At 54.7% G+C, this 41,851-nt stretch carries 44 protein-coding genes and 3 pseudogenes; 29 read left to right on the top strand and 18 right to left on the bottom strand.

Features of this window, described 5'->3' with window-relative positions; translation table 11 throughout:
* The first annotated feature begins 208 nt into the window (after window positions 1-208).
* The 4 genes and pseudogenes from AC3WJN_RS19825 to AC3WJN_RS19810 all read left to right on the top strand — a co-directional run bounded on the left by AC3WJN_RS19825 (window position 209) and on the right by AC3WJN_RS19810 (window position 3,598).
* Complete coding sequence (locus AC3WJN_RS19825; RefSeq protein ID WP_007783061.1) at window positions 209-535, top strand: alpha-helical endospore appendage domain-containing protein; 327 nt, start codon at window positions 209-211, stop codon at window positions 533-535.
* Window positions 536-603: 68 nt separating this feature from the next.
* Window positions 604-1,314 (top strand): hypothetical protein, encoded by a 711-nt coding sequence (locus tag AC3WJN_RS19820; protein WP_007783059.1) that lies wholly within the window; start codon window positions 604-606, stop codon window positions 1,312-1,314.
* A gap of 80 nt (window positions 1,315-1,394) precedes the next feature.
* Window positions 1,395-2,275, top strand: a pseudogene (locus AC3WJN_RS19815) (BclA C-terminal domain-containing protein).
* A gap of 222 nt (window positions 2,276-2,497) precedes the next feature.
* Window positions 2,498-3,598 (top strand): histidine kinase N-terminal domain-containing protein, encoded by a 1,101-nt coding sequence (locus AC3WJN_RS19810; protein ID WP_007783055.1) that lies wholly within the window; start codon window positions 2,498-2,500, stop codon window positions 3,596-3,598.
* 109 nt (window positions 3,599-3,707) lie between these two features.
* Here the strand turns inward: AC3WJN_RS19810 and AC3WJN_RS19805 are convergent, their stop codons facing one another.
* The 9 genes and pseudogenes from AC3WJN_RS19805 to AC3WJN_RS19765 form a co-directional block, all read right to left on the bottom strand.
* Window positions 3,708-4,742 carry an acyltransferase family protein gene (locus tag AC3WJN_RS19805; RefSeq protein WP_007783053.1) on the bottom strand — a complete coding sequence of 345 codons (1,035 nt, stop codon included), beginning with the start codon at window positions 4,740-4,742 and terminating at the stop codon, window positions 3,708-3,710.
* 190 nt (window positions 4,743-4,932) lie between these two features.
* Window positions 4,933-5,241, bottom strand: coding sequence for a protein YxiS (yxiS, locus tag AC3WJN_RS19800; protein WP_005833332.1), 309 nt, complete (start codon window positions 5,239-5,241; stop codon window positions 4,933-4,935).
* Between the two features lie 85 nt (window positions 5,242-5,326).
* Window positions 5,327-5,530, bottom strand: coding sequence for a cold-shock protein (locus AC3WJN_RS19795; protein WP_005833334.1), 204 nt, complete (start codon window positions 5,528-5,530; stop codon window positions 5,327-5,329).
* Window positions 5,531-5,716: 186 nt separating this feature from the next.
* Entirely contained in the window at window positions 5,717-6,439 is a 723-nt protein-coding gene (locus tag AC3WJN_RS19790; RefSeq protein ID WP_007783050.1) for a response regulator, read from the bottom strand.
* Window positions 6,406-6,900 (bottom strand): GAF domain-containing protein, encoded by a 495-nt coding sequence (locus AC3WJN_RS19785; RefSeq protein ID WP_035317207.1) that lies wholly within the window; start codon window positions 6,898-6,900, stop codon window positions 6,406-6,408. The genes AC3WJN_RS19790 and AC3WJN_RS19785 overlap by 34 nt, the downstream gene beginning before the upstream one ends.
* A complete protein-coding gene (locus tag AC3WJN_RS19780) occupies window positions 6,873-7,163 on the bottom strand; it encodes a hypothetical protein (RefSeq protein WP_237716632.1) in 291 nt (96 codons plus the stop codon). Before AC3WJN_RS19780 ends, AC3WJN_RS19785 begins: the two co-directional genes overlap by 28 nt.
* 21 nt (window positions 7,164-7,184) lie before the next feature.
* Window positions 7,185-7,546 (bottom strand): annotated as a pseudogene (locus AC3WJN_RS19775) (response regulator transcription factor).
* 25 nt (window positions 7,547-7,571) lie between these two features.
* Window positions 7,572-9,194, bottom strand: coding sequence for a diguanylate cyclase (locus AC3WJN_RS19770; protein ID WP_005833340.1), 1,623 nt, complete (start codon window positions 9,192-9,194; stop codon window positions 7,572-7,574).
* A 182-nt stretch (window positions 9,195-9,376) separates the two neighbouring features.
* On the bottom strand, window positions 9,377-9,853 hold the full coding sequence (locus AC3WJN_RS19765; RefSeq protein WP_007783040.1) for a hypothetical protein: 477 nt from the start codon (window positions 9,851-9,853) through the stop codon (window positions 9,377-9,379).
* A 94-nt stretch (window positions 9,854-9,947) separates the two neighbouring features.
* Between AC3WJN_RS19765 and AC3WJN_RS19760 the strand changes: the two genes are divergently transcribed.
* On the top strand, window positions 9,948-10,151 hold the full coding sequence (locus AC3WJN_RS19760) for a YwbE family protein (protein WP_005833343.1): 204 nt from the start codon (window positions 9,948-9,950) through the stop codon (window positions 10,149-10,151).
* 116 nt (window positions 10,152-10,267) lie between these two features.
* On the opposite strand, the gene AC3WJN_RS19755 is transcribed toward AC3WJN_RS19760, so the two are convergent.
* From AC3WJN_RS19755 to AC3WJN_RS19745, 3 genes are all read right to left on the bottom strand, one after another.
* Complete coding sequence (locus tag AC3WJN_RS19755; RefSeq protein WP_005833345.1) at window positions 10,268-10,444, bottom strand: SRPBCC family protein; 177 nt, start codon at window positions 10,442-10,444, stop codon at window positions 10,268-10,270.
* A 163-nt stretch (window positions 10,445-10,607) separates the two neighbouring features.
* On the bottom strand, window positions 10,608-11,168 hold the full coding sequence (locus tag AC3WJN_RS19750; RefSeq protein ID WP_007783038.1) for a cysteine hydrolase family protein: 561 nt from the start codon (window positions 11,166-11,168) through the stop codon (window positions 10,608-10,610).
* A gap of 284 nt (window positions 11,169-11,452) precedes the next feature.
* Window positions 11,453-12,001 (bottom strand): GbsR/MarR family transcriptional regulator, encoded by a 549-nt coding sequence (locus AC3WJN_RS19745; protein ID WP_005833348.1) that lies wholly within the window; start codon window positions 11,999-12,001, stop codon window positions 11,453-11,455.
* 258 nt (window positions 12,002-12,259) lie between these two features.
* On the opposite strand from AC3WJN_RS19745, the gene proV reads away from it, so the two are divergent.
* The 5 genes from proV (at window position 12,260) to AC3WJN_RS19720 (ending at window position 16,957) form a co-directional block, all read left to right on the top strand.
* Complete coding sequence (proV, locus tag AC3WJN_RS19740; RefSeq protein WP_005833350.1) at window positions 12,260-13,483, top strand: glycine betaine/L-proline ABC transporter ATP-binding protein ProV; 1,224 nt, start codon at window positions 12,260-12,262, stop codon at window positions 13,481-13,483.
* Window positions 13,483-14,322: an ABC transporter permease gene (locus AC3WJN_RS19735; protein WP_007783036.1), complete on the top strand. Its 840-nt coding sequence runs from the start codon at window positions 13,483-13,485 to the stop codon at window positions 14,320-14,322. The genes proV and AC3WJN_RS19735 overlap by 1 nt, the downstream gene beginning before the upstream one ends.
* Before the next feature lie 11 nt (window positions 14,323-14,333).
* Window positions 14,334-15,260 carry a glycine betaine ABC transporter substrate-binding protein gene (locus tag AC3WJN_RS19730; protein WP_005833353.1) on the top strand — a complete coding sequence of 309 codons (927 nt, stop codon included), beginning with the start codon at window positions 14,334-14,336 and terminating at the stop codon, window positions 15,258-15,260.
* Between the two features lie 173 nt (window positions 15,261-15,433).
* A complete protein-coding gene (locus AC3WJN_RS19725; protein ID WP_007783033.1) occupies window positions 15,434-16,192 on the top strand; it encodes an ABC transporter permease in 759 nt (252 codons plus the stop codon).
* A gap of 27 nt (window positions 16,193-16,219) precedes the next feature.
* Window positions 16,220-16,957, top strand: coding sequence for an ATP-binding cassette domain-containing protein (locus AC3WJN_RS19720; RefSeq protein ID WP_005829466.1), 738 nt, complete (start codon window positions 16,220-16,222; stop codon window positions 16,955-16,957).
* A 9-nt stretch (window positions 16,958-16,966) separates the two neighbouring features.
* Here the strand turns inward: AC3WJN_RS19720 and AC3WJN_RS19715 are convergent, their stop codons facing one another.
* Window positions 16,967-17,293, bottom strand: a complete 327-nt coding sequence (locus AC3WJN_RS19715; protein WP_005829467.1) for a DUF1254 domain-containing protein — start codon at window positions 17,291-17,293, stop codon at window positions 16,967-16,969.
* 357 nt (window positions 17,294-17,650) lie between these two features.
* Between AC3WJN_RS19715 and AC3WJN_RS19710 the strand changes: the two genes are divergently transcribed.
* The 6 genes from AC3WJN_RS19710 to AC3WJN_RS19685 all read left to right on the top strand — a co-directional run bounded on the left by AC3WJN_RS19710 (window position 17,651) and on the right by AC3WJN_RS19685 (window position 23,536).
* Window positions 17,651-18,541, top strand: a complete 891-nt coding sequence (locus AC3WJN_RS19710) for a DUF2167 domain-containing protein (RefSeq protein WP_007783031.1) — start codon at window positions 17,651-17,653, stop codon at window positions 18,539-18,541.
* Window positions 18,542-18,735: 194 nt separating this feature from the next.
* Window positions 18,736-19,347: a DedA family protein gene (locus AC3WJN_RS19705; RefSeq protein ID WP_035317205.1), complete on the top strand. Its 612-nt coding sequence runs from the start codon at window positions 18,736-18,738 to the stop codon at window positions 19,345-19,347.
* Between the two features lie 121 nt (window positions 19,348-19,468).
* Window positions 19,469-20,023 carry an amine oxidase gene (locus AC3WJN_RS19700; RefSeq protein WP_237716633.1) on the top strand — a complete coding sequence of 185 codons (555 nt, stop codon included), beginning with the start codon at window positions 19,469-19,471 and terminating at the stop codon, window positions 20,021-20,023.
* A 97-nt stretch (window positions 20,024-20,120) separates the two neighbouring features.
* Window positions 20,121-20,777 carry an HlyD family secretion protein gene (locus tag AC3WJN_RS19695; protein WP_007783027.1) on the top strand — a complete coding sequence of 219 codons (657 nt, stop codon included), beginning with the start codon at window positions 20,121-20,123 and terminating at the stop codon, window positions 20,775-20,777.
* Between the two features lie 13 nt (window positions 20,778-20,790).
* On the top strand, window positions 20,791-22,350 hold the full coding sequence (locus tag AC3WJN_RS19690) for a DHA2 family efflux MFS transporter permease subunit (protein ID WP_007783025.1): 1,560 nt from the start codon (window positions 20,791-20,793) through the stop codon (window positions 22,348-22,350).
* A 40-nt stretch (window positions 22,351-22,390) separates the two neighbouring features.
* On the top strand, window positions 22,391-23,536 hold the full coding sequence (locus AC3WJN_RS19685; RefSeq protein ID WP_007783023.1) for an HlyD family secretion protein: 1,146 nt from the start codon (window positions 22,391-22,393) through the stop codon (window positions 23,534-23,536).
* Here the strand turns inward: AC3WJN_RS19685 and AC3WJN_RS19680 are convergent.
* Window positions 23,533-25,068, bottom strand: a complete 1,536-nt coding sequence (locus AC3WJN_RS19680) for a vWA domain-containing protein (protein WP_492329317.1) — start codon at window positions 25,066-25,068, stop codon at window positions 23,533-23,535. The genes AC3WJN_RS19685 and AC3WJN_RS19680 overlap by 4 nt on opposite strands.
* A gap of 142 nt (window positions 25,069-25,210) precedes the next feature.
* On the opposite strand from AC3WJN_RS19680, the gene AC3WJN_RS19675 reads away from it, so the two are divergent.
* The 7 genes from AC3WJN_RS19675 (at window position 25,211) to AC3WJN_RS19645 (ending at window position 32,176) form a co-directional block, all read left to right on the top strand.
* Window positions 25,211-26,371 (top strand): iron-containing alcohol dehydrogenase, encoded by a 1,161-nt coding sequence (locus AC3WJN_RS19675; RefSeq protein WP_005829480.1) that lies wholly within the window; start codon window positions 25,211-25,213, stop codon window positions 26,369-26,371.
* A 138-nt stretch (window positions 26,372-26,509) separates the two neighbouring features.
* Complete coding sequence (locus AC3WJN_RS19670; protein WP_007783019.1) at window positions 26,510-27,574, top strand: AAA family ATPase; 1,065 nt, start codon at window positions 26,510-26,512, stop codon at window positions 27,572-27,574.
* 3 nt (window positions 27,575-27,577) lie between these two features.
* A complete protein-coding gene (locus AC3WJN_RS19665; protein WP_007783017.1) occupies window positions 27,578-29,383 on the top strand; it encodes a vWA domain-containing protein in 1,806 nt (601 codons plus the stop codon).
* Between the two features lie 202 nt (window positions 29,384-29,585).
* On the top strand, window positions 29,586-30,995 hold the full coding sequence (locus tag AC3WJN_RS19660) for a sigma-54 interaction domain-containing protein (protein WP_005829486.1): 1,410 nt from the start codon (window positions 29,586-29,588) through the stop codon (window positions 30,993-30,995).
* A 64-nt stretch (window positions 30,996-31,059) separates the two neighbouring features.
* A complete protein-coding gene (locus tag AC3WJN_RS19655) occupies window positions 31,060-31,521 on the top strand; it encodes an aminotransferase class V-fold PLP-dependent enzyme (RefSeq protein ID WP_309479745.1) in 462 nt (153 codons plus the stop codon).
* Between the two features lie 91 nt (window positions 31,522-31,612).
* Entirely contained in the window at window positions 31,613-31,840 is a 228-nt protein-coding gene (locus tag AC3WJN_RS19650) for a hypothetical protein (RefSeq protein WP_005829489.1), read from the top strand.
* A gap of 24 nt (window positions 31,841-31,864) precedes the next feature.
* The gene (locus AC3WJN_RS19645) at window positions 31,865-32,176 is read left to right on the top strand and encodes a hypothetical protein (protein ID WP_005829490.1); all 312 of its coding nucleotides are present in this window, start codon (window positions 31,865-31,867) and stop codon (window positions 32,174-32,176) included.
* Between the two features lie 43 nt (window positions 32,177-32,219).
* On the opposite strand, the gene AC3WJN_RS19640 is transcribed toward AC3WJN_RS19645, so the two are convergent.
* A complete protein-coding gene (locus AC3WJN_RS19640) occupies window positions 32,220-32,873 on the bottom strand; it encodes a cupin domain-containing protein (protein WP_005829492.1) in 654 nt (217 codons plus the stop codon).
* 204 nt (window positions 32,874-33,077) lie between these two features.
* Window positions 33,078-33,629 carry a hypothetical protein gene (locus tag AC3WJN_RS19635; RefSeq protein WP_005829493.1) on the bottom strand — a complete coding sequence of 184 codons (552 nt, stop codon included), beginning with the start codon at window positions 33,627-33,629 and terminating at the stop codon, window positions 33,078-33,080.
* 118 nt (window positions 33,630-33,747) lie between these two features.
* On the opposite strand from AC3WJN_RS19635, the gene AC3WJN_RS19630 reads away from it, so the two are divergent.
* A complete protein-coding gene (locus AC3WJN_RS19630; RefSeq protein ID WP_005829495.1) occupies window positions 33,748-34,341 on the top strand; it encodes a TetR/AcrR family transcriptional regulator in 594 nt (197 codons plus the stop codon).
* A gap of 36 nt (window positions 34,342-34,377) precedes the next feature.
* A pseudogene (locus AC3WJN_RS19625) lies at window positions 34,378-34,476 on the top strand (two component transcriptional regulator); the annotation flags it as partial.
* 166 nt (window positions 34,477-34,642) lie between these two features.
* Here the strand turns inward: AC3WJN_RS19625 and AC3WJN_RS19620 are convergent.
* A complete protein-coding gene (locus tag AC3WJN_RS19620; RefSeq protein WP_007783009.1) occupies window positions 34,643-35,308 on the bottom strand; it encodes a hypothetical protein in 666 nt (221 codons plus the stop codon).
* Window positions 35,309-35,390: 82 nt separating this feature from the next.
* On the opposite strand from AC3WJN_RS19620, the gene AC3WJN_RS19615 reads away from it, so the two are divergent.
* From AC3WJN_RS19615 to AC3WJN_RS19600, 4 genes are all read left to right on the top strand, one after another.
* Window positions 35,391-35,708 carry a hypothetical protein gene (locus AC3WJN_RS19615; protein WP_035317200.1) on the top strand — a complete coding sequence of 106 codons (318 nt, stop codon included), beginning with the start codon at window positions 35,391-35,393 and terminating at the stop codon, window positions 35,706-35,708.
* Window positions 35,709-35,752: 44 nt separating this feature from the next.
* A complete protein-coding gene (locus AC3WJN_RS19610) occupies window positions 35,753-37,123 on the top strand; it encodes an alkaline phosphatase (RefSeq protein WP_005829501.1) in 1,371 nt (456 codons plus the stop codon).
* A 171-nt stretch (window positions 37,124-37,294) separates the two neighbouring features.
* A complete protein-coding gene (locus AC3WJN_RS19605; RefSeq protein ID WP_005829503.1) occupies window positions 37,295-39,577 on the top strand; it encodes a DEAD/DEAH box helicase in 2,283 nt (760 codons plus the stop codon).
* Entirely contained in the window at window positions 39,567-40,952 is a 1,386-nt protein-coding gene (locus AC3WJN_RS19600) for a ribonuclease H-like domain-containing protein (protein ID WP_005829505.1), read from the top strand. The genes AC3WJN_RS19605 and AC3WJN_RS19600 overlap by 11 nt, the downstream gene beginning before the upstream one ends.
* A gap of 461 nt (window positions 40,953-41,413) precedes the next feature.
* On the opposite strand, the gene AC3WJN_RS19595 is transcribed toward AC3WJN_RS19600, so the two are convergent.
* Window positions 41,414-41,851: hypothetical protein (locus AC3WJN_RS19595; protein WP_492329316.1), on the bottom strand; the 438-nt coding region annotated here is incomplete at its 5' end.

Here is a 41,851-nt window from a genome sequence, read left to right as displayed (position 1 = left end):
CAAGAAAATGTCTGGGCTGGAAGACCGCTTACGAATCATTCATGGAAGCTCTGTCGCACTTGTCTTGACAATTCGTCGTCGAAGCTGCATCACCCGACGCACCCGAGCGTGCTGCACAACGAGAGGTACTTTGCCAGCCGGGAAGAAGCGCAGTCCTCGGGTTGAGGAGGAAGCAGCTTTACACGCCTGAAAACGGAGGTCATGAGACATGTCACTGCCGAATGTGCCTGATATCACTCCGCGCATTACGTTGACGCGCGAGGAAGTGTTTCATCTGCTGCTTACCTCTGTCGCCATGGAAGAGATTAGCCTGTCCCATATTATGAATGCGGAAGGGGAAAAAATTCAGCGTCTGCTGCAAAAAGAAGACATTTGCCTGGAGGATATGCTCCGCGTTAACAGAAGCGTGGAAAGAACGCTGCGCAGCATTATCAGCAAGCAAATTTTGCTGCAATTCAAGCTCGACAACATATTGGAGATGGAGCGAAAGACGTACGATTCGGGCGAGACTAGCAGGGATTGTCATGAAGAGTAGCCTGCTTGACCAAATGATTGAAGGTGTGGTGGATTGGAAAAATCGTCAGGAAGACATCGGGAGAGCAGATGGACCGGAGCGTCTGCTGGCTGCTGCTTTTTCCATGGAAAAAGCAATGGCTCATCCACGGCCAGTCTGGCCACACCAAAGCTTTTTTGCTTGCCGCCAAAACGCGTCCAAAAGAAGAATCGATCCCACTTTTATTCCATGCGCTACAATCGTCGAATCTTTGGCTGGAAGCGATGATGATGTTACAATGGATCAATTTTAGCCGGATAAAGGGGATGGCTTCTTTTTTTGAATGGGAGAATGACCTGGCAAAAAAGCCGGAGCAGGCTGTTCAGGCAGTCGAGGCATACAGGCATTTCTGGACGGCGATGTACTCGCTGGCGCTCGCTTTTCTTGAGTTAACGGAGCAGCTCATGCTAGAGATGGCGAATCTCCGCCGCCCATCGCCCGATCGGCGTCTGGCCGAACAGCAAGTCATCCAGGTGCTTGAACTGTTGGACGACCTTTCCCGTTTCGTGCTCCATTCGTCTTTGAACCAGTTGGAAGGCTACTGTTCTCCCTCCGCCGCGTTTTCAACGGCTTTTAAACAAAGGCTGAAAGATTCGATACTCCCCTTGAAAAAGTACGGTGAACCCGGAGGGCCTGTTCGTTCCGTTGTACAGACTCACGGCAATTATCAGGCTCCTTGGCTGAATCGGGAGGTTTTTCCAGGGAGAACCAAGAGCCACAAGGTTGTGGGACAAGCGAAAAAGTGGAAGAAGCAGCCGTAAAGTGTGGGGGCAAACGGCTTTTCGCTAGCTGAATTACGGATGAAGGGGAGGTTACGTTTTTCACGGGAAGGTGGGGAGTTATGTCATTTCCGAATATCCCAAATATCAGTCCGACTATCGCGATTACGCGCGAGGATGAGATCAACCTGCTTTTGACTTCGATCGCGATGGAGGAGCTGGGACTAAGCCATATATTGGACGCAGAAGGGGAAAAAATTCAGTACGTGCTCGGCACGCTCACCGGTGTAAGCGGAGCGCCGGCAGCCACGATTGACGATTTGCTGGCGATTGACCGAAGTGTAAGGGAAATGGTCGATGCAACGATCAGGAAGGAGATGGTACTGCAGGCAGTGCTAAACGCCTCTACCATGCAGGGGCCGACTGGTCCAACAGGTCCGACCGGAGCCACTGGAGCTACGGGGGCGGGGGAGGGAGTGACGGGAGCGACCGGATCCACTGAAGTGACAGGGGCCACGGGGCCAACCGGAGTGACAGGAGCCACCGGGGCCACGGGAGCTACTGGAGTGACAGGAGAAACTGGAGCTACTGGAGCAACAGGCCCCACAGGCCCCACCGGAACCGTCTTTACAAACATCAAAGCCTTCGCCGCCAACACGGGAGGTGCCGTGATCGCCGTTATTTTGGGAGGGACCAACGTGCCTCTGCCCAACAACCAGGTGCTCAACGGCATTACCGTCGGAGGCGGCAACACAACCTTTACCGTTCCATCCGCAGGCAACTACCTGATCTCGTACTCCGTCAACACAACCGCCGCTCTGGCAGTCAGCACGCGGCTGTTTCGGTAGCATCACCAGCGTTATCGCTTTCCTCCTTCCATAACACCGTAATCGCTCCGCTAGGCGCGGTGGCGACAATCACACTGCAGCTCTTCGGCCTGCTGGGAGCGGCTACTTTGCTGACAGGCGCCGGGGCGACGTTGACTATCGTAAGACTGAACTAAAATCGACTACAAACCGCACGGGCAAAGGGGTTGCGTACGCGCTGTCCCTTTGCCTCTTTCTTTTGGCGAGAGACAGTTTACATTTTAGATGGACTTTCAAATGTAATTCGTGCGCGGACGGTGTACAATGGGGGGGAGTAGTAAAAATATTTCGTTAATAAATCTTGGATGATAGTATAATATTATCGGAATAAGTATGCCGATCATTCGGAGTGGGGACAGGTGGCAATGGACGACTTGGCACTTTTTTTGGACGAGCATGAGGAAGCAGCGGTAGAAGAGTTCAGGAAACGGATCATGGTGTCTGAGCACGACCAGTTCAACGGAATTATTCATCTGAACGGACAAGCCATGTACCGCATGGTGGCCGACTATCTCCGTTCGAAGATTACGCATGAGGATATCAAACAGCTTGCATATAAAGTAGCGCACGAACGGAATCAGGCCGAGATCAACATCGGCGATTTCGTTTTCAATGTTTGCATGGGCCGGGAACTGATGCTCGACGTTCTGCAAAAAGGGCCCTTTCCACCCGATGTTCTGCTGCCAGCCTTGCTTAAAATAAACGAATGCTTCGACGTTTTTCTCGTGCACGCCGTGTCCAGGTACACGGAGCTGAAAGACAGCGATCTGGAAGAGAAAAAGCTGTTTATTGAGCGGTCGCACAAGGACAGGCTGACGATCTTGGGGCAGATGGCATCGAGCTTTGTACATGAATTTCGCAATCCGCTGACCTCGATTATGGGATTCTCCCGATTGTTAAAAGAAGACTATCCGAACTTGCCGTACGTGGACATTATCGAAAATGAGCTGCATCAGTTGAATTACCGCGTCTCTCAGTTTTTGCTGGTTTCCAAAAAGGGAGCCGTACATAAGAAAAAAGAAGTGTTTAGCATCGCTTTACTATTTGAAGAAATACTCTCCTTTCTCTATCCGAACATCGTGGACGTGAACGCGCATATTTCGTGCACGATTGATCCGATGCTGCTTTTGGACGGCTACCGGGACGAGATGAGGCAAGTGTTCATCAACATTATTTCGAATGCGCTCGATGCCCTGCAGCGCAAAAACAGCGACAAAGAAATTGCGATCCAAGGGTTTCGCACCGACGAGATGACAGCGATCACGATTTCCAACAATGGCGCGCCGATCCCGCCAGATCTGCTGTCGGTCATTTTCGAGCCGTTTTTTACCACCAAAGAGCTGGGGACGGGCATCGGGCTGTACGTCTGCAAGGAAATTATCGAGCGGCACGGCGGGGTGATTAAGTGCGAGTCATCTGACCAGCAGACGGTATTTTCCATGTACTTCCGGGATTCCTAGCCGGGCATCATCCCGTGTATCCAGCCCCCAAACGCCAAAAACAAAGAACGACCTGCGCTTTCGCAACGAAAGTCAGCAGGTCGTTCTTTGTTGGCAGCGCCGAGCAGTTTTATTGCAGCCGCTCCCGCCGTCCTCTCCCAAGCATTTTCCCCAGTTGCTCCAGCCCTCGCACCAGATAGACCAATAGCAGCGACAGCAGGCAACTGCATCCGAAGATCAGGCCCAGGTACAACAGCGAGTACCACGTGTTTTGAAAAACCCAGGCGACCTCTCCGTATTGCTCAAACAAAAAGTCTTTGAACAGGATCAAAAAGGCGGAGTGAAACAGGAAAATGAAGTAGGTCAAGCCTTTGCGGAACTTGAGACGAAGGTGATCCACCAGTTCCAGAAAGAAGACCATGAGCACGAGAAAAGACAGCAGTGTCGCGAAAACGAAGCTCAGGTGCACCGCCACGTACAGCTTGCTTGAGACGACAAAAAACATGGCCGCGGCTGTAGCGATGCCCGTCAAGAGCATCAGGATGGAGCGGTTGTTGCGCAAAAAAGACAGAATGGCTTCTCGGTACCAGTACAGCAGATGCCCCATGTAGAGCGTGAAAATCCAGCTTGGCAGCATATGGCGGGTGGACAGCCCAAGCCAGCCTTTGTGCAAGTAGTTGATGTAGACGTATTGCACCGCAAGCAGAATCCAGATGACGTACAAAATGTTCTGTTTCGTAATCCACTTGCGGAAAAAGTAGGCAAACACGTAATACTGGCAAATCATGAACACGAAGTACAGGTGATCGCCCGTTTTCCCCATGAAAATGTTGGCGTAGTCCTCAGCGGTGTGAGGCATGTCCTTTTTCAGCAAATAGTGATACAAAATGCCGGAAACGAGGTAAGGCAGAAAAATGTACACGAGCTTGCCCGTAAAAAACTCGCGGAACGCCGGGCTTTTCGCTTCAAAAGAATAGGCGGTCAAATAGCCGGTCGCGATCGTCAGCAGCACGGTGCCGTAGCGGCTGATCTGATTGAGGGCGACAACCCAGAAAGGATCGTTGAAGTAAAGCACCGATGCCGTGAAATGACCGACCACAACCAAAAAGCTGGAGAACAGTTGGATGTAAAAAAGCGATTTCAAAATTTTTGAATCGGTGTACATAGGCATTCCTCTTTTCCTTGTTTGTCGGCTTGTGAAGTCGTCCAAAATCCGAGAAGCCAAAACAATAAAAAAGCGAATTGCCCCTATCTTAAAAAATGAATTTTTGAATAAGATTTGATAAGCCGCACGGCGAGCAGCCAATGTTTGGCAGGCAGGAAAAAAGCCACACAGCAATGTGCGGCTTTTGGCATTATTTTTTGGATTTGTTCCTCTCCTCGATCGCCTGGCTGACCACGAAGGCCAAATCGTCGTTGCCAAACAGCGACAGGACGCCAAGGATAGTGGCGTCAGGGATTTCCTCTGCTTCCTCTTTGGGAACCGTATTTTCAAGCATTTGGGCCAGCAGTTGGTTTTCCCCTTGGGCGGGATAGGCTTGGGCGTACAGCTCGCGCGCATCCAAGCCGTGGTTGACGCACCACTGGGCAAAGACGAGGATCATCATTCCCTCATCGCGCTGATAAGCCTGGATGACTTGTTCTTCCATCTCTTTTCGGTTCATGGGCATCTCCTCTAACAATCGTGCGTGTCTTGTGCTTAATTGTAGAGAAGAGGACGAATGCCCGCAAGAAAAAAGAAGGGCAGTATCATGAGTTTCGCTTGCTGTGATTGGTCAGAACCGGAAGCACCCGGGTATCCTTTACCATTTGCGAATGGCAAAAGGGGCAGCTCGGGCTCTCGTCAAAGGAAAAGTTATCTCTCATCCAGCACGTACACCCATCATTGCTGCACGTCCACACATCTGTTTCCTCTTCTTCGACCGGAACAACTGCTTTCTTCGAGAAATACACATGAACTCCTCCTTTGCGGGGCATCGTGCTTTACAGCAACCTCTATTAATGTGTGATGGAAGGCCCGTGAATATACCAAGATTTTCTGTCTGCGCAAAAAGCTTCCTGGCCAGCCAACAGGCGCGCGAACGTCCCGCAAAAAAAGGCAACGGAGCATCGTCCGCTGCCTTTTTGGCAAAAGAGGGGTCACAACTGATCGGGAATTAAAATTTGTCCGGCCGATTCGTGGCTGGTGACGGCGAGCAAGATCGCCTTCAACAAAGTGTCGGGATGGTAAGGCTTTAGCAAATAGCCCTTTGCTCCCAAATCAAACGCTTTTTTCTTTTCCTCAAACGCGCTGGAAATGACGATCGGGATCGTCTTCAGCTCCGGGTTTTCCTGCATCGCCTCGATGACCTTCCAGCCGCTCTCGCCATCTTGCAAAATCAGGTCGAGCACGACCGCATCCGGACGCAGGCGGTAAATGGCGTCGAGCGTCTCCTGTGCCGTGGAAAAAGGATAGACTGCAAAGCCCAGCACGCTCGCCAGCGGGGTGCGCAACTCGTGGCTCACGGTGCTGACAAATTCGGATTTCATCTGGTCAATCTCGTATTCCTTCGTGATGTCCCGGTAAACCAGCAGCGTGCTCCACTTCCGCTGGTTGCGGTACAAAGGCTCCGCGTAGAGCTGGATGTACCGTTTGACAGGAGAGGTCAGTTCAAAGACGATGCTGTCCTCTTGCGCATCGCCTTCGCCCAGCGCGACTGCTTTGATGTACGGGATGAGACGGTTAGGCTCTGCCGTGCAGCTTTGCAGATGGGCGAAAAACGCGTCGATGTCAAAGTCCGATACGGCCTGCTCGCGATTGCAGCCAAGCAGCTCGCAAAACGTGCTGCTCACCTGGATCGTTCCGCCGTTGAGAGAAAGCAACTGTATGCCCCCTGCACGGAGTCGAGCATTTCCTGCGTAATTTGCCGCTGCCTTTTCGTTTCCTCAAACATGGCGAGCTTGTCCAGGGCGAGCGAGACTTGCTTGGCCATGCCGATCAAGATGTGCTGCTCGTGCTCGGAGAACCTGCGGTCGATGCGGGCGAGAATGATGCAAGCCACGACCTCCCTGTGCGAATCCAGTACCGGGAGATACAACTCGTAAGTGCGGGAACGAGCAGGGTGGAAGCCGCGCTCGCCCACTGTACTTTCACGGTTGACGACAAATGGCAGCCCGGTTTCCTTGATGCGGACAAAAGGCCCGTCCTCGATCCCTTGCAGCAACTGGTCAAGCCCTTGCCGGGAAATGCCGAAGCTGGCGCAGCCGCGATCCGCGTCCAACAGCACGATGACGCCTTTGTCTGCTTCCATGATTTCTACGGTGTTCGAAATAATGCTCGACAAAAGCTCCCTTTGTCCCATGTACTGGTGAGCGCGAGAACAAAGCGGTTCTTTTTCTCCAGATAGCGCTCGTTTTCCGCCATCAGCGCTTCTTCCTTGTGCTGAATCTGCCGCATCATGTAGTCGAGCGAGCGGGAGAGCTTGCCGATCTCATCCGCCCGTTCCAGGCCGTTCAACTGCGGCGTTTCTCCCTGAGCAAAGCGGTCGGGAACAGATTGCTGAAAAAATTGGCGACAAACGATTCGATCGGCGCGTGATGCTTTCACGGACGTATTTCCGAAGCCGAGTCATGCGAGCATGTCCCCCACCTTGCGGACGAGCTCCAGCGGGCTGAACGGCTTGGGCATGAAGTCATCGGCTCCGGCGGCGCGCATTTTTTCCTGTTCCGCATGCTGGCTTTCCGCGGAAAGAATGAGAACCTTCACCGCTTGCTTGTCCGTCATCTGCTTCATCCGGGTCAACACCTCAAAGCCGGTCAGCTTGGGCATCATGTAATCCAAAATGAGTAATCGTACTGATTGTGGCTGATTTTTTGCAGCGCTTCCTCACCGTCGCAGGCGATGTCGAGCAGATGCCCTTCATTCTCCAGCGTATCGCCAATGAGCATCCGCAGTACGGCTTCATCTTCAGCCAGTAATATCATTGCCATTTTTTCTTCCTCCATCTGGTATTGCCTACATCATTCGCTTGACTAGCCGCTTGATGCGCGCTTCCAGCTCTTTCGTGCTGAAAGGCTTCGTCATGTAGTCGTCAGCGCCGAGCTGCAGGGCTTGGGCAATATCTTGTTCGCCGCTGCGGCCTGTCAGCATGAGCACCGTGTACTGCTTGCTGTTCGGCAGGTTGCGGATGCGCCGCAGAACGTCCAGCCCGTCCATTTGCGGCATGATCCCGTCCAAAATGATGAGATACGCTTCCGGCCCCTGATGCCAGGAAGATGCAAAAAAGGCAGCCCCTTCGTGGTACGTCCGGATGTCCGAGTGAATCCAGCCGTCCAGGCTTGCCCGCGCCGAGTCGGCGAGGACGGCGCAGATCAGCGGATCATCGTCAATAATGGCGACTTTCAGCTTCACCGTGCGCGTATCCGGATCAGCGCTGCGCACAGCCGCTTCAATCCGGCAGCGCCCCGCATTTTTGGCAGAGTATAACGCCGTATCCGCAGCGTCGATCCAGTAGGCGAGCGGCTTTTGCGCATCCTCAATTTGCACGACGCCAGCGGAAAAGCTCAGCGAAAACGTCCCTTCGGAAGCTTCGAAGGAGAGGTCGCGAAAATCGCGCAGCATTCGTTCCAGCCGCAACTGTGCTTCCTGTACCGACGTCCGCGGCATGAGCAGAATAAATTCTTCCCCGCCATACCGGAAAAAGACGTCCTGCTTCTCCGCGCTTCCCCGGATGAACGCGGCGAAGCGGCTCAGTACGACGTCGCCTACCAGGTGCCCGTAAGTGTCATTGACCTTTTTGAAATGATCGATGTCCAGAAAGGCCAGCGAAAAGGGCGCGTGGCTCCGCATGGAATCCGCAAGCAGCTTCTGGTACGTATCCGCGAGGCAATTGCGGTTGTACACGCCGGTCAATTCATCGAGAAACAAAATTTTATCCATCCACCGTTTTCTTCTGAGCTGTCTTTCCAGCCGGACGGTTAGTTCTTCCAGGTCAAGCGGCTTGCACATGACATCGTCGGCACCCAGCCGATAAGCGCGCAGGCGCGTTTCCCGATCGCAGTCAATGCTGATAATCGTCGTCGGGACGTATTGCTTTTTAATTTTTTCACTGAGCGTTTGCATGACTTGAAAGCCGCCTGTTTCGGGAATGTTCAGGTCGAGAATCAGGCAATCCGGGTTGAGGTCGTGGAAGTAGTCGAGTGCCTTGTGAGGATAAACAGTAGCGATGACGGACCAGTTTTGCTTCTCCAAATATTCTTTTAGGTACATCAGCAACGTCACGTCGTCGTCTAAAATGAGCAGGAGAGGCTGATTGTCGTAGGTAGACTCTTGCGGTAGCGTGGGGTCCTCCAAAAGAATTTCCTGCTCGGGACGATGCTCGTAACACAAGGCGATGAGCTCTTGCAAAAAGTCACGCCACTCGTGCGTTGGCCAAGGTTTCGCATCCTGCTGGTCCAACTGCTCCAACAGCGTCTGCGCCAGCTCGGACAAATCGGCAAGACCAATCGTTCCGGCTGTGCCTCTCAACGAGTGAACAAAGCGGTACAGCTCTTCATGGGAGACCGGCCCCTCCTGTGCGAGCCAGGCTTCAAACTGCTTGTGGACTTGAAAAAGAAGTGTGTCTCTATACTTCATCATGCCGCATTATCCCCCTGTTTTTCGGGAAGGCCCGAGCCAGTCGCAAAGACTGTCGGGCCAGGCTCATAAAAGGTATTGTACATCTAACTAGGTGGAAGTGTACCATATCAGGAGGGGTTCTCCAATGAAAGGATTGCGTTTGGAGGAAGGAAAAGGGCAGGCCGTGACAACTCTGTTACAAGCTAGTTGCGCAAGGAAAAGCCTTCTTCTTTCAGATACTGTTCGGCTTCTACGTAAGACTCGAAGGAAGCCTCCAGGTTCATGCCGTGGTAGACGTTCCACAGCGTGTCTTCCTGCTGCAGCAGCAGCGTGCGATTTTGCTTGTCGACCCAGGTTTGCTCGAGTGGCTCGTTTGCTTCCGCCTTTGGCTGCGGCTCGCGTTTGACAGAGAGCGACTGGATGGAAGCCTCGATGATCGTGCGCAATTCCTCTGCGGAGAAGTCGCGAATGTTGACGTAGCCTTTGTCGTCTTTGGGATAGCCCTTCAAAAAGCCTGCGAATACGAAGCCGTTGCCATTCGGATGCAGATGGTAAACGACTGTCTTTTTGTCGTGAAGACTTGCCTCGTAGTGAAAATTGACCCGCTTGAGCGAGACGTTGTTTCGGGTCAGTTGTGGAAATGATTCAATGATCGCCAGTTTTTCTTCAAAAGTAAGCATGGATTCCTCCGATGAGAAAAGTTTTGTTTGTCGATTATATCATAGGTGGGACAAAGAACGAAAAAGTCATCGAACGAGGAAAGGAGGGACTGCCATGAACGGGAAAAACCGCAAAGACATTGCCCCTGGCCTGGAGGTCGACATCGTGTTGAAGCAGGATCAGCGCACAGGCAAGCGGACGCGCGGAATCGTCAAGGACATCCTGACAAATTCGAGTACGCATCCGCACGGCATCAAGGTGCGCCTGACCGATGGACAAGTCGGCAGAGTGCAGGAGATTATCCGCAAAGGGGAGTAAGGGCCAAAAGACGGGATGCAGCCACAAGGGCGCGCCCGTTTTTTTATTTGCAACGAGTTCGCGCCGAAAGGACAGGCCAGTCTAGCTGCGCTCGGCCAGTTCAAATTCGGCGACGGTCAATTTGGCATAGCCGGCCATTCCATGACGCTTCCGAGCGTCAGCGGCGCTTGTCCGAAGTCTTCCGGTACGTCGTCCCACTGCCTGATAAAATGCGGATGAATCAAGACTTCCCAGACTTTTTCGGGCGCGGCATGAATGACGACTTCATGAGAAACCAGAAGTGACGTAGACAAGGGGGAGTCCTCCTTTGGGGTAGGGCGTATTTGTTTCTTCTATATTATCATGATTCACTGCCTCCATCGAAGCGGGGCCGCTGAGCCTGTTAGTTGCCGCAGCCGGAAAGCAAGCAAAAAAACCGTCCCATCCGGACGGTTTCTTCGGCGTAGCCAGGAGTGGCTAGCGGTACGTATCGTGCGTAGGAGTAAACAGGTCCTCCGTGGAATCGCGCACCAAAATGAACGGGTCAATGTTCCCGAGGCCATGCAGGCAGGCGTTGTGGTGGGCGATGATTTGCTCGGCGGCCAATACGGCGTTGTCAGTCGTCGAGTGCCCGTCCCGGACGAGCGTGACGTCATAGCCGAGCGTCGTTGCTCTGCGGCAGGCGCTGTCGACACAATACTCCGTTTTGCAACCCGTAATGACGAGATGGTTGATTCCGAGAAACTGCAACTGGTCATGCAGGTCGGTTCCGTGAAAAGCATCCGTGGCTTGCTTCAGGACGACTGTTTCGGTCGGGAGCGGCGCCAGCTCCGGGTGGATGGCGAAAGCGTCAGCCCCGGCTTCGGCGACATCGGTATCCTGCACGTACAGGACCGGAATCGCCCGCTTCCACGCTTCCTTCCTGACCTTTTTGATCGTCGTGACGAGCGCGGCGTTTTGAAAAACGGGGCCAATCGCCGGGCCATCGACAATCCCTGTCTGTGCATCAATAATCAGAAGCGCTGTTTTGCGAATCATCCTGTTCCTCCTCAAAATAACGGGGGGCTAACGAAGCAGTCCCCCCATTTCCACGTTTGTTTTTTTCGTGCATGTATGAAAAAGTCGCTTTGTTTGCTTGTTCATCACGATCCGCTCCTTTCTCGGAGTCAGGCTGGGCCAGTCATTTGCGTCGTGCCCGCTTTCGTCATTGTAACACAACCGCTGCCAATATTCAGATTTTTCCATCGGTCACATCAAAAAAAGACTCACCCCTTACTGACTGCCAGTCAAGGAATGAGTCTTTTTCGCTGCGCCAAGCTGCTTTACGAATCGCTTTCTTTTTTTGGTACAAACTGAAAAATATCGTGGGATTCAAAGGCGTCAATCAGTCGCGACAGCCACAAGTAATACTCCAGGCCGTTTTCAATCCGGCTGATGCTCAGCTCGACGCGCGCCCTCAGCTCATCGGACAAATCCTCGGACTGCTGGAGGGTGCGCAGCTCGTGTAGCGATTTTTTCAGGCTGTGCACGTTTTGCTCGCTGGCATGGCGCCACTTCACGGAGAACAGATCAATGAAGTTTTGGTACCAGTCCAGATTGACTTCGTAGTGGTCTTTGCGCGTTCCTTTTTTCCATATCTTTTCTACCATATTTAAGTCCATCAAGGTGCGAACGCCGGTGCTCATGCTGGTCTTGCTCATTCCCAGCGCTTCTCCCATCTCATCCAGCGTCATTGACTTGTCCTGAAACAGCAGCGTGCCATACAACAGCCCGGTCGACATCGTGATGCCGTACAAATCCATGTTGCGGGCCAACGTTTCAATCACGCGTTCCTGAGCCTTTTCGAGGATTTTTTCCTGATTCGTTTCCATTTTGAAAAAAGCAGCTCCTCTAGTCATTTTACCTGACTAGAATTGTACGTTTCCGCAAGCAAAAAGTAAATGGAGATATCAAACAGTATATACGAGATATACTGCGAATACAGAAAGAAAAGTACGTAAAGTTTTTTCTGAACGCTGAAAATGCCCGATTATCGAGTCTCATCCAGTTTGAGGTAAAAAACAGGGCTGGTTACAATTGTAAGGGTAATGAACAGTCCGGATACGGGCGTAACAGTTGGAGGTGACCATATGCCCAAGATCAAAGTAGAGAATTTGACCAAAATCTTTGGACGACAGCCCCAACGCGCACTGCCCCAGGTGAAACAGGGGAAGACCAAACAGGAAATATTGAAGGAAACGGGTCTTACCCTTGGGGTGAACCAAGCGAGTTTTGAGGTGCATGCCGGCGAAATTTTCGTCATCATGGGGCTTTCGGGTAGCGGGAAGTCGACGCTGGTTCGACTCTTGAACCGGCTGATTGAGCCGACAGAAGGCAGAATCCTGATTGACGGTACGGATATCGTCAGCATGAACACAGAGCAGTTGCAGCAGGTCAGAAGAAAGAAGCTCGGGATGGTGTTTCAAAAGTTTGCCCTGTTTCCGCACAGGACCGTCCTGGAAAACGCAGCGTATGGCCTGGAAATCCAGGGAATGCCCAAAGCTGAGCGCGAAGCCAAGGCAAAAGCGTCACTGGAGTTGGTCGGTCTGGCAGGCTGGGAAGCAAGCTATCCCGATCAACTCAGTGGGGGAATGCAGCAGCGCGTCGGTCTGGCGCGTGCACTTGCCAATGAGCCGGATGTGCTTCTGATGGACGAAGCATTCAGCGCACTGGACCCGCTTATTCGCAAGGACATGCAGGATGAGCTGCTGGAATTGCAAAGCACGATGCAAAAAACGATTATTTTCATTACGCACGACCTCGATGAAGCGCTGAAGATCGGGGACCGGATCGCCTTGATGAAGGACGGCGCCATCGTGCAGATCGGCACTCCGGAAGAAATCATGACCAATCCGGCCAACGAATACGTGGAGCGCTTCGTGGAAGACGTCGACCGCTCCAAGGTGTTGTCTGCGGAGAACGTCATGAAGCGGGCAGAGACGATCACCCTGGACAAAGGGCCGCGCGTCGCCTTGCAGATGATGCGGGACCGCGGCGTATCCAGCCTGTACGTGGTCGACAGGAAGAAAACGCTCCTGGGCGTGTTGACCGCAGACGCCGTCAGCGAAGCGAAGGCACAAGGAAAATCGCTGGAAGGCGTACTGCGCACAGAAGTGCCGAAAGTCGGACCGCAGACGCTGCTCAATGAACTGTTTGACCTGGTTGCTTTTTCCGATATTCCGGTGGCGGTGACAGGTGAACAGGATCGCCTTTTGGGCGTCATCGTAAAAGGCGCCGTACTGGGCGGTTTGGCAGGAAAAGTGAACCAGGAATCGCCGCTGCCGGCAAATGAAGAAGGGCAGGTGGATGAATGATGGATCAACTTTTTCCGAAGCTGCCCCTCGATAGCTGGGTAGAAACCATCGTAGACGGACTGGATGAGCATTTGGGCTTTTTGTTCGATTTTATTTCGACATGCATTGGCGGGACGGTCGATTTCTTCAATCTGATTTTGACCGGACTGCCGTTCTGGGTGATTATCATTTTGCTGACGTTGCTGGCGTACCGCGCCGGGAAGCTGTCTATCGCTCTTTTTACTTTCATTGGACTTCTCTTGATTCAAAACCTGGGTTATTGGGAGCATTCAATGGAAACACTTGCGCTGGTGCTGACCGCCGGGCTCATCTCGATCATCATCGGGATTCCCGTGGGAATCTGGTGCGCGAAGAGTGAATCCGTGCAAAGAGTCGTGACGCCGTTGCTCGATTTTATGCAGACGATGCCTGCATTTGTGTACTTGATTCCCGCGATCTTTTTCTTCGGTCTGGGAAAGGTGCCGGGTGTTATCGCTTCGGTCATTTTCGCGATGCCGCCGACGATCCGCCTGACCAACCTGGGTATTCGCCAGGTGCCGGCGGACTTGATTGAGGCGACAGAGGCGTTCGGTTCGACCTATTGGCAAAAGCTGACGAAGGTGCAGTTGCCGATCGCGAAAACGACGATCATGGCGGGGGTCAACCAAAGCATCATGCTGGCGCTGTCCATGGTCGTCATCGCTTCGATGATTGGAGCGAAAGGACTTGGCGCGGACGTCTATCGCGCCGTGACGCAGATCAAGATCGGAGAAGGCTTCGAGGCGGGACTGGCGATCGTCATTATGGCGATTTTGCTGGACCGCATCACGCAAGGGGTAGGAAAGAGAAAAAAAGCGTAGGAGGGGTTTTCATGAAAAAAGCAACCTGGAAAGGATTGGCCGTCGCACTGGGACTCAGTATGGTGATGGCGGGCTGCTCAAGCGCTGGAACTCCACAAGGCAATGAACCATCCGGCGGCGACACTGGCTCGGCAGCATCCGGCAGCGTAGGAGCGACTGTCGACCATAAAATTATCGGGATTGACCCGGGTGCCGGACTGATGAAGGCGACGGAAAAAGTCCTCAGCGAATACGAGTTGAAAGACTGGGAGCTGGTGGAAGGCTCCAGTGCCGCGATGACGGCTGCCCTGACGCAAGCGTACAAGGACAAGAAGCCGATTATCGTCACGGGCTGGACACCGCACTGGATGTTCTCCAAGTTCGAGATGAAGTACCTGGAAGACCCGAAAGGCATTTACGGACAAGACGAGCAAATCCACACGATCGTGCGCAAAGGCTTGAAGGAAGAACAGCCGAGCGCCTACGCTTTCCTCGACAAGTTTGCCTGGACGCCTGCTGACATGGAAAAAGTCATGCTGGACATCGAAAACGGCAAAAAGCCGGAGGAAGCAGCAGCCGAGTGGGTGAAAAACAACGAGGCGACCGTAAACAAATGGGTCGAGGGCGTTCAGCCTGTCAACGGCCAAAAGCTGACGCTTGCCTATGTAGCCTGGGATTCCGAGATCGCCAGCACGAACGTGGTGAAAACTGTCCTGGAGCAAAAGCTGAACTATAAAGTGGAGCTGAGCCAGGTCGAAGCAGGCCCGATGTGGGTAGGCGTAGCGAACGGCGACGTGGACGGCATGGTTGCCGCATGGCTGCCAACGACACATGCGGACTACATGGAGAAGCTCGGCAAAGACGTAGAGGACCTCGGACCAAACCTGGAAGGAACCAAGCTGGGCCTGGCCGTGCCGACTTATATGGATATTACGTCGATTGAGGATTTGAAGAAGTAACGAAGAAAGCCAGCGTCGCAGGGGAGTCATTCCTGCGAGGCTGGCTGTTTTTATTATAAAGGGAAAGGCGGATTTTTTTGCTTTTTATCATATGGTATATTTATTAATAAATGGATTATTTGTACTTTTTCAGTATTGAAGCAAGGCGAAATAAAGAAAGGAAAAGGAACCGAATGCTTAGAAAATCATACGAATTTTTTATCGTATTTATCAAGTCGATGATCGATGAAAAAATTGCGTTAGCCTGGTCGATCCTGTTGCCTCTGTTGTTGTTTTTTTCTATCAATTACAGTTGGTTCCACGCCAAGCCGGATGTTTCGAAAGCTGTTTATTACTACGCCAGTTTTTGGGCCTTCTCTGCAGTGCTGGTAGTGTTTAACGGGATTGGGCTAAGATTAACCGATTTTCGAGAGTTAGGCATCCTGAAAAGCTTTGTCTTCATCTGCGGCTCAAAAGTTCCTATTATCGTGGGACTTTTACTCAGTCAAATTGTTTTTGGGCTGGTTAGTCTCGCTTTGTTTACGGTTGTTATTTCCATCGTCTTTGATTACCCTATTTTTCTTCTGTTTTTCACTGCTACGTGTACCTATTTGGTCGTTTTACTCCCGCTTTTTATGTTGTCTCTCTCGATTGCAAGCTTGTCGGTAAGGGCTTCGTCTGCCTATACGCTTGTCAATATGCTGATTTTTCCGGCGACGTATTTGGCTATCTATCGTGGCGAGTCTACCGATTTTTTTACTACTATCCTTTACTATTTAAATCCGGTTGAATATGTGTTTCGCTTTTCCGTGTTTACCTATGATGCATTGACCAATAACCTTCACCTGAATAGTAACCACCTGTTTCTTTTGGTCATTTCGATAGTCTACATCGCGATTGGGGTCATTGCATGGTCGAAAATAAAAATCGCTTCAACAGTAAGAAGAACCTAATCGAAAACAGGAAAGAGTGGAGAACAGATGATCGAATTAAAAAATATATCGTTTTCCTACCCGAAGAGTGAAAAGAAAGCGATCAATCAACTGAATATGAAACTGGAGGCAGATAAGGTCAATGTGGTCATTGGCCTGAATGGGGCAGGGAAAACAACGCTTTTTGATTTGCTGACGGGAGTGTTAGCGATTCAGGAAGGCGCGATTGACGGAATCCCTCAAGCGAAAGAAATCGTATATCAAACGCAAAGCTTGTACTTTTCCCCCATTTTGAAAGGCAGGGACATTGCGCGACTTATTTTACATATAGCGGACAGAGCGTTCGATAAAAATCCAGAGATGTGTTTGTCTCTGCTGGATGACCGAGAAAGAGAACTGGTCAGGGAGCTTTGGAATCGGAAGTTTGGGCAAATGTCTGTTGGCGAAAGGAAGTGGCTGCTCGTCACCTTGTTTGCCGAGATCAACAAAAGCTTCTATTTGTTTGATGAGCCTACGAGTGGGGTTGACCCTTCGGCCAGATTAAAAATATTGAACAAGATTGCGGGCATAGCCAAAAAAGCCGGGCACACCGTTATGATGTCGACTCATCAATTGCAGGAGCTGGAATTTATCGATTGCAAAATTTTCATTCTTCATGCGGGGAATGTGAAGTATGCAGGCTCCTACCAAGATTTGCTGACTACGTACAATACCCCTAATCCGGACAGGGCGTTTCAGTACTGTATCGAAAGCGATGACCGCTCCTTGGGAATTGCCCATTACTAAATCCATTCATTATATAAGCAAAAGGCATTGTCGGCGGAAGAGAGACAATGCCTTTTCGCTGTTCAGGCTGAACGCAAACCTGATTTGCTGCTCAACGCTCCAAAGTCTTCGTTTGTTCAATAGCTGGCCAGACTTGCTGCTTGCGGAAGCTGGCGGGATCGTAATCACGGGCGTATGCGGCGGAGGATTTCCTATCCAGTTCGGACCCACGAGCAAGTAGCGTGCTGCCTCTTGCCGGGTTGAGCGGTTGGAGACGTTGCGAAACGTATTCGTGTACACATCCAGCATTTGCACGGTAAAATAGCGGTTTTGCGGATTGGCAGGCTCGGCCAACATAACAGAAACGAAACGAGCAGGGAACGATTTTTCTCGCGGAACGAAGCATGCTTATCCTCCTGTCGGCGAGCGGGCAATCTGGTGAATAGTGCTATTTTTCTTGGCGGGACGGCTGTTTTATACGAGGACAAAAAGCCGTCTTGCGCCTTTGCCCGGGGACAGACAGGAGCGGTCTGCCTGCACGCAATCCGCTCTACAAAAGTTGAGGCGAAAGTAATAAAAAAACAAATCATTAACCATTTATATCCAGGAAATACGATTCATTTTTCCCTGTAATTTCTAAATCATCTTTGTAATAGGAAAATAATCCCGGTAAAATGAGGGGGTTCGTGAAAAAAACAGATTGAGGGGTTTAGCATGAGAAGACAAGCCTGGCTATCATCTTTATTTGCATGCATGTTCGCTTTTGCGGTCGTGCTCCCTGCGAGTGCAGCAGGGAACTACAATATTGTGGAAAGCGGAACGAAGGTCGAGATGGAAGGGAAGTTTTCCTTCACGGTTCCGGAAAACATGATTTTTCTCAACAAAGACGACACGATCAAAATGGAGCAGGAGCATGGGGACATCCCGACCATGAACGAGATCGGGAGCGTCCACCCGATTGAAGATAATCAGAATTGGGCCTTGTTCATCGAATACGAGGACACGGGACACATCAGCGACGACGAGCAAAATGAGATTGATGCCGAAGCGCTGCTGCAAAGTTACAAGGACGGCACAGAAGAGGGAAACAAGCAGCGCAAGCCGGAGGAGCAGTTCCACGTCATCGGCTGGAACGTAAAGCCGTCCTACAATGCCGCCACACACGAGCTGGAATACTCGATGCTGGCCGAGACCGCGCAAAAAGATCAGTTTTTGAACTACAAGCTGCAAGTGTTGACGAGAACGGGCCATGTCTCCTTCATTCTGGTCACCGATGTTCCGTCTCTCGTGCAGGACAAGCAGACGTTGCGGGACAAAATCTTGAAAAACTTCGTGGTCAAGGAAGGGCATCGCTACACCGACTTTAACGCGGAGACGGACAAGGTCGCCGAGTTTGGGCTGACAGGCTTGATTCTCGGCGGACTGGGCGTAGCCGCCGCGAAGAAGCTGGGGCTTTTGGCGTTGATTCTGGCGTTTGCGAAAAAAGGCTGGATTTTGATTGTGGTCGCATTGGGAGCGCTGGGCGGCCTGGTGAAAAAGCTGTTGAACAAAAAGAAAAACGGCCAGCCGCCTGCCGATTCGGACGAGGAAAAGCCGTCCGCCTGATGAGCTGGGCATAGAATAGGAAATATAGAAAGAAGAGACAGCCGAATCCTGCGCAAACGAGCGAGCGGAAACAGGCTGTCTTTTTCTACGGGGAAAAAGCCGAGCCGTGTCGTGCCGCGCCAAGTCGAGCCGAGGAAAAAAAGCCAGAATGACAAGCAGTAGGGGGAGAATACAATGGAAGAGGAAAACGTTTTGTGGAGGTAGCCGTGGAACATCATCTGGACCTTTTTGTGATGAAGTACGGATATGTGGGCGTCTTTTTCTCGCTTGCGCTTGGCGTAATCGGGCTGCCGATTCCCGATGAAGTGCTGATGACGTACACAGGGTACGCGGTATCGCGGGGAATGCTGCTGATGCCGTTTGCTGTGCTGAGCGCTTTTTTTGGCGCGGCGGCAGGCATCACGATCAGCTACGCGATCGCCTGCAAATGGGGACTGCCGCTTCTGCTCAAAGTGGGGCCGAATCTTTACATCACCCCGAAAAAAATCGAGTCGACGCAAAAGCTGTTCGCCAAGTACGGTCCCTTTTTGCTGATCGTCGGCTACTTTTTGCCGGGCGTGCGCCACATCACGGCTTACCTGGCGGGGATGTCTGCGATGAAGTACGGCAAGTTTGCCGCTTTTGCCTACACGGGAGCGCTGCTGTGGAGCCTGACTTTTTTGCTGCTGGGAAAAATGTTGGAGCGGGAGTGGTACAAGGTAGTCGTCTACATTCGGCATTACGGCTTGACGTTTTTGCTGATCGGCTGCGCGGTCGGCATCGCCGCTTATTTGCTGGTGAAGTACAGACAGAGCCTGAAAACATGAGCGGGAGAAAAGTTGGAAAAAAGTTCTTTACAAACCGACGGTCGGTTTGTATTATTAGATCATCAGCAAGCCATCATGATGCTTTTCATCCTACATTTATAAGGAGAGTTGTCCCGTGTTCATGACCTTGTTCTGGATTTTTGTTGACCTGATTCCTTTCTTCGTCGCCTTTCAGGTGCAGCCGCCTGCGCTCGGCTTCGCCATCGGGTTTGTGCTCGCGCTGTTGATCTACCTGTTTCAGAAAAAGAAGTTTGGCGAAGTAACGACGATCATTGCGATCAAGGTGTTTTACTTCTTTTGCGGTTTCTGGATTACCCTCTTGTTCCCTGCGTTTCACCTGTTTGATTTTACCCAACTGTTCATGTACGCCATCCTCGCTGTGGCAGCCACCTGGTCGTTGTGCATCAAAAAGCCGTTTACGCTGCAATATGCAAAAAAAGTGGTGCCCGCCGAGTTTACTTCGCATCCGCTGTTTCTGGCCTCCAACTTTTGGCTGACATTGATTTGGGCAGTCGCGTTCGGGCTGTCGCTCATTTGCTCCGTGCTGTTTGCGCTCGCTGTCATTTCCGGAGATACGGGCGTCATGCTGGTCAACATCTGGAACATCATCGGGCTTGCCGCGACTATTTTTGTCCGTCCCGTTGTGAAGCATTACTTTTTGAAAAAGCGAGGTTAACAAAAGAGGGCAGCACAATGGTGTGTATGCCTGCTATTTTGCTCTACTGCAAACCGACAGTCGGTTTGTGGTGGAATCTGAAAGGAAGAAAGCAGACATGGAGAAGAAAAAGCTGAATCCAAAAGCAATCGTGGCCGTCGTTTGTTTGATCGTGGCGGCGGTCGTGGGTTACTACGGCTACCAGAGCTATTTTTACGTCAAGACGGAGGATGCGGTAGTCACTGGAGAGATATACAAGATCGCGTCCAAGCAGGCCGGAAAGCTGACAAACGTGCGCGTGGATGTGGGCAGCCAGGTCGAGAAGGAGCAGATCGTGGCAGAACAGGAGCAGCTCAACGCCGCCAGCCCTACCCAGGTGGAAAGCTTGATGATCCGCTCGCCGATCAGCGGGGTGATCTTGCAAAAAGTCGCCAAGGAAGGCGAAGTGGTGGGCGCAGGCAACACCGTGGCGCTGGTCGTAGACAAACGGCAACTGTACGTGGAGGCGCACGTGGAGGAAGCAGAGGCAGGTTATGTCCAGGTCGGGCAACAAGTGGACATCGAGCTGGATAAGTACCCGGGCCAGCGGTTTCGCGGGACCGTCAACCGGATTGGCGAAGCGACGCAGTCGACGTTTTCTCTGCTGCCCCCGGTGAATGCGAGCGGCAATTTTACGAAGGTGAGCCAGCGCATTGCCGTGAAAATCACGTTTGACGAAGGACCGTACGATTTTCAGCCAGGCTTGAATGCCCATGTGTCCATCCATGTGCGATAAGGATGTGTAGCTGATGAGTCCACAGGAAAATTTTTGGCCGGGCGTTTTTGCGATTGTGCTGGGCACGTTCATGGCGGTGCTGGATACGAGCATCGTCAACATAGCGATTCCGGAAATGATGAACGTGTTCGGGGCGTCGACGGAAGAAATCCAATGGGTCGTGACCAGCTACACATTGACGATGGCCGCCGTCATTCCGCTGGCAGGCTTTCTCGGCATCCGGTTCGGGATCAAAAAAAGCTACCTCGCCAGCCTGTTTTTGTTCACGCTCGGCTCGCTGTTGTGCGGCCTGGCGGTCAGCAACGCCACGATGATCGCCGCACGGATCGTCCAGGCGGCGGGCGGCGGACTGATGATGACGATCGGTCAGTCGATGATCCAGCTTGTCGTGCCGCGGGAAAAAATGGGGCCAGCGATGGGAGTGTTCGGCATCTCGGTTTTCGTCGCTCCCGCTGTCGGGCCGACGCTCAGCGGGTATTTCGTGGAGCAGCTCGACTGGCGTTTCATTTTTACGGTGAACATTCCGTTCGGGATGTTGGCGATGCTTCTGGTCTGGCGTTTTTTGCAGGAAAGCGAAGCGAACCGCAAGCAGCCGTTTGATCTGGCGGGCTTCGTCTGGTCGGCGATTGCGCTGGTCAGCCTGCTGCTCGCCGTCACCAAAGGAGAGGAAAAGGGCTGGGACTCGTTTTACATCGTCTCCTTGTTGATGAGTGCTTTGCTAGGCGGCTGCCTGTTCGTCATGCGCGAGCTGTCGACTGCTCATCCGCTGGTCGATGTCCGCCTGTTTGCCAACCGTCCGTTTACGCTCGGGCTGTTGGTGAACAGTCTGATTATGGTCGGCAATTTCGGTGTGATCTACCTGCTGCCGATCTATTCGGAGAACATGCTCGGCAAAACGGCGATGGATACCGGGCTGATGATGCTGCCGCAGGCGCTCGCTTCCGGGGTGGTGACGCCGCTATGCGGCATGCTGGCGACGCGCATCGGTCTGAAGCCGCTGATTGTCGGCGGGCTTGTGCTGTGCATCGTGCCCGGCTATTTTCTCAGCCAGGTCGATCTGGACACGAATGTGACGACGATTTATTGGCTGCTCGCCTTGCGCGGAGCCGGACTGGGCATGTGTCTGATGACGTCCATGCAAATTCCGCTGGTGGCCGTGTCCGAGCCAGCGCGAGTGCCTGCGGCTTCGGTCATCACGAATATTTCCCGGCAGGTCGCGACCTCGATCGGGATTGCCGGACTGATTTCCCTGTTTTCCCGCAGAGGCGCCGAGCATGCGGCACAGATGAGCGAGCAAGTGACGGCCACCCGGCAGCCTGTGCTGGAGGCGCTGTCCCAGTGGCAGCAAATGTACGCGGCCAAAGGGCTGTCGTGGACGGAGGCGTATGCTGCGGCCAGCGGGCTATTCGGCCAGCTCGTAAAAAAATACGCGGCAGTCGCCGCGCTGCAGGACAGCTTGCTTATGGCCGTGCTCGTGCTGGTGGCGGCGTTTTTGACCATGCTGACCGTAAAAGAAAACAAGGCAGCCATGCAAGCAGGCAAGGAGGCGGCAAAGTCCGCAGTACCGGATTAAAGCGATTTTTCCCCATATCATAAATCAGGAGGGTTTCAGCATGAAATGGCGCAAATGGATGGCGGCGCTGGCAGGAAGCACGGCGATTGCTTGCCTGGCAGGCTGCGGCTCCGTGCAACCTGCCGCCTTAACACCGGCAACTGCAGCCTCTGCTCAAGAGGCAGCAGGGAAGGAAGCGGGTACGCACTCGTTCAGCGGGAAAATGATCGGCATCGAGGAAGTCACGATTTATCCCAAGACGGCAGGGCGAGTGGCCGCCGTCTTCCGCGATACGGGCGATCGGGTAGAAGCGGGCACGCCGCTTTTGGCGCTGGAGACGGTCGAGCTGGAAGCGAGCCTGCAAATGGCAAAAGCCGAACTCGCCTCGGCGCAGGCAAAATGGGAGGAAGCGAAGGCAGGAGCGCGGGTGGAAGACTTGCAGTACGCCAAAGCGGGCTGGCAGCAGGCGCAAAGCAAGTACGAGGACGTCAAAAACGGCAAGCGGCCGGAGGAGCTTGCCCAACTGGCGGCGGCGGCGCAATCGGCGAAATCGGTCTACGATGCCGCCAAAGCGAAGCAGGCACGGGCAAAGACGCTCTACGATCAAGGGGGGCTTTCCAGCCAAAGCCTGGAGGACGCACAGACTGCGTTGGCGCAGGCAGAAGCACAGTACGTCCGTGCCCAGGAAGAGCTGAGGCTGGCCCGGCAAGGAGTGACGCAGCCGACGCTGCAATCGCTCGCAGCCAATGTCGAGCAGATGAAGGCGCTGTACGACAAGACGAAAAACGGCCCGACGAAGGAACAGCTCGCCCAGTATGAGGCGGGTGTCCAAAAGGCGCGGGCCGCTGTCCAAAATGCCCAGTATCAACTGGACAATGCAACGCTGAAAAGCCCAATCAAAGGCTACATCAGCATGAAAAGCATCCAGCCGGGCGAGCTGGCAAACGCGAGCATGCCTGTCATGAGCGTGGTGAACACAGACCAACTGTATGTCGTGATCGGCGTATCGGAGGCAGAGCTCGCCCGTTTTTCCCTGAACAAGAAAGCCGATGTATTCGTCGAAGCGCTTCAGCGCCACGTTCCGGGCAAGGTAGCGCGGATCAGTCCAAAGGCAGACGCTGGAACGAATACGTACACGGTGAAGATTCTCGTGGACAATCCAAAAGGAGACCTCCGTTCCGGGATGACTGGCGTAGTTTCGCTTTAATGCTTCCGGAGAGCCAGGCTGTTCTCGACGAGCCGGACAAATTCGCGCTGCTCCTCGCCGGAGGCGTTTGCCTTTGCCAGCTCCAGCACATCGTGCAGAGAGCTTCGTTCTGACCAGGGGCTTTCGCGAAGAATCTCGGCAAACTCGGCGACAGAAGCGAGAAATTTCAACTCGGGCGACAATGTCGTCTGCACCTGCACGGGCTGACTGGTTTCTTCTACGCGATTGGTCGCTACGTCGTGGTGGCGGATGCGCACGGTGCCCAGCGGGGCCGTATCCGCCGCCTTTTTTGGCTTGATCTCGTAAAGCGCGGTGACGGTATGACCAGCTCCTACTTCGCCCGCGTCTGTTTTGTCGTTGCGAAAATCTTCATCGCGGACGTCGCGGTTTTCATAGCCGAGCAGGCGATACGAGTCGACCTTGGCCGGATCGAACTCCACCTGGATTTTGACATCGCGGGCGATCGTCTGCAGCTTGCCTGTCAGCGCTTCCGTAAACACCCGTTTGGCCTCGGAAAAGGAATCGATGTAAGCGTAGTTGCCTTCGCCTTTGTCGGCGAGCTGCTCCATCAGCACATCGTTGTAATTGCCCATCCCGAAGCCAAAGGTGCTCAAATAAATCTCTTTGCGGGAAAAGTCCTCGATAGAACGCAAGATTCCTTCCGCGCCCGTCACGCCCACGTTGGCTACCCCGTCGGAGCAGAGGATGACGCGATTGATCGCTCCGCGTTCAAAGGAGCGGGAGGCCAGCTCATAGCCGAGCAGCAGTCCTTCTTCGGCATTGGTGGAGCCTTCGGGTTTCAGCTCGGCAATCGCGGACAAAATCGCTGGCCGCTGCTTGGCGGAAGTCGGGGGAAGCACGATCCGCCCGTTTGAGCCGTAGACGACGATGCCGACCGTATCGTCTGGCTGGAGCTGGTCGACCAGGACGTTCAAGCTTTTTTTCACCAGTTCCAGGCGGTTTTCCCGCGCCATCGAGCCGGAGACGTCGATGACGAAGACGAGCCGGGCGGGTTTGCGGTCGTCGCTTGCGATTTCCTTGCCTTTGATCCCGATGCGGACGAGCTGGTGACCGGGATGGAAAGGCGATGGCCCGCCGTCTGTGACGATGGAAAACGTGCGGTCTGTGGGAGCCGGATAAGCGACGGGGAAGTAGTTGATAAATTCCTCCACGCGAACAGCGTCCGGCGGCGGCAAGGTGCCTTCGTGGATGTAGCGGCGCATGACGGTGTAGGAGCCGGTGTCTACGTCTGCGGCAAACGTAGAGAGACGGTCTTCTGCGGCGGAGACGAACGGGTTTGCGCCGTAGTTTTGAAAATACATATCATCTGTGCGCGACGGGATTGGAGTTGGGAGCGAAGCATCTTGCATGGTACGGCTGAGCGCGGATGATTCGCTCGCCGCTTGTTGCGGGCTTGCCGCCGTCTGCGGATGGGACCCGTTGTTTTCCGCGGCGCGCTGCCCAGTCGAGCTGCAGCCGATCAAGGCTGCAACCAAAACGGTCATGCCACTTGCCTTTACGATGTTTTTCATCTGTCTATTCCCCCTTTTGCCTATGAGACGTGGAAAAAAAAGGAACGTTACAGTCGCTGCGGCCTTATTGCGCGAATCTTTTTGCGATTTTCTGGCTCGCGGCTCTTTCAGCTAGTATGATGGGGAAAAGGGAGGCGATACGATGAACGCATACAGCTATTATTGCTCTACACGCATCGAAATGGGGACAGGCAAAGCTGGGGAGCTGCCGAAGCTTTTGCACGATCTGCAAAAAGGCACGTCTGTCCTGCTGGTCAGCGATCCGGGGGTCATCAAGGCAGGGCTGGTCGCGCCGATCCAGGAGGCGCTGACGGCAGCCGGTTTTCAAGTGACGCTGTTTGATCGGCTCAGCCAAAATCCGCGCGATACGGAATGTCTGGAAGGGGCAGTCCTGTTTCGCGACACAGCCGCCGACATGGTCGTAGCGATTGGGGGCGGCAGCGCGATGGATACGGGCAAAACAATTGCGCTGTGCGGGCCAAACGGCGGAACGCCCGCCGACTACGCAGACGGGCGACTGGCCTATGAAAACATCGCGCCGATCATCTGCGTCCCGACGACAGCGGGAACTGGCTCGGAAGTGACGCGCTCTGCCGTAATTACGGAGGCTGCCACGCACCGGAAAATGACGCTCAAGCACGCAGCGCTGCGGCCAGTCCTGGCCGTGCTCGACCCGGCTTTGACGTACAGCGTGCCTGCTGCCGTCACCGCTGCTACCGGAGTCGACGCGCTCGTTCACGCCATCGAAGGCTACACGTGCAAGGTGACGAATCCGATCTCGCAAGCGCTCGGGGCCAAAGCGATGCAGACGATTGTGTCCGCTCTGCCCGCAGCCTACGCAGACGGGAAAAACGAAGCGGCCCGGCACGCGATGCTCGAAGGCAGCCTGCTTGCGGGACTGTGCTTTGGCTCTGCGGATGTGGCGGCTGTTCACTGCCTGGCCGAAGCGTTAGGCGGGTTGTACGATACGCCGCATGGAGTGGCAAACTCCGTCTTTTTGCCGCACGTCCTGCGCTTCAATGCTGCGGAAAACAAGCCGATGCACGCGGATCTCGCCCGCTACATGGGCTTTGCCGCAGATGCCGACAGCGAAGAGGTTGCAGTAGACAAGCTGATCGCGGGCATTGCCGAGTGGACAAGCAGCTTGCACATCCCCAAGCTGAAAGACTTGCCCGGCGTGCGCGAAGAAGACTTCCCCCGCATCGTGGAGCTGTCGATGCAAAACGGCTCGACGCCAAGCAACGTCCGCACGATTACGGCGGACGATTACATGAGCATTTTGGTCGAGGCTTATCAGGCGTAGTTTTTTCTTGCCCGCTGTTCAAATATCTTGTAAAATTAGGAAATCTTTGTGGTGTGACGGTCGCTTATAGTCAATGGAAAAAAACGAGGAAAAGAGGTCGATTGCCGCTACGATTACACAAACAAGAGAGGTACTTACATGAATTTAGCTATTAACGTAACGCAACATCAGCTAATGGACGTGCTGCTCAACGTAGCCGTGGTGCGTCCCGTCTTTATTTGGGGAGCGCCGGGGATCGGGAAATCTGCCCTTGTCGAAGCTTTCGCCCAGCAGGTAGGCTTGCCGTGCGTCTCCCTTTTGGGGAGTCAGTTGGCGCCGGAGGATATTATCGGCGTTCCGCAGATCGTGGAGGGAAAAAGCAGGTTTTGCCCGCCGGCGCAAATCGCGCGGGAAGAGCCGTACTGCCTGTTTCTCGACGAGCTGAATGCGTGTTCGCAAGAGGTGCAAAAAGCGTTTTACAGTCTGATTCACGAGCGCCGAATCGGGGATTACCACTTGCCGGAAGGCTCGATTGTGATCGGGGCGGGGAACCGCGCCCAGGACAGCGCGATTGTCAAGCCGATGTCGTCCGCGCTCATCAACCGGATGTTCCATGTGCAGCTTCTCGTCTCCCATGAGCAGTGGCTGAGTTGGGCGTACGCCAAAGGGATTCATCCGTACGTGCTGCAATTTTTGCAGGTGCGTCCCGACTATTTGTGGTCGCAGCCGCCCAAGACGGAGGAGCCGTTTTCCACGCCGCGCTCCTGGCATATGCTCTCGGATGCGCTGCACGAATTTGGCGAAGGGCTGACCAGCGAGATCGTCGGGGTGCTCGCCTATGGCTGCCTGACGCCGCAGCATGCCGCACAGTTCAAGGCTTTTCACAAAAACCTTCAGGGCAAGTACCAGCTCAACCGCATTCTGGAGGGCGAGGCGTCGTTCCCGAGTGCGTCGGAGGACCGGGACGTGCTGTATTTCCTCGCCGATTCGTTCCGCGCCCAGATCAAAAAGGAGCTGCCGCCAGACAAAGCTTCCGTGAGCGATGGGCACAAGCGGTTTGCGCATCGGGCCAAGGCTCTGCTCAAAGACTTGTCTGCGATCTCGCTGGAAATGGCGCAGATGGTCGTCGCCCGGCACGAGGACGGGGACGGCTTGCCGGACTGGTTTGTCGTCGAGGTCATTCGCGACTTGCCGCGGCTGGCGATGGACAGAAAGGGCAAGTAGCCGATGGCCAAAGGACAGAGAGGGCAGAGCGACCCGGCGACGCAAAACTACCAGCAGGCAGTGCAGTTTTTGGCGCATCACCCGATGTTTGGGCCGCTTTGCTCCCGTGCCCATTTTTTTCGCGCGGAAAACAACTTGTGCCCGGAGAACGGCTGGGCCGTCGTGACCGCGAGCGGAAGCATTCACGTACACCCCAAGCGCAGGGGAGCGGTGGAGGAATGGATTTACGTTCTCGCACATGCCTTGCTGCACCTAGGGTTTGGGCACTTTGTGGAAAAAGAGCAGCCCGCGCTGTGGAATATCGCCTGCGACTGCTACGTCACCCGCTTTTTGAAGGACATGAAGCTGGGCAAGCCTCCCGCTGAGATGGCGTACGCGCTAGAACTGGCGGGAAAAAGCGAAGAGGAGCTGTACAAGTGGTTTGTCGAGCACGGCGTGCCCGAGCAGATGAAGCTGTTTGGAACAGGCGGAGAAAGACAGCCGGATATGTTGTTTTCCGACAAATACGTCCGCTACAGCTACAAGCGGGACGTGAACTGGGAACGGCTCCTGGGCATCGGGCTGTCGCAGGCCGTGCAGAGCGCGGTCAGCGTGGCGGGCGGGTATGCGGATGCGCTGGGGAATGAGGAAAGCAAGCTGTCGGACGCGCAAAAGGCGAAGCGCTGGTTCATCAATCACTACCCGCTGCTCGCTTCCCTCGCCAGCCACTTCACGATCATTGAGGATTCGCTCATTTGCCAGCGGCTGCAAATATCGGTGGCCGCCATTGATGTGACCTCGCAGGAGATTTTTATCAACCCGGCGGCAGGGCTGGACGAAGAGGAATGCAAGTTCGTGATGGCCCACGAGCTGCTGCATGCGGGCTTGCGGCACCATGAGCGCTGCCAGGGACGGGACCCGTATTACTGGAACGTGAGCTGCGACTACGTCATCAATCAATGGCTGATGGAGCTTGGCGTCGGGCGCTTTCCGCAGATTGGCGGTCTGTACGATCCCGATTTGAAGGGTTTGTCGGCAGAGGCCATCTACGACCGGATCGTGACCGATATGCGGACGTACCGCAAGCTGTACACGCTCAGAGGAATCGGCATGGGCGATATGTTGGACGGGGACGACCCGCGCTTTTGGGAAAAGGGACCGGGGACGACGCTGGACGACTTTTACCGCAGCGCGATGTCGCAAGGCTTGATCTATCACCAGGAGCGGGGCCGCGGGCTTTTGCCGGCCGGCTTGGTGGAAGAAATTCGCGCCCTCGGCCAGCCGCCGATCCCGTGGGATGTGCAGCTCGCGCGCTGGTTCGACGAGCATTTTCCGCCGCTGGAAAAAAGACGCACGTACGCCCGCGCCAGCCGCAGGCAATCGTCGACGCCGGACATCGCCCGTCCTGCCTGGGCGCATCTGGAGACGGACCAGCTCGCGCGCACGTTCGGCGTCGTCATTGACACGTCCGGCTCGATGGACAGCAAGCTGCTCGGCAAGGCGCTGGGAGCGATTGCGAGCTACAGCGAGGCTCGCGACGTCCCGTATGCGCGGGTTGTGTTCTGCGACGCGCAGGCTTACGATGCCGGCTACCTCTCCCCGGACGATATCGCGGAGCGCGTCAGAGTCAAAGGGCGCGGCGGAACCGTTTTGCAGCCAGGCATCGACCTGTTGGAGAAGGCCGCCGATTTCCCGAAGGACGGCCCGATCCTCGTCATCACGGACGGGGAGTGCGATCGGCTCCGCATCACGCGCAGCCATGCTTTCATGCTGCCAAAAGGAAAACATTTGCCGTTTGTGCCGAGAGGCCCGGTTTTTCGGATGGAATAATGGGAAAGCACCGCCTAGTGGCGGTGCTTTTCCAGTTCCGAAAAAAATGAAATAAGCGGAAAATGGAAATGAAAAATACAAGCAGCGCGGCGATGACGACCTGCACCATGCTTGTTGTCTCACACTTCCACTGGTACGAGCGAACGGTATAAGCTATTCTGTATAATAAATCTGAAAATTAGCAAGAACGGGGAACATAGCCATGACAGAACAGGAGAGCAAAGAGAGAAAACTGCTTTTGCAAGAGGTAGAAGGGCTGCTGTCGCTCATCACTGTGCCGATTCTCGTCGTCGATGCGACGGGGCATGTCATCCACGCCAATCAGGCGGCTGAGCACGTCTGGCAGCGTTCTTTGGCTGTTCTCCTGACGAAAAGCTTGCAGGCGTTCGTCGCTACGTCCAAGCTGCTCGGGTTCGTCAAAAAAGGCAAGCCGCTGCGCGATTTTCCGGTCGAGATCGTGGACGGGAGCGGCAAACGCCTTCCGTGTCTTTGTCGGCTGCACCCGCTGTACATCGACCAAAAGCCGGAGGGCGCGATCTTGCAGTTCACGCGGCAGCAGATGGAGACGGAGCAGGAAAAAAACCGCAAATACGTCACGCGCTATACGTTTGCGGACATTCGCGGGAACAGCGAGGCGATTATCGCCTTGAAAGACTCGGCCAGAAAAATCGCGAAAAGCGACTCGACCGTGCTCATTCGCGGGGAGAGCGGCACCGGAAAGGAAGTGCTCGCCCAGTCGATCCACCAGGCCAGCTCGCGTAGCGACGGGCCGTTTGTCGCGATCAACTGCGCAGCGATACCGGAGGCGTTGCTGGAAAGCGAGCTGTTTGGCTACGAGGAAGGGGCGTTTACGGGGGCGAAAAAAGGCGGCAAGGCAGGGCGGTTCGAGCTGGCCTTGAACGGCACGCTGTTTCTCGATGAGATTGGCGACATGCCGCCGTTTTTGCAAGCCAAATTGCTCCGCGTCCTGCAGGAGCGGCGCATCGAGCGGGTGGGCGGCTCGGAAAGCATCCCGGTCGATGTCCGGCTGATTGCCGCGACGCACAAGGACCTCGACGCGATGATCGTCAGCGGCCAGTTTCGCGAAGATTTGTACTATCGGCTGCACGTCATTCCGCTGTACGTCCCGCCATTGCGCGAGCGCAAAGAAGACTTGTACGACCTGATCCACTACTATTTGAAGCTGTTCGCGGACAAGCTCGGCAAAGAGCCGAAGCTCTTTTCGGCGCAGGCGCTGAAATGCCTGATCGACTACCATTGGCCCGGCAATATACGCGAGCTGGAAAACACGCTGGAGTACATCGTGAATCTGGAGATTGGCGACCTCGTGACGATCAGCAGCCTGCCTGCGATCATTCGCGGAAGCCGGACGAGCGAGGAAGGGCTGGCTACACAGTCGCAGAGCCAGGCAACGCCATCTGCACCGCTTGCTTCTGCCACTCCGGCGCCACAGGCGGCAGAGCTTTCCCTGGAAAAAACCGAGGAACAGCTCATTTTGCAGGCGGTGCAGCGTTTCGGAAAAAGCACCGAGGGCAAGCGCAAGGCCGCCGAGTTTTTGGGCATCAGCGTCGCTACGCTGTACAGACGCTTGCAAAAGCTAAGCCGCAAGTGACGGCCTCACGCAGACGAAAACAGAGGAAAAACGCAACGAGAAGGAGGCCAAAGCCCCAACTTATATCCCGGACAAGCTGGAAACGGGGACGCAAAACCATGAAGGCATTGCAGGAATCGCGCCCGCCATCGACTTTATCGCCTCGCTCGGGACAGGGAGCAATCGCCGCGAGCGGCTCGTTTCCGCTTTTGCCAACCTGGAGCAGTACGAAAACCGTCTGGCTGAGCTGATGCGCAACGAGCTGCGACAAATCGCAGGCGTAACGCTCTATCAGGCAGCCGCTGGCGTGGCGAAAACGCCGACTGTCGCCTTTCGTCTGGACAAGCTCGCGCCGGAAGAAGCATGCCTGCAAATGGCCGAGCAGCACAGCGTCTTTATCGCGAGCGGCGATTTTTACGCCTCCCGCTTGGCGGAGTTGGCCGGAATTGCGCACAGCGGCGGCTGGATTCGCGCCGGAATCGCTCCGTACAACACAGAAGAGGAAATTTGGCGCCTGATAAAAGGCGTGCAGCAGCTCATGCGGTAAGACTGAGACGGCATTTCCCGCCCGCATGCATAAAAAACCCGGACTCTCGCAAACTATAAACAATCATCAGAAGAGGAAGCGGGGAAGGGAAATGCTCCACTATCCAGGCATTTACTATGCGATTTTTGGCCTGATTTTTTTGGTAGGGCTGTTTTTGACCATCCGCTACGCCAAACGCCAGGAGACGAAGGAAGTGGACAACAACATCAGTCAGACGACCGTCAAGCACAAAGTTCTCGGGAATGTGGGGATGCTGTTTTACTTGGGGGCGTTTGCGGTGCTGCTCGCGATATTGCTGATCTCCGTACTCGTATATTAGCGTTGGGGAGGCGAGAGTAACACAATGGACAAAAAAAGGTATTACGTATCTGTTCAGGCAGGGACGATCATGGAAAATCAGGGCGACTCCGGGTACGAGTTCGAGATTGAAGCGACGGATCGCCAGGTTCACGCGCTGAAAAGCTTGTTTGAGGAAAGGACCGAGTATGAGTTTGGCACCTTTTTGCGCGGGCATGTCGTCGCGATTCCTTATCATTTTGACGAGGAAAACGATCAATACGACAACTGCCTGAAGCAAATATACAGCGCCATTTACGAATGCGGAACAGAGGAGACGAAGCAGCATATCCAATCCATGGGCGTACTGAATATGTGAGCGGGCCGGACATCCGGCCGAATCCGGCCGTCTAAAGCGAGGCTCACCCCCTGTCCGGATCGTAGCCGTACCCCGGGTATTTGACGACGGGCCATTTTTGCTTGCGCAAGGCGTCCAGCAACTCCGGGCCTACGTTCAGATTGGAAGCGACCAACTCGTGCGGCGTGAGCGCCATCCACTGGTTGAGCGAGACGTCGACGAAGCGGTCGCTTTTGAACATTTCCAAAAACCAGACTGTCTCGTTTCCCGTATTTTGAAAGTAATGCCCTGTCGCAAAGGGCACATAGCCGACATCGCCCGCCCGGTAGTCAAACGTGCGGGCTGTTCCATTTCCGGCAAAAACGGTCATGCGAGCCTGGCCGGAAATGTAGTATTGCCACTCGTCGTTGTTCGGATGCCAGTGCAGCTCGCGCACACCGCCTGGCGTCAGAGCCATGTTCACGCCAGCGAGCGTAGTGGCAACCGGCAGCTCGCGCACGGTGACTTCGCGCGACCAGCCGCCGTGATTCAGCGTCATCGTGGCGTCGGAGAAGGAAAACTTCAAATTCGGCAGCAAGCCTGCATCGGTGACGGGCGGCACGAGCATGTTCGGATTTTGCCGATCCCGCTCGATGTTGCGCGGCCCGAGATCGACCCACCCCGTACCGTCTCCCCGCATCGGCTCCGGGATGCGCTCTCCCTTTTTGTGTGAGGTCATTTCCGACCAACCTCCCTCATCTTTACGACAAGTTTCGTCTGCTTTTGGCGCAGCCACTCACCATGTGTATGGCCGCTGGCTTGGCTTTTATGCAAAAAAGGAACAGCGTCCCTGTGCCGCGCGCACACTGGTTTCGCTGTTCCTGCATCATCGTATTTGTGCCAGCCTGGCTTTGGCTTTGTCTGGACGTCGACGGTTATACCGTCAAGAGCTGGCGCTTTTGCTCCGTTTGGGCCAGACAAAAAAGCTGACGGTAATCAAAAGGTCAATGCCGAGCACAACCGCCCATTGCAGCATCGCCCGCTCCAAAGCCCCGGTCCGCGAGGCATCCCCGACAAAAAAGATCATCGCGAGCAGCAGTCCCGCCCCGATGAGGTAGGCGAAAACGTGCTTGAACCAGCCTTTGGCATACGACCTGGCGTAAGCCATCCCGTACAGCTTCGGCTTTTTCGCCAGTGGCTGTTTTTTCACATAGTACAAAAACTTGTCGTCCGCCCAGCGAATCATGCCTTTGCCAAAAGCGATCGACACGCCGATATAGACAGCAGCCAGCGCATGAGCCATGGTCGCGGTTGCGCCCCGGTACAAGTCCACGCTGGTCACGGCCAGCAAAACAAGGTCGACCAGGGGAGTCAGCGCCAGGATAAAAAGCCCCAGCCGCTCTTTTCCCAAGCCATACCGCACGGCCAACCCCAGAGCAATCACGACCCAAAAACCAATTTCACAGGCAACGATCATCCACGCGATCCAGTTCACGTTTACGCTCTCCTTTTTTAATACAGATGTATTGTAAAAAGATTTTATCATCTGTTTTTATTTAATACAAGTGTATTATTTAATTGCTCGTCCCGTTCGGGCTTGGTAAAATACAGCTATGCCAAAACAAATCGATCATGAAAAACGAAGAGAACAAATAGCCGAAGCGACCTGGCGGGTCATCAGCGAGCGGGGAATGGAGGGAGCGACGGTTCGCAATATCGCGGCAGAGGCAGGGCTGTCGCTAGGGGCGCTGCGGCATTATTTCAGCACACAGGACGAGCTGCTGGCGTATTCGATGAAGCTCGTGAAGGAGAGGGCGACGGCTCGCATCCGCGAGATTATTTCGCTTGATTTGCCGCCGCGAGAGAAGTTTATCAAGACGATTCTGGAACTTGTGCCTACCAATCGGGAAAAGATGGCGGAAATGGAGGTCTGGTTCGCCTTTACCGCCTACTTCCGCCATAAGCCGGGCGGTCTGGATGCGCAGTACGACGGCATTTACCCTGGCCTGCAAAAGCTCATGGACTATGCCGAACAGTCCGGACTGCTGCCTGCAAACACGGACAAGGAGCTGGAGACAGAGCGGCTTTACGCCTTGGTCGACGGGCTTGCGCTGCACGCCTATCTCGAGCCGAAGCGCCTGGACGGGCCGAAGGTAGAGCGCGTGCTGATCCATCACTTGTCGGCGCTGATCGCAGAGAAAGACTGAGCCATGTCAGGTAAACATGACACGGGGAGAACAGACATGAACAAAAACATCCTGATAGTCGAGGACGAACCGATTTTGCGGGAAATCATGAAGGATTACTTCGAAAACGAAGGTTATGCGGTGCTGGAAGCGATCGTCGTCTCCATCCGCGACGAAGGCAAGATGGCACGAGTCAGCATCGAGAACAAAGGCGCCCGTATTCCCGAGGAGCATCCGGAAAAATACAGAAAAATATAGGGCCACTTTTTCCGCGGAGAGCCGTCTCGCCAGCGTTCCACGGGAGGAACCGGCCTCGAGCTGGCTATCTGCAAAAAAATATTGCATGACGTGCCGTTCGGCGTGTGCAATATGGAAGAAGGCGTCGAGCTTTTTTTCCAGCTTCCGAAAAACGAATAGCATTCAAGCGCAGAACACGTTTCTGCGCTTTTTTTTGTCTGGTCGTTTTTATGCATTTTTTACGCCGTGTCGATTCGTTCTGCATCTGATCTTGATCTCGGCCCTGTACGCTCTTTAGGTAGGCAAGGATTGCATTGCGAGTCGTTTCCAAAAAGCGAGGGAGAGAATCGGCGATATCGCGAGGCAGCTCGTCGCCCGCATGGCGACAATCGGGCCATTCGGCGAAGGGGCGGCGCTGTTGGTCAGAGGACTGGCGAAAAAAGTGCTGCTCGCCAATAACATCGGGCTGCTGTGGTCCGACGTGAAAGCGACGCCGACCGACGAGCTGACGACTTTTCTCGCCTGGCTCGGCATTGTGGCATTTGCCTTCCAGCTTTACTTTGACTTCAGCGGCTACTCGGACATGGCGCGCGGACTGGGGAAAATGTTCGGCTTTGACTTTATGGAAAACTTCCGCTATCCGTACATGTCCAAAAGCATTTCGGAGTTTTGGCGCAGATGGCAGTTCATCATCTTGGAAAAATGGCTGCCTGGGCTTGCTGCAAAAGGCGCATGCCGCTGTCGGCCACATCTACACGCTTGTGGTCGTACTGATCGGCGGGGTATTTTTCGAATGCGAGAGCCTGCCTGTGGCCTGGCAGTTCTAGCGGGCGATGTCCGGTTTTGCGGGACAAGGCTTCATGGACGACCAGGCGCTCTACTACTGGTCGACGAAGGGCGCTTTTTATGCCTACCAGGCGCTGGCAAGGCAAATGGGCCTGGAACCGCAGAACGAGGCAGACTTCCGGCTGGAGGCAGTGTCGGACGCGTTTTCCGGCTCGCTCTATTCCAAAAGCGGCTACAGACTTGTGCAGCCGGACAGCGGCGTTTTCGCCAAGACCAGGCGCAGCCCGTTTGTTAACGCCGCCTTTACCAATCGCTTACATTTCTTTACACAAAGCCCGTCCGAGCTCAACAGAAGAAGAGTATGATTGGTGACATGCTTATGAACATTCCTATTTGCAGGAGGTACAAAATGTTTCGCACATTCCCGAAAAAGCTTGTCCCAGTAGCTGTCATCTCTTCCCTGGCCCTGACGACGGCGCTGTTTGGCGGAAATTCCGGTCTGGTCAAGGCGGCAGAAAATAAAGCGGGCAACGCCCAGGTCAAAAACATCATCTTCCTGATCGGCGACGGCATGGGCACGTCCTATACAACGGCTTACCGTTACATGAAAGACGACCCGGCGACTCCTGTCATGGAGCCGACCGAGTTTGACAAATATTTGGTCGGGGCGCAAATGACCTATGCCGAAGACGAAAAGCAAAACATCACCGACTCCGCCTCTGCGGCGACCGCCATGTCTTCCGGTGTGAAGACGTACAACAACGCGATTGCGGTCGACAACGACAAATCAGAGGTAGAGACAGTGCTGGAGCGGGCCAAAAAAGTCGGCAAATCGACTGGCCTGGTGGCTACTTCGGAAATTACGCACGCGACCCCGGCTTCGTTCGGCGCGCACGATGAGAGCCGCAAAAACATGGACGCGATTGCCGACGACTACTACGACTTGCGCATTGACGGCAAGCATTCCGTCGACGTCTTGCTGGGCGGCGGCCTGAACAACTTCGTGCGCAAGGACCGCAATCTGACGGAAGAATTCAAAAAAGACGGCTACAGCTACGTCACGAGCAAGCAGGAACTGCTGAGCGACAAAAATGACAAAATTCTCGGTCTGTTCGCAGCAGGCGGAATGGACAAAATGATCGACCGCACGGACAAAACCCCGTCCCTGGAAGACATGACAAAGGCCGCGATTGAGCGGTTGAGCAAGAACAAGGAAGGCTTCTTTTTGATGGTGGAAGGCAGCCAGATCGACTGGGCTGGTCACGACAACGACATCGTGGCGGCGATGAGCGAGATGGAAGACTTCGAGAAGGCGTTCAAGGCTGCCATTGACTTCGCGAAAAAGGATGGAAACACGCTCGTTGTCGCGACAGCGGACCACTCCACGGGCGGGCTGTCTGTCGGGGCGAAGGAAGAGTACAACTTCCTCGTCGCGCCAATCAAGGCGGCGAAGCGCACGCCTGACTTCATCGCCGCGGGAATCGCCAAAGGCGCGAGCGTGGAAGAAACGTTGAAAAAGTACATCGACCTGCAACTGACGCCAGAGGAGATCGCTTCCGTGAAAAAGGCGGCGGAAACGAAGAAGCAAGTCGAGATCGACAACGCAATCGAAGCGATTTTTGACAAACGCTCCTTCACCGGCTGGACAACGGGCGGCCACACAGGCGAGGACGTCAACGTGTACGCGTACGGTCCATGGAAAGAAAGATTTTCCGGCCTGATCGACAATACGCACAATGCGGAAGTGATCTTTGAAATTCTCGGCGAAGCGAAGAAATAAAGGGGCAAGAAAAGAAGCTGCCAGGCTTATCTGGCGGCTTTTTCTTTTGGACGGGCCAAGCCATCGTCTCACCTGGCCTGTCTCCCGGGAAAAGTCGCTTTGGCCAAAACGTCCGAAGGGGTTTACAACCCGAACGTCCATTCGTAGAATAAGGGCAAGAAGGTGAGCCTGGTGAAGATGAAAAAAGACATGGCAAGTATTTTGGAGCATTTGAAAACAGACGAGCGTTTTCGCGACAATATCGCCCACTGGCGGGTCATTCCGGCCCGCGAGGCCAAAACGGTTCCGTTTCCGCAGGAGATGGATGCGCGCATCCGGGAAGCGCTGACGCGAAGAGGAATTGCCTCTTTGTACACGCACCAGGAAACGTCTTTTCGCCATGTGCGAGCGGGCAAGCATATCGTCGCGGTCACGCCGACTGCCTCCGGGAAAAGCATGTGCTACCATCTGCCGATTCTCCAGACGCTGGCAGAGGATACGCAGGCGCGCGCGCTCTACCTGTTTCCGACCAAGGCGTTGGCGCAGGACCAGAAAGCAGAGCTGCACGAGCTGATTACCGAAATGGGGCTGTCGATCAAATCGGAAACGTACGATGGCGACACTCCGGCCAACATCCGGCAAATGGTGCGCAAGGCGGGCAATATCGTCATCACCAACCCGGACATGCTGCACTCCGCCATTTTGCCGCACCACACCAAATGGGTTTCGTTTTTCGAGCATTTGAAATACATCGTCATCGACGAGCTGCATACATACCGCGGCGTCTTTGGCAGCCACGTCGCCAATGTGATTCGCCGCCTCAAGCGGATTTGCGCCTTTTACGGCAGCGCGCCGCAGTTCATCTGCACCTCGGCGACGATCGCCAACCCGCGCGAACTGGCGGAAGCGCTGACGGAGGAACAGGTAGAGCTGGTCGACAACAACGGAGCGCCGTCCGGCGTCAAGCATTTCGTCTTCTACAACCCGCCTGTGGTCAACCGCCAGCTCAACATCCGGCGCAGCGCCACGCTGGAGGCGCGGGACATTACCGAGCAGTTTTTGACCAACGGCATTCAGACGATCCTGTTTGCGCGAAGCCGCGTCCGGGTGGAAATTTTGCTGACGTACTTGCAGGAGCTGATTAAGCGCAAGCTCGGCCCGAAGACGATTCAAGGATATCGCGGCGGCTATTTGCCGAGCCAGCGCAGGGAGATCGAGCGCGGCTTGCGGAGCGGCGACATCATGGGCGTAGTCAGCACGAACGCGTTGGAGCTGGGCGTAGACATCGGACAGTTGCAGGCGTGCGTCATTACCGGGTATCCCGGCTCTGTCGCCAGCACGTGGCAGCAGGCGGGCCGGGCAGGCCGCCGTCAGGGCGAGTCGGTCGTCGTCATGGTCGGCAGCTCGACGCCGCTGGATCAGTACGTGATCGCCCACCCGGAGTACTTTTTTGACCGCAGTCCGGAGACGGCGCGGATCAACCCCGACAACCTCATCATTTTGGTCGACCATCTGAAATGCGCGGCGTACGAGCTGCCGTTTCGCGAAGGCGACACGTTTGGCCGTGCGGAAATTACGGAAGTCTTGGAGTTTTTGACCGAGGAGCAAGTGCTGCACTATTCGCGCGGCAAATGGTTCTGGATGAACGATTCATTCCCGGCCCACAACATCAGCCTGCGGTCGGCCTCGCAGGAAAACGTGGTCATCATCGACATCAGCGAGCGGGGCAACGAGCGGGTCATCGGGGAAATGGACCGCTTCAGCTCGATGACGCTGTTGCACGAGGAAGCTATTTACTTGCACCAAGGGACGCAGTACCAGGTCGAGAAGCTCGACTACGAGGAAAAGAAGGCGTACGTCCGGGAAGTGCAGGTCGACTATTACACCGATGCGAACCTCGCCGTCCAGCTCAAGGTGCTGGAGCAGGACCAGACCCGCCGCCACGGGCAGAGCGCTTTCGCCTACGGGGAAGTTTCCGTGCACGCGATGGCGACGATTTTCAAAAAGATCAAGTTCGAGACGCACGAAAACATCGGCTCCGGCCCGATTCATTTGCCAGAGGAGGAGCTGCACACGAACGCGGCCTGGATCGGCTTTTCCGATTCGCTCCTGGAGGAGATCGGCACAGAGGACGTGGAGCGCGGCCTGGTCGGCCTCGCGCATGTGCTCCAGCACGTGGCCCCGCTGTTTGTCATGTGCGACCCGCTGGACCTGCACGTCATTCCCCAGCGCAAGGCCGTCCACTCGCAGGAGCCGACGATTTTCCTGTACGACCGCTATCCGGGCGGCATCGGCCTGTCGGAGCAGGTGTACAAGGAAATGGAGACGATTCTCGCCCAGGCAGAGCGGCTCATCAGCTCCTGCCCGTGCACGTCAGGCTGCCCGTCGTGCGTCGGCGCGACCGACGACGGCAGCAAGGAGCTGGCGATGACCTTGCTGCGCATCGCCCAAGGGGGAAGCGTCCATGTCTCTTAAATCCAAGCTGCAACGGATGAAGGGGCACATGTCGCTGGACGCGGGCAAGGTGGCGAACGAGCCTGCCGCGGCAGGAGAGCAGGCCGAGCAGCCGGCCGGACATTCGGCAGGACAGCCGTCGGAACAGCCCGCGCCTATGCCGTCCGAACCCGAAAAACCGCCCATTCCCTTTGCGGACAGATGGCAGTCCTTGCAGGCGGCCCCCTACTTTTGGGACGACGAGCACGTCATGATCCGCGAGGTGCGCTATCCCGTCAGCCAGCGGCACGGCGCCTACAGCTTTGCCCAGCTGCACGAGGCCATTGCCATCTGGGAGGCGTCCGGCAGGGAGCATCCGCTGTCGGCGGCGGGCAGGAAGGCAGAAGAGTTGCTGTTTTTTGACACGGAGACGACCGGGCTGTCCGGTGGAGCGGGCAACGCTGTTTTCCTGCTGGGCTACAGCCGCCTGGAGGGAGAAGAGGTTGTCGTGCGCCAGCATTTTTTGCCTGCCCCCCATGCGGAAGCGACCTTGTACCAGTCGTTTCTCGCGCAGGCGGAAAAATCGTCGCATCTCGTAACGTTCAACGGAAAGTCGTTCGACTGGCCGCAGGTGCGGACAAGGCATACGCTGGTGCGCGACCAGGTTCCGGCCTTGCCTGTCTTTGGTCACCTGGACCTGTTGCACGGTGCGCGCCGACTGTGGAAGGCCGAACTGGAATCGTGCCGCCTTGGAATCATCGAACAGGAAAAGCTGGACGTTTTCCGCGAGGACGATTTGCCCGGCTACCTCGCGCCTGTGCGCTACTTCGATTTTTTGCACTCGCAGGACCCTGACGTGATCGCAGGGGTGCTGCGGCATAACGAGACAGACGTCCTCTCACTCATTACGCTCTACATCCATATGACCCGGCTGCTGACGGATCAGCCCGACGTGGCCGCCTCCCCGGAGGAACGCTTTGAAATTGCCAGATGGTACGACGCGCTGGGCGACCAGGAAGCAGCGCTGGCAGGCTACCGCTTCGTAGCGGACAGCGGCCATGCCTGGAGCAATCGGGCAAGGCTTGCCATCGGCCACCTGTACAAAAAGCAGAAGGACTGGCGGCAGGCTTTGCATGTCTGGGAGTCGTGCATGGCATCGTCCGGCTATGTCCCCGAAGAGGTTTACATCGAGGCCGCCAAGCTGTGCGAGCACCAGCTCGGCGACGCGGAAAAGGCGCTCCGCTATACGCGGCAAGCCTACGAGCAGTGGAAAAAGCGGGGCACGCTCTTGCGCAACCGTTCCAAGGCCGAGGCGCAGGCGTATCAAAAGCGGATAGTTCGGCTGGAAGCGAAGGTTATGGGTAGTGCCGGGCAGGAGAGTTTGTTGTCCGGGTTTTTCGATTGGGCGGATGAGTAGGGCACGGGAAAAAAGATGGGGCTGTCCAAAAAGTCCCAATATGCCAGAGGCACCAAAATGGCAACATTGGTTTGTCAAGGTTTTTGAAATTCAAAAGGGGCATCTCTAAGTCGATACATCGACTTTTGAGACAGCCCCTTGACCGTTTCGTGCGAAAATCAGGAGTAATGGTACGAGACTTCCAACGTCTGGCTGTCGAGCCGCTTCAAGTCAACGATGGGCAACTCGCAATTTCTTAAAGCAGATTGTTAACCTCTCGGCAAGCTCTTCATAGCAAGTTTTCATATTTGAACACGATATATCGGTGTACCCATAGTCGCATATAGTCGTGAAATAATGTAGCCCCCGGCAATCAGGGCTAGCAAGAAGGGGGGATTTCGGCAACTCAACTTCCACGAAAGTTTTTAAGTAGAATGTGTAGCCTAATTAATGCGTCGCGATACAGCGCGATAGTCGATAATTTAATCGACTAATTTATATACCCATACGGTCCCTTCAACAGATCCTTCAATACTTATACGATATTTAGTAGCCTGCTCAAGATCAGCAAAATAGGCGGTGTCTCTTCCGTCGCTTAAGTCTACGGTGTCAACAACGAACCAATCTCCTGTATCTTCATCGAATTCTTCGACATGAACTTCGTAAGAATCCCACAAGCCTGTTGTAGTTGCGTTGGCTTCAACTTTCAATCCACGTTCTCTATAATCTAACACCAGCGTTTTTTTAATTTGAAAGTAACTACGTACCTCAAAATCAGCTGACCACTGATATATTTCTGACATCATAGGTTTTACGATGCTTTTCGAGGTGGTTGTTTCTTCTTTGTGGTCTTTTCCACCTTTTGCAAGAGCACCGTCAACAGGCATGACAAGGGCAAGTATGGATAGGGTTGTTAAAGT

Source organism: Brevibacillus sp. FW306-2-1A-C05A, from assembly GCF_058781555.1.
The sequence above is the reverse complement of the archived record's forward strand: the minus strand, read 5'-3'. Positions and strand labels throughout refer to the sequence as shown.

Excerpts from the sequence above, each read along its gene's own strand:
- AC3WJN_RS19760 (WP_005833343.1), top strand. The coding sequence starts at position 9,948 with ATGAACGGGAAAAACCGCAAAGACATTGCCCCTGGCCTGGAGGTCGAC.
- AC3WJN_RS19820 (WP_007783059.1), top strand. The coding sequence starts at position 604 with ATGGACCGGAGCGTCTGCTGGCTGCTGCTTTTTCCATGGAAAAAGCAA.
- AC3WJN_RS19805 (WP_007783053.1), bottom strand. The coding sequence starts at position 4,742 with ATGTACACCGATTCAAAAATTTTGAAATCGCTTTTTTACATCCAACTG.
- AC3WJN_RS19650 (WP_005829489.1), top strand. The coding sequence starts at position 31,613 with ATGCTCCACTATCCAGGCATTTACTATGCGATTTTTGGCCTGATTTTT.
- AC3WJN_RS19660 (WP_005829486.1), top strand. The coding sequence starts at position 29,586 with ATGACAGAACAGGAGAGCAAAGAGAGAAAACTGCTTTTGCAAGAGGTA.
- AC3WJN_RS19700 (WP_237716633.1), top strand. The coding sequence starts at position 19,469 with ATGACCTTGTTCTGGATTTTTGTTGACCTGATTCCTTTCTTCGTCGCC.
- AC3WJN_RS19640 (WP_005829492.1), bottom strand. The coding sequence starts at position 32,873 with ATGACCTCACACAAAAAGGGAGAGCGCATCCCGGAGCCGATGCGGGGA.
- AC3WJN_RS19735 (WP_007783036.1), top strand. The coding sequence starts at position 13,483 with ATGGATCAACTTTTTCCGAAGCTGCCCCTCGATAGCTGGGTAGAAACC.
- AC3WJN_RS19730 (WP_005833353.1), top strand. The coding sequence starts at position 14,334 with ATGAAAAAAGCAACCTGGAAAGGATTGGCCGTCGCACTGGGACTCAGT.
- AC3WJN_RS19685 (WP_007783023.1), top strand. The coding sequence starts at position 22,391 with ATGAAATGGCGCAAATGGATGGCGGCGCTGGCAGGAAGCACGGCGATT.
- AC3WJN_RS19715 (WP_005829467.1), bottom strand. The coding sequence starts at position 17,293 with ATGTTGGCCGAGCCTGCCAATCCGCAAAACCGCTATTTTACCGTGCAA.
- AC3WJN_RS19670 (WP_007783019.1), top strand. The coding sequence starts at position 26,510 with ATGAATTTAGCTATTAACGTAACGCAACATCAGCTAATGGACGTGCTG.
- AC3WJN_RS19725 (WP_007783033.1), top strand. The coding sequence starts at position 15,434 with ATGCTTAGAAAATCATACGAATTTTTTATCGTATTTATCAAGTCGATG.
- AC3WJN_RS19765 (WP_007783040.1), bottom strand. The coding sequence starts at position 9,853 with ATGCTTACTTTTGAAGAAAAACTGGCGATCATTGAATCATTTCCACAA.
- AC3WJN_RS19770 (WP_005833340.1), bottom strand. The coding sequence starts at position 9,194 with ATGATGAAGTATAGAGACACACTTCTTTTTCAAGTCCACAAGCAGTTT.
- AC3WJN_RS19825 (WP_007783061.1), top strand. The coding sequence starts at position 209 with ATGTCACTGCCGAATGTGCCTGATATCACTCCGCGCATTACGTTGACG.
- AC3WJN_RS19600 (WP_005829505.1), top strand. The coding sequence starts at position 39,567 with ATGTCTCTTAAATCCAAGCTGCAACGGATGAAGGGGCACATGTCGCTG.
- AC3WJN_RS19610 (WP_005829501.1), top strand. The coding sequence starts at position 35,753 with ATGTTTCGCACATTCCCGAAAAAGCTTGTCCCAGTAGCTGTCATCTCT.
- AC3WJN_RS19630 (WP_005829495.1), top strand. The coding sequence starts at position 33,748 with ATGCCAAAACAAATCGATCATGAAAAACGAAGAGAACAAATAGCCGAA.
- AC3WJN_RS19680 (WP_492329317.1), bottom strand. The coding sequence starts at position 25,068 with ATGAAAAACATCGTAAAGGCAAGTGGCATGACCGTTTTGGTTGCAGCC.
- proV (WP_005833350.1), top strand. The coding sequence starts at position 12,260 with ATGCCCAAGATCAAAGTAGAGAATTTGACCAAAATCTTTGGACGACAG.
- AC3WJN_RS19720 (WP_005829466.1), top strand. The coding sequence starts at position 16,220 with ATGATCGAATTAAAAAATATATCGTTTTCCTACCCGAAGAGTGAAAAG.
- yxiS (WP_005833332.1), bottom strand. The coding sequence starts at position 5,241 with ATGAACCGAAAAGAGATGGAAGAACAAGTCATCCAGGCTTATCAGCGC.
- AC3WJN_RS19665 (WP_007783017.1), top strand. The coding sequence starts at position 27,578 with ATGGCCAAAGGACAGAGAGGGCAGAGCGACCCGGCGACGCAAAACTAC.
- AC3WJN_RS19615 (WP_035317200.1), top strand. The coding sequence starts at position 35,391 with ATGTCCGGTTTTGCGGGACAAGGCTTCATGGACGACCAGGCGCTCTAC.
- AC3WJN_RS19695 (WP_007783027.1), top strand. The coding sequence starts at position 20,121 with ATGGAGAAGAAAAAGCTGAATCCAAAAGCAATCGTGGCCGTCGTTTGT.
- AC3WJN_RS19745 (WP_005833348.1), bottom strand. The coding sequence starts at position 12,001 with ATGGAAACGAATCAGGAAAAAATCCTCGAAAAGGCTCAGGAACGCGTG.
- AC3WJN_RS19750 (WP_007783038.1), bottom strand. The coding sequence starts at position 11,168 with ATGATTCGCAAAACAGCGCTTCTGATTATTGATGCACAGACAGGGATT.
- AC3WJN_RS19710 (WP_007783031.1), top strand. The coding sequence starts at position 17,651 with ATGAGAAGACAAGCCTGGCTATCATCTTTATTTGCATGCATGTTCGCT.
- AC3WJN_RS19675 (WP_005829480.1), top strand. The coding sequence starts at position 25,211 with ATGAACGCATACAGCTATTATTGCTCTACACGCATCGAAATGGGGACA.
- AC3WJN_RS19620 (WP_007783009.1), bottom strand. The coding sequence starts at position 35,308 with ATGTGGCCGACAGCGGCATGCGCCTTTTGCAGCAAGCCCAGGCAGCCA.
- AC3WJN_RS19645 (WP_005829490.1), top strand. The coding sequence starts at position 31,865 with ATGGACAAAAAAAGGTATTACGTATCTGTTCAGGCAGGGACGATCATG.
- AC3WJN_RS19690 (WP_007783025.1), top strand. The coding sequence starts at position 20,791 with ATGAGTCCACAGGAAAATTTTTGGCCGGGCGTTTTTGCGATTGTGCTG.